Origin of the sequence: Aeromonas sobria (assembly GCF_050266975.1) — a bacterium.
Lineage (GTDB): Bacteria > Pseudomonadota > Gammaproteobacteria > Enterobacterales > Aeromonadaceae > Aeromonas > Aeromonas sobria_B.
The window spans coordinates 1-55,622 of the sequence record NZ_JBKISU010000024.1 but is presented as its reverse complement, the minus strand read 5'-3'; the positions used below and the strand labels follow the sequence as shown (position 1 = coordinate 55,622).

At 61.4% G+C, this 55,622-nt stretch carries 53 protein-coding genes, 9 tRNA genes and 1 pseudogene (1 of these 63 running past the window's edge); 36 read left to right on the top strand and 27 right to left on the bottom strand.

Annotated features, from left to right (window positions below; genetic code table 11):
• The 8 genes from ACLHZ1_RS14350 to ACLHZ1_RS14315 all read right to left on the bottom strand — a co-directional run.
• A protein-coding gene (locus ACLHZ1_RS14350) for an FAD:protein FMN transferase (protein WP_427262635.1) crosses the window boundary here: on the bottom strand, positions 1-284 show its 5' end (the start). 760 nt of this gene lie to the left of the window's left edge; only the first 284 of its 1,044 coding nucleotides appear in the window; the start codon lies at positions 282-284; the stop codon falls past the left edge of the window.
• Between the two features lie 3 nt (positions 285-287).
• Positions 288-1,511 carry an NADH:ubiquinone reductase (Na(+)-transporting) subunit F gene (gene nqrF / locus ACLHZ1_RS14345; protein ID WP_427262634.1) on the bottom strand — a complete coding sequence of 408 codons (1,224 nt, stop codon included), beginning with the start codon at positions 1,509-1,511 and terminating at the stop codon, positions 288-290.
• An 18-nt stretch (positions 1,512-1,529) separates the two neighbouring features.
• Complete coding sequence (nqrE, locus tag ACLHZ1_RS14340; protein ID WP_427262633.1) at positions 1,530-2,126, bottom strand: NADH:ubiquinone reductase (Na(+)-transporting) subunit E; 597 nt, start codon at positions 2,124-2,126, stop codon at positions 1,530-1,532.
• A 3-nt stretch (positions 2,127-2,129) separates the two neighbouring features.
• A complete protein-coding gene (locus ACLHZ1_RS14335; protein WP_408747480.1) occupies positions 2,130-2,762 on the bottom strand; it encodes an NADH:ubiquinone reductase (Na(+)-transporting) subunit D in 633 nt (210 codons plus the stop codon).
• Entirely contained in the window at positions 2,755-3,543 is a 789-nt protein-coding gene (locus ACLHZ1_RS14330; protein WP_427262632.1) for a Na(+)-translocating NADH-quinone reductase subunit C, read from the bottom strand. Before ACLHZ1_RS14330 ends, ACLHZ1_RS14335 begins: the two co-directional genes overlap by 8 nt.
• Complete coding sequence (locus ACLHZ1_RS14325; RefSeq protein WP_427262631.1) at positions 3,533-4,762, bottom strand: NADH:ubiquinone reductase (Na(+)-transporting) subunit B; 1,230 nt, start codon at positions 4,760-4,762, stop codon at positions 3,533-3,535. The genes ACLHZ1_RS14330 and ACLHZ1_RS14325 overlap by 11 nt, the downstream gene beginning before the upstream one ends.
• A gap of 3 nt (positions 4,763-4,765) precedes the next feature.
• Entirely contained in the window at positions 4,766-6,109 is a 1,344-nt protein-coding gene (locus ACLHZ1_RS14320; RefSeq protein ID WP_427262630.1) for a Na(+)-translocating NADH-quinone reductase subunit A, read from the bottom strand.
• A 422-nt stretch (positions 6,110-6,531) separates the two neighbouring features.
• The gene (locus ACLHZ1_RS14315) at positions 6,532-6,846 is read right to left on the bottom strand and encodes a BolA family protein (protein WP_408792573.1); all 315 of its coding nucleotides are present in this window, start codon (positions 6,844-6,846) and stop codon (positions 6,532-6,534) included.
• A 147-nt stretch (positions 6,847-6,993) separates the two neighbouring features.
• On the opposite strand from ACLHZ1_RS14315, the gene ACLHZ1_RS14310 reads away from it, so the two are divergent.
• The 5 genes from ACLHZ1_RS14310 (at position 6,994) to ACLHZ1_RS14290 (ending at position 12,010) form a co-directional block, all read left to right on the top strand.
• Positions 6,994-8,136 carry a methyltransferase gene (locus tag ACLHZ1_RS14310; protein ID WP_427262629.1) on the top strand — a complete coding sequence of 381 codons (1,143 nt, stop codon included), beginning with the start codon at positions 6,994-6,996 and terminating at the stop codon, positions 8,134-8,136.
• Positions 8,137-8,147: 11 nt separating this feature from the next.
• Positions 8,148-8,723 (top strand): YajG family lipoprotein, encoded by a 576-nt coding sequence (locus ACLHZ1_RS14305; protein WP_408792576.1) that lies wholly within the window; start codon positions 8,148-8,150, stop codon positions 8,721-8,723.
• Positions 8,724-8,749: 26 nt separating this feature from the next.
• Positions 8,750-9,298, top strand: coding sequence for a peptidylprolyl isomerase (locus tag ACLHZ1_RS14300; RefSeq protein WP_041993238.1), 549 nt, complete (start codon positions 8,750-8,752; stop codon positions 9,296-9,298).
• Positions 9,299-9,668: 370 nt separating this feature from the next.
• Complete coding sequence (locus tag ACLHZ1_RS14295; RefSeq protein ID WP_427262628.1) at positions 9,669-11,048, top strand: AmpG family muropeptide MFS transporter; 1,380 nt, start codon at positions 9,669-9,671, stop codon at positions 11,046-11,048.
• A 155-nt stretch (positions 11,049-11,203) separates the two neighbouring features.
• Complete coding sequence (locus ACLHZ1_RS14290) at positions 11,204-12,010, top strand: outer membrane protein OmpK (RefSeq protein ID WP_427262627.1); 807 nt, start codon at positions 11,204-11,206, stop codon at positions 12,008-12,010.
• Between the two features lie 58 nt (positions 12,011-12,068).
• Here ACLHZ1_RS14290 and ACLHZ1_RS14285 read toward each other — a convergent pair whose 3' ends face one another.
• A complete protein-coding gene (locus tag ACLHZ1_RS14285) occupies positions 12,069-13,397 on the bottom strand; it encodes an IS4 family transposase (RefSeq protein WP_427262626.1) in 1,329 nt (442 codons plus the stop codon).
• Positions 13,398-13,551: 154 nt separating this feature from the next.
• Positions 13,552-14,034: a YajQ family cyclic di-GMP-binding protein gene (locus ACLHZ1_RS14280; RefSeq protein ID WP_041993229.1), complete on the bottom strand. Its 483-nt coding sequence runs from the start codon at positions 14,032-14,034 to the stop codon at positions 13,552-13,554.
• A gap of 190 nt (positions 14,035-14,224) precedes the next feature.
• Here ACLHZ1_RS14280 and ACLHZ1_RS14275 point away from each other — a divergent pair, with 190 nt between their 5' ends.
• From ACLHZ1_RS14275 to ACLHZ1_RS14260, 4 genes are all read left to right on the top strand, one after another.
• Positions 14,225-15,160, top strand: a complete 936-nt coding sequence (locus tag ACLHZ1_RS14275; RefSeq protein ID WP_427262625.1) for a ketopantoate reductase family protein — start codon at positions 14,225-14,227, stop codon at positions 15,158-15,160.
• Between the two features lie 41 nt (positions 15,161-15,201).
• Positions 15,202-15,759, top strand: coding sequence for a DJ-1 family glyoxalase III (locus tag ACLHZ1_RS14270; protein WP_427262624.1), 558 nt, complete (start codon positions 15,202-15,204; stop codon positions 15,757-15,759).
• A 301-nt stretch (positions 15,760-16,060) separates the two neighbouring features.
• Positions 16,061-16,600 (top strand): YbhB/YbcL family Raf kinase inhibitor-like protein, encoded by a 540-nt coding sequence (locus tag ACLHZ1_RS14265; protein WP_427262623.1) that lies wholly within the window; start codon positions 16,061-16,063, stop codon positions 16,598-16,600.
• 11 nt (positions 16,601-16,611) lie between these two features.
• Entirely contained in the window at positions 16,612-17,415 is an 804-nt protein-coding gene (locus ACLHZ1_RS14260) for a helix-turn-helix transcriptional regulator (protein ID WP_427262622.1), read from the top strand.
• 149 nt (positions 17,416-17,564) lie between these two features.
• On the opposite strand, the gene tyrS is transcribed toward ACLHZ1_RS14260, so the two are convergent.
• Positions 17,565-18,764, bottom strand: a complete 1,200-nt coding sequence (tyrS, locus tag ACLHZ1_RS14255; protein WP_427262621.1) for a tyrosine--tRNA ligase — start codon at positions 18,762-18,764, stop codon at positions 17,565-17,567.
• A gap of 114 nt (positions 18,765-18,878) precedes the next feature.
• Between tyrS and ACLHZ1_RS14250 the strand changes: the two genes are divergently transcribed.
• Together ACLHZ1_RS14250 and ACLHZ1_RS14245 are read left to right on the top strand one after the other, a co-directional pair.
• Positions 18,879-20,180 (top strand): peptidoglycan DD-metalloendopeptidase family protein, encoded by a 1,302-nt coding sequence (locus ACLHZ1_RS14250; RefSeq protein ID WP_427262619.1) that lies wholly within the window; start codon positions 18,879-18,881, stop codon positions 20,178-20,180.
• A 65-nt stretch (positions 20,181-20,245) separates the two neighbouring features.
• The gene (locus ACLHZ1_RS14245; RefSeq protein ID WP_427262618.1) at positions 20,246-21,370 is read left to right on the top strand and encodes an anhydro-N-acetylmuramic acid kinase; all 1,125 of its coding nucleotides are present in this window, start codon (positions 20,246-20,248) and stop codon (positions 21,368-21,370) included.
• A gap of 171 nt (positions 21,371-21,541) precedes the next feature.
• Here the strand turns inward: ACLHZ1_RS14245 and hchA are convergent, their stop codons facing one another.
• Positions 21,542-22,405, bottom strand: coding sequence for a glyoxalase III HchA (gene hchA / locus ACLHZ1_RS14240; protein ID WP_427262617.1), 864 nt, complete (start codon positions 22,403-22,405; stop codon positions 21,542-21,544).
• A 244-nt stretch (positions 22,406-22,649) separates the two neighbouring features.
• A complete protein-coding gene (locus ACLHZ1_RS14235) occupies positions 22,650-22,913 on the bottom strand; it encodes a hypothetical protein (RefSeq protein WP_427262616.1) in 264 nt (87 codons plus the stop codon).
• A gap of 301 nt (positions 22,914-23,214) precedes the next feature.
• Between ACLHZ1_RS14235 and ACLHZ1_RS14230 the strand changes: the two genes are divergently transcribed.
• Positions 23,215-24,480 carry a Rid family detoxifying hydrolase gene (locus ACLHZ1_RS14230; protein WP_427262615.1) on the top strand — a complete coding sequence of 422 codons (1,266 nt, stop codon included), beginning with the start codon at positions 23,215-23,217 and terminating at the stop codon, positions 24,478-24,480.
• Positions 24,481-24,615: 135 nt separating this feature from the next.
• Here ACLHZ1_RS14230 and ACLHZ1_RS14225 read toward each other — a convergent pair whose 3' ends face one another.
• The 3 genes from ACLHZ1_RS14225 to tkt form a co-directional block, all read right to left on the bottom strand.
• Entirely contained in the window at positions 24,616-25,104 is a 489-nt protein-coding gene (locus ACLHZ1_RS14225; protein WP_427262614.1) for a DUF2971 domain-containing protein, read from the bottom strand.
• Between the two features lie 33 nt (positions 25,105-25,137).
• Positions 25,138-25,428, bottom strand: a complete 291-nt coding sequence (locus ACLHZ1_RS14220; RefSeq protein ID WP_427262613.1) for a hypothetical protein — start codon at positions 25,426-25,428, stop codon at positions 25,138-25,140.
• A 275-nt stretch (positions 25,429-25,703) separates the two neighbouring features.
• Positions 25,704-27,695 carry a transketolase gene (gene tkt / locus ACLHZ1_RS14215; protein WP_427262612.1) on the bottom strand — a complete coding sequence of 664 codons (1,992 nt, stop codon included), beginning with the start codon at positions 27,693-27,695 and terminating at the stop codon, positions 25,704-25,706.
• Positions 27,696-28,026: 331 nt separating this feature from the next.
• Here tkt and metK point away from each other — a divergent pair, with 331 nt between their 5' ends.
• The 7 genes from metK to ruvX all read left to right on the top strand — a co-directional run bounded on the left by metK (position 28,027) and on the right by ruvX (position 33,680).
• Positions 28,027-29,178: a methionine adenosyltransferase gene (gene metK, locus ACLHZ1_RS14210; RefSeq protein WP_041993205.1), complete on the top strand. Its 1,152-nt coding sequence runs from the start codon at positions 28,027-28,029 to the stop codon at positions 29,176-29,178.
• Positions 29,179-29,326: 148 nt separating this feature from the next.
• Positions 29,327-29,857 (top strand): SprT family zinc-dependent metalloprotease, encoded by a 531-nt coding sequence (locus ACLHZ1_RS14205; RefSeq protein WP_427262611.1) that lies wholly within the window; start codon positions 29,327-29,329, stop codon positions 29,855-29,857.
• Between the two features lie 65 nt (positions 29,858-29,922).
• Complete coding sequence (locus tag ACLHZ1_RS14200) at positions 29,923-30,612, top strand: endonuclease (RefSeq protein WP_427262610.1); 690 nt, start codon at positions 29,923-29,925, stop codon at positions 30,610-30,612.
• Between the two features lie 128 nt (positions 30,613-30,740).
• A complete protein-coding gene (gene rsmE, locus ACLHZ1_RS14195; protein ID WP_427262609.1) occupies positions 30,741-31,472 on the top strand; it encodes a 16S rRNA (uracil(1498)-N(3))-methyltransferase in 732 nt (243 codons plus the stop codon).
• 51 nt (positions 31,473-31,523) lie between these two features.
• The gene (gene gshB, locus ACLHZ1_RS14190; RefSeq protein WP_427262608.1) at positions 31,524-32,474 is read left to right on the top strand and encodes a glutathione synthase; all 951 of its coding nucleotides are present in this window, start codon (positions 31,524-31,526) and stop codon (positions 32,472-32,474) included.
• 201 nt (positions 32,475-32,675) lie between these two features.
• Positions 32,676-33,230 carry a YqgE/AlgH family protein gene (locus ACLHZ1_RS14185; RefSeq protein ID WP_427262607.1) on the top strand — a complete coding sequence of 185 codons (555 nt, stop codon included), beginning with the start codon at positions 32,676-32,678 and terminating at the stop codon, positions 33,228-33,230.
• A 27-nt stretch (positions 33,231-33,257) separates the two neighbouring features.
• Positions 33,258-33,680 carry a Holliday junction resolvase RuvX gene (ruvX, locus tag ACLHZ1_RS14180; protein ID WP_025326196.1) on the top strand — a complete coding sequence of 141 codons (423 nt, stop codon included), beginning with the start codon at positions 33,258-33,260 and terminating at the stop codon, positions 33,678-33,680.
• A gap of 245 nt (positions 33,681-33,925) precedes the next feature.
• On the opposite strand, the gene ampC is transcribed toward ruvX, so the two are convergent.
• Complete coding sequence (ampC, locus tag ACLHZ1_RS14175; RefSeq protein ID WP_427262606.1) at positions 33,926-35,092, bottom strand: FOX/MOX family class C beta-lactamase; 1,167 nt, start codon at positions 35,090-35,092, stop codon at positions 33,926-33,928.
• A gap of 179 nt (positions 35,093-35,271) precedes the next feature.
• Positions 35,272-36,702 (bottom strand): alanine/glycine:cation symporter family protein, encoded by a 1,431-nt coding sequence (locus ACLHZ1_RS14170; RefSeq protein WP_408792608.1) that lies wholly within the window; start codon positions 36,700-36,702, stop codon positions 35,272-35,274.
• A 700-nt stretch (positions 36,703-37,402) separates the two neighbouring features.
• Here ACLHZ1_RS14170 and tal point away from each other — a divergent pair.
• Positions 37,403-38,356, top strand: coding sequence for a transaldolase (gene tal / locus ACLHZ1_RS14165; protein WP_408792610.1), 954 nt, complete (start codon positions 37,403-37,405; stop codon positions 38,354-38,356).
• 175 nt (positions 38,357-38,531) lie between these two features.
• Positions 38,532-38,714: a DUF3545 family protein gene (locus tag ACLHZ1_RS14160; RefSeq protein WP_427262605.1), complete on the top strand. Its 183-nt coding sequence runs from the start codon at positions 38,532-38,534 to the stop codon at positions 38,712-38,714.
• Between the two features lie 140 nt (positions 38,715-38,854).
• On the opposite strand, the gene ACLHZ1_RS14155 is transcribed toward ACLHZ1_RS14160, so the two are convergent.
• Together ACLHZ1_RS14155 and ung are read right to left on the bottom strand one after the other, a co-directional pair.
• On the bottom strand, positions 38,855-39,400 hold the full coding sequence (locus ACLHZ1_RS14155; RefSeq protein WP_427262604.1) for a hemerythrin domain-containing protein: 546 nt from the start codon (positions 39,398-39,400) through the stop codon (positions 38,855-38,857).
• A gap of 81 nt (positions 39,401-39,481) precedes the next feature.
• Complete coding sequence (ung, locus tag ACLHZ1_RS14150) at positions 39,482-40,150, bottom strand: uracil-DNA glycosylase (protein ID WP_427262603.1); 669 nt, start codon at positions 40,148-40,150, stop codon at positions 39,482-39,484.
• 458 nt (positions 40,151-40,608) lie between these two features.
• On the opposite strand from ung, the gene grcA reads away from it, so the two are divergent.
• The gene (gene grcA, locus ACLHZ1_RS14145; protein WP_111873745.1) at positions 40,609-40,989 is read left to right on the top strand and encodes an autonomous glycyl radical cofactor GrcA; all 381 of its coding nucleotides are present in this window, start codon (positions 40,609-40,611) and stop codon (positions 40,987-40,989) included.
• 130 nt (positions 40,990-41,119) lie between these two features.
• On the opposite strand, the gene kdsA is transcribed toward grcA, so the two are convergent.
• The 6 genes from kdsA to hemA all read right to left on the bottom strand — a co-directional run bounded on the left by kdsA (position 41,120) and on the right by hemA (position 46,849).
• Positions 41,120-41,974 carry a 3-deoxy-8-phosphooctulonate synthase gene (gene kdsA, locus ACLHZ1_RS14140; RefSeq protein ID WP_427262602.1) on the bottom strand — a complete coding sequence of 285 codons (855 nt, stop codon included), beginning with the start codon at positions 41,972-41,974 and terminating at the stop codon, positions 41,120-41,122.
• 181 nt (positions 41,975-42,155) lie between these two features.
• On the bottom strand, positions 42,156-42,959 hold the full coding sequence (locus ACLHZ1_RS14135) for a SirB1 family protein (RefSeq protein WP_427262601.1): 804 nt from the start codon (positions 42,957-42,959) through the stop codon (positions 42,156-42,158).
• An 88-nt stretch (positions 42,960-43,047) separates the two neighbouring features.
• Positions 43,048-43,431 (bottom strand): SirB2 family protein, encoded by a 384-nt coding sequence (locus ACLHZ1_RS14130; protein ID WP_408792618.1) that lies wholly within the window; start codon positions 43,429-43,431, stop codon positions 43,048-43,050.
• A gap of 83 nt (positions 43,432-43,514) precedes the next feature.
• Positions 43,515-44,384 carry a peptide chain release factor N(5)-glutamine methyltransferase gene (gene prmC, locus ACLHZ1_RS14125; RefSeq protein WP_427262600.1) on the bottom strand — a complete coding sequence of 290 codons (870 nt, stop codon included), beginning with the start codon at positions 44,382-44,384 and terminating at the stop codon, positions 43,515-43,517.
• A gap of 70 nt (positions 44,385-44,454) precedes the next feature.
• On the bottom strand, positions 44,455-45,543 hold the full coding sequence (prfA, locus tag ACLHZ1_RS14120) for a peptide chain release factor 1 (protein WP_427262599.1): 1,089 nt from the start codon (positions 45,541-45,543) through the stop codon (positions 44,455-44,457).
• Positions 45,544-45,592: 49 nt separating this feature from the next.
• On the bottom strand, positions 45,593-46,849 hold the full coding sequence (gene hemA, locus ACLHZ1_RS14115; RefSeq protein ID WP_427262598.1) for a glutamyl-tRNA reductase: 1,257 nt from the start codon (positions 46,847-46,849) through the stop codon (positions 45,593-45,595).
• Positions 46,850-46,978: 129 nt separating this feature from the next.
• Here hemA and lolB point away from each other — a divergent pair, with 129 nt between their 5' ends.
• The 14 genes and pseudogenes from lolB (at position 46,979) to ACLHZ1_RS14045 (ending at position 53,053) form a co-directional block, all read left to right on the top strand.
• Positions 46,979-47,557, top strand: coding sequence for a lipoprotein insertase outer membrane protein LolB (gene lolB / locus ACLHZ1_RS14110; RefSeq protein ID WP_427262597.1), 579 nt, complete (start codon positions 46,979-46,981; stop codon positions 47,555-47,557).
• Positions 47,554-48,424: pseudogene (gene ispE / locus ACLHZ1_RS14105) on the top strand (4-(cytidine 5'-diphospho)-2-C-methyl-D-erythritol kinase). Before lolB ends, ispE begins: the two are co-directional and overlap by 4 nt.
• Positions 48,404-48,478 (top strand) — tRNA-Gln (locus ACLHZ1_RS14100). The pseudogene ispE and the gene ACLHZ1_RS14100 overlap by 21 nt, the downstream one beginning before the upstream one ends.
• Before the next feature lie 219 nt (positions 48,479-48,697).
• Positions 48,698-49,645 carry a ribose-phosphate pyrophosphokinase gene (locus ACLHZ1_RS14095; RefSeq protein WP_427262596.1) on the top strand — a complete coding sequence of 316 codons (948 nt, stop codon included), beginning with the start codon at positions 48,698-48,700 and terminating at the stop codon, positions 49,643-49,645.
• Positions 49,646-49,833: 188 nt separating this feature from the next.
• Positions 49,834-50,430, top strand: coding sequence for an aminoacyl-tRNA hydrolase (pth, locus tag ACLHZ1_RS14090; protein WP_427262595.1), 597 nt, complete (start codon positions 49,834-49,836; stop codon positions 50,428-50,430).
• Between the two features lie 135 nt (positions 50,431-50,565).
• Positions 50,566-51,657, top strand: a complete 1,092-nt coding sequence (gene ychF / locus ACLHZ1_RS14085) for a redox-regulated ATPase YchF (protein ID WP_041993139.1) — start codon at positions 50,566-50,568, stop codon at positions 51,655-51,657.
• A 236-nt stretch (positions 51,658-51,893) separates the two neighbouring features.
• A tRNA-Met gene (locus ACLHZ1_RS14080) sits at positions 51,894-51,970 on the top strand.
• Positions 51,971-51,982: 12 nt separating this feature from the next.
• Positions 51,983-52,057, top strand: a tRNA-Gln gene (locus tag ACLHZ1_RS14075).
• Positions 52,058-52,208: 151 nt separating this feature from the next.
• Positions 52,209-52,283: transfer RNA gene (locus ACLHZ1_RS14070), tRNA-Gln, on the top strand.
• Between the two features lie 46 nt (positions 52,284-52,329).
• Positions 52,330-52,404: transfer RNA gene (locus ACLHZ1_RS14065), tRNA-Gln, on the top strand.
• A 135-nt stretch (positions 52,405-52,539) separates the two neighbouring features.
• Positions 52,540-52,616 (top strand) — tRNA-Met (locus tag ACLHZ1_RS14060).
• 12 nt (positions 52,617-52,628) lie between these two features.
• A tRNA-Gln gene (locus ACLHZ1_RS14055) sits at positions 52,629-52,703 on the top strand.
• A 180-nt stretch (positions 52,704-52,883) separates the two neighbouring features.
• Positions 52,884-52,960, top strand: a tRNA-Met gene (locus tag ACLHZ1_RS14050).
• 9 nt (positions 52,961-52,969) lie between these two features.
• Positions 52,970-53,053, top strand: a tRNA-Leu gene (locus ACLHZ1_RS14045).
• 141 nt (positions 53,054-53,194) lie between these two features.
• On the opposite strand, the gene ACLHZ1_RS14040 is transcribed toward ACLHZ1_RS14045, so the two are convergent.
• Positions 53,195-55,027 carry an SLC13 family permease gene (locus ACLHZ1_RS14040; protein WP_427262594.1) on the bottom strand — a complete coding sequence of 611 codons (1,833 nt, stop codon included), beginning with the start codon at positions 55,025-55,027 and terminating at the stop codon, positions 53,195-53,197.
• Positions 55,028-55,622 lie beyond the last annotated feature (595 nt).

The window sequence follows — 55,622 nt, the reverse complement described above, 5'->3', positions numbered from 1 at the left end:
ACCACCACGGGCCGGTTGTCACGGCTCTGGTTGAAACGCGACAGCTCGGACTCGGGCCGGTAGGTAGACATCTGATCGTTCACCCGCTCCAGCAGCGCATCGACCTCGGCCTGGAAACCGGCCTCGTCCTGGATAGCATCGTCCGCCACCTTGATGGAGTAGTAGGTGCCCATGGTGCTGCCGGTGATGTGGATCTCCGGATGGGTCTTGACGTTCTCCTGGCCGCACCCCGCCAAGAAAAAGGCTAGCCCGAAGGCTAGCCAGGTCTTTACAACACTGTGCATGGATTAACCACCAAAGTCATCCAGGAGGATGTTTTCGTCTTCAACGCCGAGGTTTTTCAGCATGTTGATGACGGCCGCGTTCATGACGGGAGGTCCACACATGTAGAACTCGCAATCTTCCGGCGCCTCATGGTTCTTGAGGTAGTTCTCGAACAAGACGTTGTGGATGAAGCCGGTGTAGCCATCCCAGTTGTCTTCCGGTTGCGGATCCGACAGGGCGACGTGCCACTGGAAGTTGTCGTTCTCGGCGGCCAGCATGTCGAAGTCTTCGACGTAGAACATCTCGCGCTTGGAACGGGCACCGTACCAGAAGCTCATCTTGCGACTGGTCTTCAGGCGACGCAGCTGGTCGAAGATGTGGGAGCGCATCGGCGCCATGCCGGCACCACCACCGATGAACACCATCTCGGCGTCGGTGTCCTTGGCGAAGAACTCGCCGAACGGACCCGAGATGGTCACCTTGTCCCCAGCCTTGAGGCTGAAGATGTAGGAGGACATCTGGCCGGGAGGGGCGGTCCAGTTGCTGGGCGGCGGGGTCGCGATCCGCACGTTCAGCATGATGATGCCGAACTCTTCCGGATAGTTCGCCATGGAGTAAGCACGAATGATCGGCTCCTTCACGGTGGACTCCAGATCGAAGATCTTGAAGCGATCCCAGTCACCACGATACTCCTCGGGAATATCGAAGGTGCTGTACTTGACGTGGTGAGCCGGGGCTTCGATCTGGATATAACCACCGGCGCGGAACGGCACGCTCTCGCCATCGGGGATCTGCAGCTTGAGCTCCTTGATGAAGGTGGCCTTGTTGTCATTGGAGATGACGGTACATTCCCACTTCTTCACCCCGAAGATCTCTTCCGGCAGTTCGATGTCCATGTCGGAACGTACGGTGACCTGGCAGGCCAGACGCTCGCCGTGACGGGCCTCGCCCTTGCTGATGTGATCCAGCTCGGTCGGCAGAATGTCGCCGCCACCGGATTTCACCCGCACCTTGCACTGACCGCAGGAGCCGCCGCCGCCGCAGGCGGAGGAGACGAAGATACCGCTGCCGGCCAGTACGCCGAGCAGCTTGCCACCCGCCGGGCTGGTGACAGCCTTGGCCGGGTCGCCGTTGATGCTGATTGTCACGTCACCCGCGGTCACCAGCTTGGACTTGGCGAACAGAATGACTGCCACCAAGGCCAGCAGGATCACGGTGAACATGACCACACCCAGAATAATTTCCATTTATGATTCCTTTTCCGATTACAGGGAAATACCAGAGAAGGACATAAAGCCCAGCGCCATCAGACCCGCGGTGATGAAGGTGATGCCCAGACCGCGCAGGCCGTCCGGCACATCGGAGTACTTCATCTTCTCGCGGATCCCCGCCATCGCCACGATGGCCAGCATCCAACCGGCACCCGAGCCCACGCCATAGACCACAGACTCCACGAAGTTGTAGTCACGCTGCACCATGAAGGAGACGCCACCGAAGATGGCGCAGTTCACCGTGATGAGCGGCAAGAAGATGCCGAGCGCGTTGTAGAGGGCCGGGAAGTACTTGTCCAGGGCCATCTCCAGGATCTGTACCAGGGCCGCGATCACACCGATGAAGGTGATGAAGCTCAGGAAGCTCAAGTCCAGACCGGAGACCAGGGCACCGTCTTTCAACACGAAGTTGTAGATCAGGTTGTTGGCCGGTACGGCGATGGTTTGCACCACAACCACGGCAATGCCCAGACCCATGGCAGTCTTGACCTTCTTGGATACCGCCAGGAAGGTACACATGCCCAGGAAGAAAGAGAGGGCCAGGTTTTCGATGAAAATCGAACGAATCAACAGACTCAGATAATGTTCCATACCTTAATCCTTCGCCTCCACCTGCTTGGGATCCTTGGTGCGCACGCCCCAGATGATCAGACCAATGATGAAGAATGCACTCGGCGGCAGCAGCAGCAGGCCGTTGGGCACATACCAGCCACCATTGTTTACCAGCGGCAGCAGCTCGATGCCGAACCAGGTGCCCGAGCCCAGGATCTCGCGCACGGTGGCCACGGTCAGCAGCACGGCGCCATAGCCCAGGCCGTTGCCGATACCGTCCAGGAAGGAGGGCAGCGGGGCACTCTTCATGGCGAAGGCTTCGGCACGACCCATCACGATACAGTTGGTGATGATGAGGCCGACGAACACCGACAGCTGCTTGGAGATGTCATAGGCATACGCCTTGAGCACTTGGTCAACCACGATAACCAGGGATGCGATGATCGCCATCTGGGCGATGATGCGCACGCTGTTGGGGATCTGGTGACGGATCAGAGAGATGAACAGGTTGGAGAAGGCGGTGACCGACATGACCGCCAGGGTCATGACGAACGCCGTCTTCATCTGGCTGGTAACGGCCAGGGCGGAACAGACACCCAGCACCTGCAAGGCGATGGGGTTGTTACCGAGCACCGGCGTCAACAGCAGTTTTTTCATTGCGCTATTGTCAGCCATTGTTGAGTTCTCCTGCGCGGATCTTGGCAAGGAAAGGACCGAAGCCCTGGGGGCCCATCCAGAAATCGAACGAGTGCTGGACACCGTTGCTGGTCAGGGTGGCACCGGAGAGACCGTCGATCTCGTGCTCGGAACCTTCAGGGGCATGGCCCTTGATCACCCGCAGCGCAGGTTGACCGGCCTGATCGAACAGCTTCTTGCCGACGAACAGCTCGCGCCAGGCCGGGTTCTCGACCTCACCGCCCAGACCCGGGGTTTCACCCTGGTCATAGTAGGTGATGCCCTTGATGGTCTGGCCATCGGCCGCGACGGCGACGAAGGCATACATGGTGGACCACAGACCCTGGCCGTACACCGGCAGGATGATGTTGTCGACCTTGCCTTCGCTGTCTTTGGCGAAGAACACCGGCATCAGCTTGGAGATCTGACGGATACCGGCCTTGTCGTCGGCAGGCGCCAGACGAGTGCTTTCGGCCGGGTTCTTGGCTGCCAGCTTGAAATCGAAGCCGTCGGCGTCGCCGTCAACGAATTCGCCCGTGGTCAGGTCGACCAGGCGCGCTTCAATCTTGTCACCATACAGCTTGCCGAGTTCGCTCTTGGCGATGCTGGCGGTATCGATGCCGGCAACGGAGAGGATGTTGCTCTGCTTGTCCAGCGCCTTGTTCAGCTGCTGGGCCGGACGCAGACCCACGGCGGCCACGGAGACCACGATGGAGCAGACCAGGCACAGGCCCGCCACTATGCTGACGGTACCGACGGTTGAATCTTTATTAAACGCCACGACTGATCCTCCGCTTGATGTTCGCCTGCGCCACGAAATGGTCAAACAAGGGGGCAAACAGGTTCGCAAACAGAATGGCCAACATCATGCCTTCCGGGAAGGCGGGGTTCACAACACGGATCAGCACCACCATGAAACCGATCAGGGCGCCGTACCACCACTTGCCCTTGTTGGTAAAGGAAGCGGAGACGGGATCGGTCGCCATGAAGGCCATGCCGAAGGCAAAACCACCCAGCACCAGGTGCCAGTGCCAGGGCATGCTGAACATGGGGTTGGTGTCGGAACCGATGACGTTGAACAGCAGGGAGGTCACCACCATGCCGATCATGACGCCGGCGATGATGCGCCAGGAGGCGATCCGCATGTAGACGATCATGGCCGCGCCGATGAGGATCATCAGGGTGGAGACTTCACCGATGGAGCCAGGCAGGTTGCCGAGGAAGGCATCCATCCAGCTGATGGCCTGACCGGTGGCACCGTTGACCAGTGCCATCTGGCCACCTTGAGACCATTGGCTCAGGGCGGTTGCGCCGGAGAAGCCGTCAACGGCCACCCAGACGGCGTCGCCGGAGATCTGGCTCGGGTAGGCGAAGAACAGGAAGGCACGACCCGCCAGGGCCGGGTTCAGGAAGTTCTTGCCGGTACCACCGAACACTTCCTTGGCCATGACCACACCGAAGGTGATACCCAGGGCGGCTTGCCACAGGGGCAGCTCGGGCGGCACGATCAGGGCGAACAGGATGGAGGTCACGAAGAAGCCTTCGTTGATCTCGTGCTTGCGGATCATGGCGAACAGCACTTCCCAGAAACCACCGACGATGAAGACGGTGATATAGATGGGGAAGAAGTGTGCCGCACCGATCAGCATCTTGCTGCCGACGCCGGCGACCGCCGGATCCAGCGAGGCCCCCAGCAGGGTGGCCAGGCCATATTGCCAGGAGGCGGCACCGGCGGCGGAGCCGAGGTGCGCGATGGCGGCGATGGCCTGGTTGCCGACGTTGAACATGCCCCAGAACATGGCCGGGAACACAGCCAGCCACACCATGATCATCATGCGCTTCAGATCGAGCGCATCACGGACGTGGGCGGCGTTACGGGTTACCAAACCCGGGGTATAGAAGATGGTGAAGGCCGCCTCGTACAGGGCGTAGTACTTCTCGTACTTGCCACCCGGCTCGAAGTGGTGTTCCATCTTTTCAAGAAATTGCTTGAAACTCATCGCTTAACCTTCCAGTTCGATCTTGGTCAGGCACTCACGCAAGATGGGGCCGTACTCTGTCTTGCCGGGGCAGACAAAGGTACAGAGCGCCAGATCTTCCTCATCCAACTCCAGGCAACCGAGCGCTTGTGCGCTGTCGGTGTCACCGGAGACCAGATCCCGCAGCAGCAGGGTCGGCAGGATGTCCAGCGGCATCACGCGCTCATAGTTGCCGATAGGCACCATGGAACGATCACTGCCGTTGGTGGTGGTGGTGAAATTGATCAGCTTGCCCTTCACCAGGTGAGACAGGGTGGTGCGGGTGATGGAGAACTTGCTGGCGCTGGGGTTGATCCAGCCCAGGAACTCCTTCTCGCGCCCTTCACCCAGTACGCAGACCTGATTGTGGTAACGACCCAGATAGTCGTGCGCCTCATCGGTCTTGGCACCGCTGAGCAGGGAACCGGAGATGATACGGTTCTCGTCGGCACGCAGCTCGTTGTTGGTCAGCTGGCTGATGCAGGCACCCTGACGGGTACGCAGCAGACGCGGCTTGACCACGTTCGGACCGGCCAGGGCGATCACCTTGTCGGTGAAGATCTGGCCAGTGGTGAACAGCTTGCCGAATGCGATCACATCCTGATAGTTGATGTGCCACTGGATCTTGTGGCTGCCAACCGGATCGATGAAGTGAATATGGGTACCCGGCAGACCCGCGGGGTGAGGACCAACGAAGACCTCTTCCTGGACTTGCGCGACGGAAGCCTGCGGCAGACTGCCTTCGCCCTTGCACACATACACCTTGCCATCCGTCAGGCGGCTGAGCAGGGTCAGACCGTCGATGAAGGCCTGGGATTGCTCCTTGATGATGAGCTCGGCACTGGCGGCCAGCGGGTTGGAGTCCATGGCGGTCACGAAGATCGCGCGGGGCTCGGAACCGACGGCGGGCACCTTGCTGAAGGGGCGGGTACGCAGCGCAGTCCATTGACCTGATTCGACCAGGATCTCTTGCACCTTGCTGCGCGCGAGCTTGACCAGCTCGGCGGAGGCAAAGTGCTCAAAGGTCACCTGCTCGTCAGACCCATCGATGTCGATGACCACGGATTGCAGAATGCGTTTGGCACCACGGTTGATCTCTGAAACTACGCCGGTGGCGGGAGCCGTGAATTTAACGCCAGGGTTCTTCTTGTCCTCGAAGAGCGCCTGACCTTTAATGACGCGATCCCCTACTTTGACAAACATAGTAGGTCGCATCCCCACGAACTCTTCGCCCAGTGTAGCAACACGGGTGATGGCCGGGCCATCGTAGATTACTTGCTCTGGCGCACCCAGCACGGGGATGTCCAGTCCTCTTTTAATTGTAATCATACTCACTTGCACTACCGTTACGGGGAGAGAGAATGGTTAGCGCCGAGAAATACATCACGACGAGTTGTTGAACACACGCGGCACATGGCTAGCTGAATACAAACAAACAACAAATCAGCAACATACAGGGTGTTTCAAAAGCGCTTGAGTTTACCACTTCCGGCTTGATGACTGCCACGCCAAATGGGGAAAATTAACCCCCTATCACAAAATTAGCTTGGGCTGGTGCCCGGCCCGTCGGCATGAAAATCCCGTATGCCGCCGCCGTCGGGATGAAGTACCACCTAAGAGGTATTCACCGAAATCGCGCCGGCAAGATTAGAAAAATTGATGGCGTAGCGTCCAAAAAACGCTCGATAAAATGGCAAGGGGTGACCGCGATGTTACAGGAACATCACAGCGACCCGGGCCGCGCCCTGGGTTTATTGAGGACCCAGCTTGCTGACGCAGCCTGGAGTGCGCGGCGCCATCCCCTTTTGCTGCCACTCCTCGGCCGTATAAGTATGCAGTGCCAGTGCATGAACCGGGCCAGCCAACAGCTCCGCCAGCAACTGGTTGATCTGGCGATGACGGGCGATGAGGCGCTGGCCGACGAAGGCCTCGCTCACGACGATCACCTTGAAGTGGCTCTCGGCCCCCGGCTCGGTGCGGTGCATGTGGCTCTCGTTGAGCACCTCCAGGTGGCTGGGTGACAGGGCCTCGCTGAGGCGGGCCTGGATGGTCTCTTGCATCTTCATGGGGAACTCCGACAGAGGGAAAGGATATGGGCCCTCATTCTATCGGCTTTGATGGGCAGGGAGAACTTGCACGGCGGGGCGATTGGTGAATCGGGGCGCCGCCGCTAGAATAGCGCCATCCGATCCAGCCGTGAGACAAAGAGTTCGATGCAGACCCACCTCGAGACAGACCATTGCCGCCTGACCCTGCTGCGCTACCCGCGCCAGGCGCAGGATCCCCTGCAGGCCTGGGATGCCGCCGATGAGTACCTGATCCAGCACCTGGCCGAGCAGCCTCCGACCGGCAGCGGCCCCGTCATCATCATGAATGACAGCTTCGGCGCCCTGGCCGCCTTCCTGCACGGCCATCAGCCCCTGTGCGTCACCGACTCCTTCGTCAGCGAGCAGGGCACCCTGGCCAACCTGGCGGGCAACGGCCTGGATCCGGCCAACATTCGCATCCAGGACGCCCTGGCGCCGCTGCCCGAGGCACCGTCCCTGGTGATCATCAAGGTCTCCAAGTATCAGGCCCTGCTCGAACAGCAGCTGCTGGCCCTGCGCGCCGTGGTCACCCCGGCGACCCGCATCATTGCCGCCGGCAAGGCCAAGGAGATCCACAGCTCCACCCTCAGGCTGTTCGAACACTATCTGGGGGAGACCCGCACGTCGCTCGCCTGGAAGAAGGCGCGCCTCATTCACTGCACCGTCGCCAGCGCCCCCGCCGAGCGCCCTCCCCTGGTCGATCCCTTTCCGACCGTCTGGCCCCTGGAGGGGAGCGGGATGCAGATCCACAACCACGCCAACGTCTTCTCGCGCACCAGCCTGGACATAGGCGCCCGCTTCATGCTGGCCAACCTGCCCATTCACAGCGCCCGCAAGGTGATCGATCTGGGCTGTGGCAATGGGGTGCTCGGCCTCTCTCTGCTGGCGCGAGACAGCGAGGTGGAGGTGACCTTCATCGACGAATCCTACATGGCGGTGGCCTCGGCCCGGCTCAACGTCCAGCACAATCTGCCAGATGCCTTGACGCGGGCCCACTTCCTGGTCAACAACTGCCTGGACGGCCTGCCGAGCGGCTATGCGGACCGCATCCTCTGCAATCCGCCGTTTCACCAGTTGCAGGCGATCACGGACCATATTGCCTGGCAGATGTTCCAGGATGCCCACAGGGTCTTGCCCAAAGGGGGCGAGCTCTGGATAGTGGGCAACCGCCATCTGGACTATCACCACAAGCTCAAGCGACTGTTTGCCAATGCGCAAGTCGTTGCATCCAATAATAAATTCGTTATTTTGAAAGCCATCAAACGCTAGAGGACTCCATCATGAAATCATCCTTTCTGCTGCTCGCCGCCCTGCTGCTTGGCGGTTGCGCTACCCACTGGCCCGAGACGGCACTGCTCAATCCCCAGGTGATCCCGGCAAACCAGCAATACTACTCCGGCAACCGCATCACCATGGAGGGCATCGACAAGCGTGCCGCCGCCCATGTGTTCGCCATCCAGCAAAAAGAGAAGGCCCCCGTCTACATCCGCAGCGAACAGCCCCTCAACACCCTGCTGGTCGAACGCCTGGGCGAAGGGCTGCGCGGCCAGGGGCTGGAAGTGGGCAGCAGCGGCACCACCCACCTCACCCTGCAGGTCAACGACGCCCTGGTCAGGGTCGACGAGAAGACCTTCACCTATGTCACCAAGTCCAAGGTGAGCCTGCAGGTGATGGCCGATTTTCAGGGCAGCCGCCTGACCAAGGTGTTCAATGCCAGCGCCAGCAAGGAGGGTCCGGGTGAGCCCAGCATCGCCGATCTGGAGCGAGTGCTGAACCAGCAGCTCGGCAACCTGATCCAGCAGATCATGGCCGACGAGCAACTGCGCGGTTACCTCAAGGGTCAACCGAGCGCCTGATCCCTCAACGTCCAAGGAAATATGCGATGAAAAAGCTGATGTTACTGGCCCTGCTGGTCTGCCCGCTGGCCTTCGCCGCCCCCAAGGTGAAGCTGGAGACCAACCACGGCAACATAGTGGTGGAGCTGGCCCCCAAGGCGGCGCCCCAGACGGTGAAGAACTTTCTGCGCTACCTGGCCGATGGCAGCTATGACGGCAGCCTGTTCCACCGGGTCATCCCGGGGTTTGTGGTGCAGGGTGGGGGCTACAACCAGCAGTTCCAGCAGCTGCCCACCTATGATCCCGTGGTGAACGAGTCCAAGGGGGGGCTGCCCAATGTCCGCGGCAGCATCGCCATGGCCCGCACCCAGGCGGTAGACAGCGCCACCCGCCAGTTCTACTTCAACCTGGCCGACAACAACAACCTCAACGCCAATGCCGGCGCCGGTTACACCGTATTCGGTCAGGTGGTACAGGGCATGGAGGTGCTGGACAAGCTGGCCCAGGTGCAGACAGGCTACAGCCCCATACTGCGCGCCAACGACGTGCCCACCAGCACCATCATCCTCAAGAAGGCGAGCCTGCTCGCCAACTGAACCAAAGGCGGGCCCGGTCGGGCCCGCCTTGCATCGCTCGCCCCTCCCCTGGGCCCCAGAGCAGCATCGACCCAGCCCTATCCCTCACGGCCGCCCGACCAGATCCGCCAATCTAAGGCCATTCGCCAATTTCTGGCACACGGGAGAGACGCCCCCGGCCGTCCCCCTCTGACCGCGACCCTGCCGATGACGAGGCTGCCCCCAGCCCCCCCACCACAGCCCCAGCCCCATTTGCCGGCGCAGCGGCGGCAAGACCCGGGCAGATCGGCGTCCTCTTTCTCCCCACAATATCCCCGCAATCTGAGCACCCGCCTTGGCGCGGCACCATGAACCTGCCAAAATGGCTCACTTTTTTCGAGGAGTCAGGCACTTGAACGCTGTCAGCAAACCAAGCTGGAGAGAATCCTTGCGGGTCTATCTCGAGCCCCGCGTCCTTATTCTGTTTGCCATGGGGTTCTCCTCCGGTCTGCCGCTGCTGCTGGTGTTCGGCACCCTCTCCTTCTGGCTGCGGGAAGCCGAGGTGAGCCTGACCGACATCGGCTACATGAGCTGGGTCGCACTCGCCTATGGGGTCAAGTGGCTGTGGTCTCCCCTGGTGGACAGGCTGGCCCTGCCCCTGCTGTCGCGCCTGCTCGGCCGGCGCCGCAGCTGGATGCTCTTCTCCCAGCTGCTGATCGCCGCGGCCCTGGTCGGCATGTCCTTCTGCGATCCCAAGACCCAGCTGGCCCAGCTCGCCCTGTTCGCCCTGCTGGTGGCGTTCGCCTCCGCCACCCAGGACATCGTCATCGATGCCTACCGCATCGAGTCGGCCCCCGAACGCTTGCAGGCGGCCATGGCCGCCTCCTACATGACGGGTTATCGGCTCGCCATGATCATGGCGGGAGCGGGCGCCCTGGCGCTGGCGGCCTGGCTCGGCAGCAACAGCGTCTATGACTATCGCGGCTGGCAGCTCACCTATCTGCTGATGGCGGGGATGATGAGCATCGGTCTGGTCACCACCCTCTGCTGTCACGAGCCCGACATCGATGTGGCGAGCCAGGACAGGCAGCAGGCGCAGCGCAAGGCCCTCCTGCTGCAACATGGCTGGCCCACCCCCCTGGCGGGACTCGGCGCCTGGGCCTATGAGGCCATCTGGTGCCCCTTCGCCGACTTCTTTGCCCGCCATGGCCGCTCGGCCCTGCTGATCCTGGGGCTCATCGCCTGCTATCGCATCTCGGATGTGGTGATGGGGGTCATGTCCAACAGCTTCTATGTGGACATGCAGTTCAGCAAGACGGAGGTGGCCACCATCACCAAGGTGTACGGGGTCATCATGACCCTGGTGGGGGCCAGCCTGGGGGGAATACTGGTGATGCGTTTTGGCACCCTGCGCATCCTGATGCTGGGGGCCCTGCTCACCGCCAGCACCAATCTCCTGTTCGCCCTGCTCAATCAGCTCGGCCACAACCTGGAGCTGCTGACCCTGATCATCTCCCTGGACAACCTCAGCGCCGGCATCGCCACGGCCGCCTTCATCACCTATCTGTCGAGCCTGACCAATGTCGCCTTCTCGGCGACCCAGTACGCCCTGTTCAGCTCTGTGATGCTGCTGCTGCCCAAGCTGCTTGCCGGGTTTTCCGGCCGTTTTGTCGAGCAGTTCGGCTACAGCACCTTCTTCGTCACCACCAGCCTGCTCGGCATCCCGGTGCTGCTGCTGATCGCAATGGTTGCCAGACGAAACATGGCCTTGTCACCGAAACCGGACAAATAGCAAGCGTTTGCGCAAAATTAGGGGTGATTAGATTCACACTTCCAGAGAAAGTTCCCTCTTGAGCGTTTATCCGCTGAATTTATTTGGCTAGAATCCCTCCGCTCCTTGTGGGCAGGCTACGGAAAACCTCAACTAACGCACAAGAGACCAATAAAATGGCCAAATTTACCAAGACTCTGATCGCTGCTGGTCTGCTGGCGGCTTCCGCCACTCCGGCTATGGCTGCTGACTATAGCGGCGACATCCACAAGAACGACTACAAGTGGTTCCAGTTCAACGTGATGCACACCATCGACCAGCTGCCCTACAGCGAAGCCGAAGGTGGCTACAACGACACCTATTTCGAAATGGAATTCGGTGGTCGCTCCGGTATTTTTGACCTGTACGGTTATGTCGACGTGTTCGATATCTTCCAGAGCAAGCACGACGACAAGCATGACAGCGACAACCTGTTCATCAAGTTCGCCCCGCGCCTGTCCATCGATGCCATGACCGGCAAAGACCTCTCCTTCGGCCCGGTACAAGAGCTGTATGTCGCCAACCTGGTCAACGTAGGTGGTCCGGACGGCCTGTTCGAAGCCATGACCGGTCTGGGTGCCGACGTACAAGTGCCCTGGTTCGGCAAGATGGGCATGAACCTGTATGCGCGCCACGTCAACGAAGGCTCTGGCGAGCAAGGCTGGAACGGCTATCAGTTCTCCATGAACTGGTTCAAGCCCTTCTACACCTTCTCCAACGGCAGCTTTGTCGCCTATCAGGGCTACCTGGATCACCTGTTCGATGCCAAGGACAGCTCCACCGACGGTACCGCCATGTTCAACGGCCTGTACTGGCACTCCGACCGTTACGCCGTCGGTTACGGCCTGAAGTACTTCAACGACATCTACGCCATCCAGAACGGTACCTTCGGCCTGAAGACCACCGGTTTTGGCCACTACTTCTCCGTGACCTACAAGTTCTAATCGAACCAGTCACTCACAGAGACAAAAAAACCGGAGCCCAGGCTCTAATGCCAGTCAGTTAAGCCTGACTGGCATTGTTTTTATTGGCTTTTTTCACACTGTACTTCTGTGGCCTTGGCTTCACGCAGCGGGGGTAACTTCGCTCTCTTCGTGCCGGCAGCACAAACTGCCCCGCCTGCTTCTCCAGCCCCGCCACCCGCCCCGGGATATTCCCCGGTGACACATACGGCATGCAGCTCAGTTCATGGATGAGGTACACCGACGCCATGTGAAAACTCAGCTGACTCGCCGTGTATCCCTTCAGGCTCGCCGCCATCTTCACCATCTGGCTACGCAGCAGGTTATAGGCCAGCAGCACACCCCACAGCTCTTGCCGTATCCCCGTCGCCTTCTTGCTGCGCAGGGTCAGTCGGTGCTGCTGCAGGCTGTGTTTCATCTCCCGATACCCCAGCTCGATTTCCCAGCGATGGCCATACAGCTCCACGATGTCAGCCCCCGGGAAGCGCATCGGGTCGACCATCGAGGTCAGCACTTGGCGTTCCTTGCCGTTGATGCTGCGCGTCAGCAAGCGGGCTTCTATTGCCTCTGGCAACTGCGGCCACTTCTTCCTCGCCTGCGGACTGGTCTTGAGCTGCACCAGCGCATCCTGGCGCCCCAGCTTGCGCACCACCTCGTATTGGGTGCCCTTCTTGAGCGGCAGCAGCCAGTGCCGCTCACTGCCGCTGGTGTGCCAGGCGTGGAGCAGGCCAAGGGAGTAGAAGCCTTTGTCGAACAGGGTCAGCGAGTGGTCCGGTGTGCGCTCGATGAGCTGCTCGGCCAGCACCATCTCGTTGACGGCGCAACTCTCCATCACGGCCTGAACCAGCAGATGGCTGGTCAGTTCCATCTGACAGAGCATGCGCACCTGGGGATAGGCGGTCTCGCCATGCTGGGTGCCGGGCTTGGCAAAGGCGGCGGCATTGTCCGGGGTATCGGGGGTGCGCCACATCACGCCATCGACGGCGAGCAGTTGCAGTCCGGCCCAGCCGGGGTGGTTGGCCTGCTGGTGCCAACCTGTGGCAGTCTCGTGAAACAGCCGCGCAATGCTCTTGTGGCCAAGCTTTTGGCGAGCGTGCAGGAAGGCGCTGGGGGCGACGAAGGGGCGGTCACCGGGCAGCAGGATATCGAGTTGATTGACCAGCTGGGTCATGGGGACGTTGCGGAAGATGGCCATGCCGATGATGGCCCAGACCAGGCGCTCCATGGGCATGCGGCGACGGCGCAGAGTGGCGACGCCCTCTTCGCCGAGCAGGGAGGTGATGAGCGCGGGGGGAATGAGGTCAGAGAGTGACTCAAACTGGGCCATATTGCTGGCGTGGAGGAAGTCGAGAGCCTGTTCGATACGCATAAAAAATCCGAAACCAAATCAACAGGTTTCGGATTTTTACACATCAGGAGGATCGGTCAATGGATCCTTAACTGATCGGCATTAGAGCCCAGGCTCCGGTTTTTTTTGCGTTGGTTCGACCAAATAAAGAGGGGCATCCCCTCTTTATCCGACGTCAGTCGCGGAAATTCTGGAACTGCATCGGCTGACCCAGCTCGGCGCCGCGCACCAGGGCCATGGTCTCCTGCAGATCGTCGCGCTTCTTGCCGGTGACCCGCACCTCGTCACCCTGGATGGCGACCTGCACCTTGATCTTGGAATCCTTGATGAGCTTCACCAGCTTCTTGGCGGTCTCTTTCTCGATCCCCTGCTTGAACTTCACGGTCAGGTGGAAACGCTTGCCGGAGTGAACGCTGTCGCCCACCTCCATGGAACTGTTCTCGATGTTGCGCTTGAGCAGGGCGCCCCGCAGCATCTCGACCATCTGCTTGAGCTGGAAATCGGCATCCGCCTCCAGTTTCACCTCTTCCTTGTTCAACTCGAAGCTGGCTTCCACACCACGAAAATCGAATCGGGTGGCCAGTTCACGATTGGCGTTGTCGACCGCGTTCAACACCTCGTTCATTTTGACTTCAGAGACAATATCGAATGACGGCATGGCCGGGGCTCCTCATGTTGCATTATTGGCGGCCAAATCTACCAGAAAACCGGCAAATTTGCTGATTTCGATAAAGACGCTCTGTTAGAATCCTTGCCATTGCCGACAGGTGAGACCCATGAGTGTCCACCTCCACCCCCTGGGGCGCCCTCCCAGGCTGGACGGCCCACCCTGATGATCGAGTCATATCATGCCAAGCGGATCCCAACTTCCCCCTCCCCCCTCCTGGTCCCTGCTCGGTTGTGGCGCACTCGGCGGCGTGTTCGCCACCCTGCTGACCCAATCCGGCCAACCCACCCAGCTGCTGCTGCGCGAGCGCCACAGAGCCACCCTGCACCCGGCCGTCGATTTCACCGGCCTGGATGGCCAGCATGCCCTCATCGCCCTCCCACGCGCCTTCGTGGCCGATCGCCCGGCCATCCGCCGCCTGCTGGTGATGACCAAGGCGGATCAGGTGATCCCGGCCCTGCTCCCGCTCAAAGGCAAGCTGGACAAACGGGTGCCCATCGTCCTGCTGCACAACGGCATGGGGGTGGCCGAGCGCGTGGTCGAGCTGTTCCCCGACAACCCCGTCATCGCCGGCGTCACCAGCCATGGCGCCCTGCAGCAGGGCCACTTCGTGTTTCGTCACACCGGCCGGGGCGAGACCTGGCTGGGCCCGGTCAACGAGGCGGGACGCCAGTTCGCTCCCCTGGCCGATCGACTGGCCCAGGCCCTGGGTCAGGCGAGCTGGGATGAGCAGATCCTCAGCCGTCAGTGGCACAAGCTCGCCATCAACTGCGCCATCAACCCCCTCACCGCCCTCTATCGCATCAAGAATGGCGAGCTGACAGGTCCGCGCTTTGCCGACACCCTGCAGCAGATCTGTATCGAGGTGGCCGATGTCATGAACGCCGAGGGGATCACCACCACGGCGGAGGAGCTGGCGCGGCGGGTGCAATCGGTCGCCGGGCTCACCGCCGACAACTACTCCTCCATGCACCAGGATCTGGAGCAGGGCAAGGAGACGGAGATAGAAGCCATCACCGGCTTCCTGCTGGCCAGCGCCGCCCGACACGGCATCATGGTGCCGGTCAATCAGGGACTCTATCAGGCCATCAAGGATCGCAGCCAGGGCCAGGACTAAGCTTTGACTGCTCGCCCCATGTCCCTCACAGGAGTCACCCCATGAGCGTCTTGCTGCTGGTCGCCCCCGGCTCGGAAGAGATAGAAACCGTCGCCACCCAGGACGTGCTGGTGCGCGCCGGCATCGAGGTGGTACTCGCCTCCTGCTGCCCGGCCGGTCAGCGCCTCATCCGCGCCTCCCGCGGCGTGCAGCTGATGGCAGACTGCCACCTCGACGAGCTGCCCCCAGGGGCGTTCGAGTTGATCGTCGTGCCCGGCGGCCTGCCCGGCAGCGAGTGCATTCGGGATAACCCCACAGCCATCGCCCTGCTGCGGGCCCAGGCCGAGGCGGGCCGCTGGCGCGCGGCCCTGTGCGCCGCCCCCGCCGTGGTGCTGCTGCCCCATGGTCTGCTGGGGGAGGCCAGGGTCACCTGTCATCCCGGTTTCTGGGCCCGCATCCCCGCCCCCCAGCTCAGCCAGGAGCGCGTCGTCATCGACAGTGGGTCTCGACTGGTGACCAGTCAGGGTCCCGGCACCGCCATCGAGTTTGCCCTCGCTCTGGTGCGGGTGCTGCGGGGCGCCGAGGCGGCCGATGCCGTGACCGGCCCCATGGTGCTGTGATCGCCCATGCGGCGATGACGGATGGCGGATGGCGGATGGCGGATGGCGCAGCCAGTGCGAGTCGACCATCCGCCAGCCAAGGCAGGGACTCCTTGCCGAAAGACCGGCGCCTCCCCCTGCCATGGTAAAACAGGGCCCCCGAGGCGGGCGGCGCCCTTTCATACTCCCTTCTTCACCGACCCAGAGAGATGACAGACAGGCTCATCAAAGCCCTGTTTTTGACCAAGGTTGAGCCAAGGTGTGACTTTTTTGTGGCCTCGTCTCGCTAAAGTGAACCCATCATCACACGAGGAACCACACCATGAGATTGCCCAAGTCGACCGCCCTGCTGCCCCTGCTCTGCCTGGCAGCCCTGCCTGCCACCGCCATGACCCTGAGCAGCACTGACATCCACGAAGGCCAGTTGATGGACAAACAGTTCAGCTTCAACGGCTTTGGTTGCAGCGGGGAGAACCACTCCCCCCAGCTGAGCTGGCAGAACCTGCCCACCGGCACCAAAAGCCTCGCCATCACCGCCTATGACCCCGATGCCCCCACCGGCAGCGGCTGGTGGCACTGGCTGGTGGTGAACCTGCCGGCCAGCCAGGGTTCACTTGCCACCGGCGCCTCCGGCGCCCTCAAGCAGGGGTTGGAACTGAGGAGCGACTTTGGCAGCCAGGGCTACGGCGGCCCCTGCCCGCCTGCGGGCCACGGCATGCATAGCTACCAGTTCACCGCCTGGGCCCTGCCAGAGGCGACGCTGGCGGTGAAGGCAGACACTCCGCCCGCCATGGTAGGCTACATGCTCAATGCCATGGCGCTGGGCAAGGCCACCCTGACCGCCACCTTCGTCACCCCCTAGGAGCCCGCCGGATGAGCACCCCCTTGCTGCAGCTGCATCACTATCTCGGCATCCGCCAGCAGCCGCTGCACCGGGTGCTCATCTATGCACCTACAGTCATCTGGGTCCAGCAGGGCCACAAGCAATTGTGGTGGCAGGAGCGGCGCCTCTCCGTTGACAAGGGGAGCTGGCTGCTGATCCCGGCCGGCCACCAGCTCACCTTCGTCAACCAGCCAGAGCAGGGCAAATTCAGCTCCCATGTGCTGACCCTGCTGACCCCGCCCCCTGCCCAGTGGCTGACCCCCACCCCGGCCGACTCGCTCAGGGATCCGCGCCTCGACGTGACCCAGGCGCTCGCCTTCTGCTTCGATCTCGTCACCACCATGGCGGACAAGCAGCTCAGCGAGGCGGCCCGGATCCAGCTTGTTCACGGCTTCTATGCCGAGCTGCGCGCCGCCGATGCCCTCGACCTGCTCTTCCCCGCCAGCACCATGACGCTAGGGGAGCGGCTGGCCCGCTATCTTGGCGTGGAGCCCGGCGCCGACCATACCCTTGAGACCCTGGCCCCCCACTTCGCCATGAGCCGCGCCTCCATGGTGCGCAAGCTGGCCGCCGAGGGGCGCAGTTTTCGCCAGCTGCTGACCCAGGTGCGCATGGGCCATGCCCTCACCCTGTTGCAGCAGGGGCTCAATCCGCTTGAAACCGCCCTCGCCTGCGGCTACGACTCCCCGAGCCGCTTCGCCGCCCGGTTCAGGCAAGAGTTTGGCCTCACCCCCCATCAATATCTGCGTACCTGTCCTCCCGCCAGCCCAGGGCGTCGAGCCAACCGAGGCTGACACCTCAACGGGCGGGAGTCGCTCCCTGCCAGAGGGACAAACAGCACGGGAGTGAGCCGACAGCCGAACCTCACCAACGAAAAGGCCTCCGCGAGGGAGGCCTTTCTGATCTCAGGGTCAGCCTGATCCGGCTGATAGAGGGGAAGCGCTTACTTCACCGTCACCCGGGCAAACTTGCGCTTGCCGACCTGATAGACGGCGGTACCGGCAGCGATCAGTGCCTTGCCATCCTCCAGCTTCTCGCCATCCACCTTGACCGCGCCCTGCTTGATCATGCGCAGCGCCTCGGAGGTGGTGGCCACCAGATCGGCGTCCTTGAGCAGGTTGGCGATGGCCAGGCCGTCCCCTTCCAGGGCCAGTTCGACCTCCGGCATCTCGTCCGGGATGGCGTTCTTGGAGAAGCGCTGAGTGAAGTCTTCATGGGCCGCTTCGGCCGCCGCCTCGTCGTGGTAGCGGGCGATGATCTCTTTCGCCAGCCAGATCTTCACGTCGCGCGGGTTCAGGGTCCCGGCTGCGATGCCGGCCTTGAACTCGTCGATTTCCGAGAGCGGACGGAAGGAGAGCAGCTCGTAGTAGTTCCACATCAGGGTGTCGGTGATGGACATGATCTTGCCGAACATCTCCCCCGGGGCATCGTGCACGCCTATGTAGTTGGCGGCGGACTTGGACATCTTCTTGACGCCGTCCAGACCCACCAGCAGTGGCATCATCAGCACGCACTGGGCGGCCATGCCGGCATCTTTTTGCAGCTCGCGGCCCATCAGCAGGTTGAACTTCTGATCGGTACCGCCGAGCTCGACGTCCGCCTTGAGCGCGACCGAGTCATAGCCTTGCAGCAGCGGATAGAGGAATTCGTGGATGGCGATGGACTGGCCGCCGCTGTAGCGCTTCTTGAAGTCGTCACGCTCCATCATGCGAGCCACGGTCTGCTTGGCCGCCAGCTTGATCATGCCGGTCGCGCCCAGCTCGCCGAGCCAGCTGGAGTTGTACTCGATGCGGGTCTTGGCCGGGTCCAGGATCTTGAACGCCTGCTCGGCATAGGTGAGGGCGTTGTGCTTGATGGCCTCTTCGGAGAGCGGCGGGCGGGTGGCGTTCTTGCCGGAGGGGTCGCCCACCATGGCGGTGAAGTCGCCGATCAGCAGGATGATCTCGTGGCCCAGATCCTGGAAGGTCTTCAGCTTGTTGAGGATCACGGTATGACCCAGGTGGATGTCCGGCGCGGTCGGGTCCATCCCCAGCTTGATGCGCAGGGGGCGCCCTTCCTTCAACTTGGCGACAAGTTCTTCTTCCACCAGAATTTCTTCCGCTCCGCGCTTGATCTCGGCTAGCGCCACCTCGAGCTGGGACATTTTTTGACACTCCAATCACGATTCCACAGGGCCAGCCATATTACTGGAATGGCAGGCCAATTGGAAAGGCGGTAAACTCCGACCTTCTTCTCGGCTCAACTTCGTCAGCTTCCCATGGTCATTTGGCACGCCTTCAACTCTCTCCCCACCTGGCACCGCAAGATGGTGCTTATTCTGAGCATACTGGTGATGATGCTGGCAGCCTGGCCAAGCGAGCGCGCCGTGGCCACCCGGGTCGATGAGCGCACCGCCGACATCGCCGAGGATGGGCTGGCGGACGAACAGGCTCGCCTCGCCCTTGACCAAACCGTCACCCCGCCCAAGCCGAGCTATGTCACCAGACAGGTGAAGGTGCGCAGCGGCGACAACATGGGGGTCATCTTCCAGCGCCTGGGCCTGAGTACCACGGACCTGCACCTCATCGATCAGCTTGAGGGCACGGATACCCTGCGCCTGCTCAGGCCCGGCCAGGAGATCACCTTCAAGCTCACCCGGGGCGGCGAGCTGCACAGCCTCTATTACCCCCACAGCCTGGAGCAGGCACTCAAGGTGAGCCGCAAGGACGACAGCTTCGTGGCCAAAGCCGTGCGCCTGGAGCTCGACACCCGGGAGGCGAGCGCCCAGGGCAGCATCCGCTCCAGCTTCTGGGGCGCCGCCGTGGAGGCGGGCATGACGGAGGATCAGATCATGGATCTCGCCGCCATCTTCGGCTGGGACATCGACTTTGCCCAGGATCTGCAACCGGGAGACAGCTTCCGGGTGCTGTTCGAGGAGAAGTATCAGGATGAGGAGCGGGTCGCCTCCGGCGACATCCTGGCCGCCGAGTTCATCAACCAGGGCGAGATCTACCGCGCCGTGCTGAGCGAGGATGGCAACTACTACACCCCGGCGGGCAAGGCGATGCGCAAGAGCTTCCTGCGCGCCCCGGTCAACTTCAAGTACATCAGCTCCAACTTCAACCCGCGCCGCCTGCACCCGGTCACCGGCAAGATCCGCCCCCACAACGGCATCGACTACGTGGCCCCCGTGGGCACCCCCATCATGGCGTCGGGGTCGGGGAGCGTGGTGGCCGCCGGTTACAACCAGTTCAACGGCAACTATGTCTTCATCAAGCACGCCGGCAACTATGTGACCAAGTACCTGCACCTCTCCAAGCGCACCGTCAACAAGGGTCAGCGGGTCAAGCAGGGGCAGACCATTGGCCTCCTGGGCAGCACGGGCCGGGTCACGGGGGCGCATCTGCACTACGAGTTTCTGGTTGCCGGCGTACACAAGAACCCGCGCACCCTGACCCTGCCCCAGGCCGAGACCCTGAGCGGCAACGCCCTGAGCCGATTCCAGGCTCAGGCCCGCCAGCAGCTCGCCAAGCTGGAGCAGCCGCAGTTGCAGCTCGCCCAGCGCCGGGACGCCTCTTGACGGCCACCTCGGCGACCGGCGACACGGGCGACTCGCTCGCCCCCTCAACCACAAGGAGCCTTGTCATGGCAGAGCGTTATCTGGGACTCATGTCCGGTACCAGCCTGGACGGCATAGACGCCGTGCTCATCGAGATCGACGGCGAGGAGCTGAGGGTCGAGGCTGCCCTCTGCCACCCCTGGCCGGAGGCAACGGCGCGCGAGCTGCACGCCCTCTGCACCCCGGGGGAGAACGAGATAGACCGCCTGGGGGTGGCCGACAACCGGGTGGCGCAGGAATTTGCCGCCGCCGCCCTGGCCCTGCTCGCCAAGGCGGGACTGACTCCCAAGGATATTCGCGCCATCGGCTCTCACGGCCAGACAGTGCGCCACCGCCCCCAGCTCGGCTTCACCCTGCAGATTGGCAATAGCGCCCTGCTGGCGGCCCTGACCGGCATCGACGTGGTGGCCGATTTTCGCACCCTGGACATGGCCCTCGGCGGTCAGGGGGCGCCCCTGGTGCCCGCCTTCCATCAGGGGATTTTTGCCAAACCCGGCGCCCTGCGGGTGGTGCTGAATCTGGGCGGCATCGCCAATATCTCTGTGCTGCCCGGCCAGGCCGACGGGGGCTCTGGTTCAGGGGTATATGGCTTCGATACCGGCCCGGCCAACACCCTGCTCGACGGCTGGTATCGCCGCCATCACCCCCACTGCGCCAGCTACGACGTCGGTGGCCAGTGGGCCGCCAGCGGTCGGCTTGTGCCCGCGCTGCTCGACAAACTGCTGGCTCACCCCTACTTCGCCGCCCCCTATCCCAAGAGCACGGGGCGGGAGATGTTCACCCTCGACTGGCTCGATGGCGAGCTGACCGGCAGCGCATACGCCCCCGCAGATGTGCAACGCACCCTGCAGGCGCTGACCTGCCACAGCATCGCCCGCCAGCTGCCCGCGGTGGATGAGGCGAAGGAGCCTGCCGAGCTGTTTGTCTGCGGCGGCGGCGCCCACAACGCCCCGCTGCTAGGGGAGCTCGCCGCCCTGCTGCCCCGCTGGCGTATCGCCAGCACGGCCCTGCTGGGGCTCGCCCCCGACTGGGTGGAAGGGGCGGCCTTCGCCTGGCTGGCGCAGCGCTTTATGACGCGCCAGCCCGGCAACCTGCCTGCGGTGACCGGCGCCAGCCGACCGGCCGTACTCGGCGCCCTCTATCCCGCCTGAAGGGCCGGGCTCCTGCCCCCCCATTCTGACACCGGCGCCAGCCGACCGGCCGTACTCGGTGCCCTCGACCCCGCCTGCCTCCAATAAAACAGGGCCGTTATGCGACGGCCCTGTGGCTTTACTTCCTGCCTGTTCTGCTCAGCCAACCGCCCCCTTGCGAGGGGCGCGACCTTATCGACGGCCCACCGCCTCCAGCAGGGTGGTCGCGGCCAGCTTGCCGAGGTTATTGCCAGCCAACGGGCTGTCACCGGTCAGCAGATTGCGATCCCGGCACACCTCCCCCGAGATGCCGCTGTTGACGATCTCAAAACCGATCTCTTTGAGCTTCTCGCCAAACTGCCAGGTGAGGTGGCCAGGCATATAGCCGATTGCCGGAGTCTGGGCATCCAGCGCATCGGGGAAGACGCAGATCTTGTAGCCGGCAAACGTGTGCGGATTGGCCACCGCCAGAAAGGCCGCCGGCCCGTGACAGAGGGAGATGATGAAACGATCGTGGGCCATCGCCCACTCCAGCAGCGCCTTGACCTCGGCGCTCTCGGGCAGCCCCATCAGGGCGCCGTGCCCGCCGGGAATGAACACGCCGAGGTAATCCGAATCAGGGGCCAGCGCCCGCGCCAGCAGATCGGCCAGTTTGGCAGGCTGGCGGAACTGGCCCTGGTATTTGCCATAGAAGCCCACCAGCGCCTCATCCTCCGTCGGCATGGCCCACCACTCGAACTTGACCGGGCTGCCCGACAGGGTCGCCACCTCAAAGGCAAAGCCCGCCTGGTCGAGGTGATACATAGGCAGCAGGGTCTCGACCGGATGATTGCCAGTGGAAAACAGGGTGCCATTGTCGGTGGGCAGATAGCGCTCATCGGCCCCGATCAGCAGGATCTTCCAGCGGCCACCCCGATAGGGGGCGGGATAATCAGCCCCCGCCAGATCCGACTTGCGCGAAGTGAACTGGCTCAATGAGTAGGGGGAAGGGAAAAAGGCATTCTGCTCTGCCGGATCCGGGGTCGGTTGCTTGTCGTCAATCAGCTTCTCGGTCATGGGACTCTCTCCATCATGGGTTGACTCGCTCTCATCGTCTTGGCTGCCAGGGGCCAGGCAACCGGGAAGCGTCCCTCACGCTTGCCCTCTGCTGTTGCCTCCTGCCAGCCCGCATTCGCACCGCTGAAAATATATGGCATAACCGGCGTGGCGGCTCGTCCATTTTTCCGCAGTATCAGGGGCTAAAGGTTGCCCTCGCCTCTCTATCATTACTTATTGCCATGCAGAGGGGCTGAATGTTATTTCAATGGCTGTTTTTCGGCTCACCGCAGGCATATTTTGGTCGCACTGAACAGCCCTGCGGGATCACGATAAATAGATAGCTATGCAAAACCGGGGGAATAACCTGCAATCCTGTCAAAGTCATTAACGGATGATTCACACCCAGTAACCCTGATGGATGACAATAAGGGGCTATCTGGTTATGCCCTGACATGAAAGCGGGATCGCCATCACCTTTATTTGGTATTTTCGTCATGAATTGAATCGCAAAGTGAATATATTTCACTCTGTTGAGCTACCTCATAGAAACCGGATCCCGGTTTGCATCCCCGGATAGCCGCCCCCTAGAATCCCCCTGTCTGACATCATCAAGCCAATCTTGCTCCATCGTCCGTTCGACCGCGCTGGCGACACCGAATTCAGGCTCGACACAGTGATGGCAATGTTTCCTTTTCCCCGTCGTGCTACGCCGGGTACGGGCAACTGTTGCCTCAATAAAACGAGCCGGATCCGCCGCCGATCAGATACCCGGCAATGCACAGAAGAGTGGCGTGACCCTACATCCAAAACGAAAAAGGAGTATCGCCATGAGTGGTACCATCATCAAATCCGCCAGAAATACCCCCAATGCCCCCCGGGATCTGGGCCCCTGTACCCAGAGCGTGGCCTTCTCCCACTACAACAATATTGCCGCCCAGCTACCGGTCGATCCCAAGACGGGCAAGCTGGTGAGTGGCGATATAAAGGCGCAGGCCAGACAGTGCCTCACCAATATCCAGGCCATCGTCCAGAGCATCGGCCACGGCATGGAGGACATGGTGAAGGTGGCCCTGTTCCTGACTGACATCGCCGACCTCGATGCCGTCAATGCCGTCTATGGCGAGTTCTTCACCCACAATCTGCCGACCCGCACCGTGCTCGCCGTGACGGCCCTGCCGCTCGGCGCCGCCATTCAGATGGACGCCCTGCTCTCCAACGGGGAAGGCACCTTCCCGCAAGCCCCCTGCCCGCTGCTGAAGCTCGCCCGAAGCAGCGATCTCGCCCCGCAAGACCCGCTCTCCAGCCAGAGCGTCGCGTTTTCCCACTACAACAATATCGGTGCCCAGCTGCCCCTCGATCCCGCCACCGGCGCCCTGGTTGACGGCGGCATCCACGAGCAGGCAGCCCAGTGCTTGCGCAATATCAAGGCTGTGCTGGAGGGGATCGACGTGCCGTTTGACGATATCGTCAAGGTGACCCTCTATCTGACCAATCTGGCCGATCTGGAGGCCGTCAACGAGGTCTACCGCACCTTCTTCCCGGATTCGGCCATCGCCCGCGCCGTCGCCTACCTGCCGGCCCGCAGCGTGATTGCGGCCTCCGCCCTGCAGCTGGGTGCCCGGGTGCAGATGGATGCCGTCATCTCCCACGGGGATGGCACCCCGCCGCAGCTGGTGGAAGACAGACACAAGCTGGTGATCCGCGCCCGCAATACCGACAAGGCGCCGAGAAGCCCGCTCCATAGCCAGAGCGTCGCCTTCTCTCACTACAACCACATCGCCGGCCAACTGCCGGTTGATCTGGCCACCGGCAAGATCCTGACCGGTTGTGTCCGTGAGCAGACCGCCCAGTGCCTCGGCCATATCAAGACCATCGTCGAGAGCATCGGCCACGGGATGGACGATATCGTCAAGGTCAATATCCAGCTGAAGAACATCGCGGATCTGGATGCGGTCAACGCCATCTACACCCAATACTTCCCGGACTATCTGCCGGCCCGCACCGTGATTGGCGTGAGCGAGCTGCCCGCCGGCGCCCTGGTGCAGATGGATGCGGTGATGTCCAATGCGGAAAGCACCCCGCCGCAGGCGTAAAGGTTTGCGTTAAATAATAAAAGGACACCGGCTTAAGCCGGTGTCTAGTGATAAATAGAACTGTACATATGGTATCAACTTAATGAACGCGAACATCCGATTACACTTCTACAAGTTCATCAAAATAATATCTTTTTAAAATCGGAAGTCACGTGCAAAATCTAGCCAAGGAGCACAATTACGCCAAGATAGCTTTTGATATTGTAAACCGAGCATCTTTGTAGACTGAACTATTTCTCGAATCATATCATTAGAGCAACTTTCACCGAAGACTATCCCTTTAAGAGATGTTTTATAATTAAAATAAAGTTGTTCAAAGCAATCAAAAATAACAAACCGGTATTCATCTTCACTGGACCAGTCACTTGCTTTTTCAAAAAACAACCTGTTTTGAAATTTCATTAAATGGTCAAAAACATAATCATCGCCTCTACGCTCTAAATGATCGACATTCACAATGAACGCTTGCTCCATTGCGACATCAGAGATTTTTCTATCACAATATATGACATCACGGCATGAATAGGTTTTATCATTAAATTTCTCATGGAAAAACTTTGAAAAAAGAGACTTGTCAAATATAAGACAAACACCGCTATGATTGCCAGCATACTGAGCCCACATTCGAGGTTTACAAAATCCACGTAACGGCATATCTTATAAATGATTACCTGACAATAGTTTATCTTTAGTAAAACATATCAAGCTTGTCTTTTCTTTCAAATCTGGATTCATCTTTTTAGATAAATATTCTGGAGTATATTTATCTAAACATCTACCTTCATTTGTCCCAGGAATGAAAAACCAATCCTTACTTTCCTTTGGATCATTTGTTGCATTGAATTTAGATAATCTAAGGTTACTATTTTTTAAAATAAAGTCTAATGCAACATCCGCTTTAGTATAGTGATAGATATACTTTGTAGATTCCTTTTGAAAGGTAAACAAGCCTCACTCCTTACTTTTAATAAAGCTAATGAGAAACAATAATTAAAAATACGTAAAGACTATATTATTCATCAGTTTACATACACCTAACCTGTCAAAATATACATATAATACAGCATCGAGTTTATATTTAAACTTCCAAAATATCATAAATGTGATTTTTTCAAATTTTACTTTGCAAAGCACCATTAACTAAATAAAAAACGCCCCCCATCTTGCGATGGGGGGCGTTTTATTTTCCGGCTATTGAGCCAAAGAGGCCCAATGGTCAGCTATTACAGGGATTCAGCGGTCGCAACCACGTTTTCCACGGTAAAGCCAAATTCCTTGAACAGCAGCTCGGCCGGAGCGGACTCACCGAAGGTGCGCATGCCGATGATCTTGCCGCCAAAGCCCACGTACTTGTACCAGTAGTCGGCGATACCGGCTTCGATGGCCACACGCTTGGTGACGGAGGACGGCAGGACGGACTCCTTGTACTCGGCGGACTGGGCGTCGAACACGTCGGTAGACGGGATGGAGACCACGCGCACGGCGCGGCCCTTGGCGGTCAGCTGCTCATAGGCGGCCACGGCCAGCTCCACTTCGGAACCGGTGGCGATCAGGATCAGTTCCGGGGTACCGGCGCAATCCTTCAGCACGTAACCACCCTTGGCGGTGTCGGCCAGCTGCTGGGCGGTGCGGTCCATCTGGGCCAGGTTCTGACGGGAGAAGATCAGGGAGGTCGGACCGTCGGTACGCTCGATGGCGTGTTTCCAGGCGATGGCGGACTCTACCTGGTCACAGGGACGCCAGGTGCTCATGTTCGGGGTCAGACGCAGGGAGGCGATCTGCTCGACCGGCTGGTGAGTCGGGCCATCTTCACCCAGACCGATAGAGTCGTGGGTGTAGACGAAGATGGCGCGCTGCTTCATCAGGGCGGCCATGCGCAGGGCGTTGCGGGCGTACTCCATGAACATCAGGAAGGTGGCGCCGTAGGGGATGAAACCCCCGTGCAGGGCGATGCCGTTCATGATGGCGGACATGCCGAACTCGCGCACGCCGTAGTGGATGTAGTTGCCGGAGGCATCGTCGTTGGTCAGGGACTTGGAGCCGGACCACATGGTCAGGTTGGACGGAGCGAGATCCGCGGAGCCGCCCATGAACTCCGGCAGCAGCTTGCCGAAGGCTTCCAGGGAGTTCTGGGACGCCTTGCGGGTCGCGATCTTGGCCGGGTTGGCCTGCAGGGTTTCGATGATCTTGGCGGATTCTGCGGCCCAGTTGGCCGGCAGCTCGCCAGTGGTGCGGCGCTTGAATTCGGCAGCCAGGGCCGGGTGAGCGGCTTCATAGGCGGCGAACTTGGCAGCCCAGTCGGATTCGAGCTTGGCGCCCTTCTCCTGACCGTTCCACTCGGCGGCGATGTCGGACGGGATGACGAAGGGCGCGTGGTCCCACTTCAGGAAGGCACGGGCGGCGGCAATCTCGTCGTTGCCCAGCGGTGCGCCGTGGCAGTCGTGAGAGCCGGACTTGTTCGGGGAGCCGTAACCGATGATGGTGCGGCAGCAAATCAGGGTCGGCTTGCCGGTCTCGGCCTTGGCGGCTTCGATGGCGGCGTTGATAGCTTCCGGGCTGTGGCCGTCGACGGCGGCGATGACGTGCCAGCCGTAAGCTTCGAAGCGCTTGACGGTGTCGTCGGTGAACCAGCCTTCCACGTGACCGTCGATGGAGATGCCGTTGTCATCCCAGAACGCGATCAGCTTGCCCAGCTGCAGGGTACCGGCCAGGGAGCAGGCTTCGTGGGAGATGCCTTCCATCAGGCAGCCGTCGCCCATAAAGGCGTAGGTGTAGTGGTCGACGACATCAAAGCCCGGCTGGTTGAACTGCTCGGCCATGGCCTTCTCGGCGATCGCCATGCCCACGGCGTTGGTGATGCCCTGACCCAGGGGACCCGTGGTGGTTTCGACGCCCGGGGCGTAACCGTACTCCGGGTGACCCGGGGTGCGAGAGTGCAGTTGGCGGAAGTTTTTCAGATCCTCGATGGAGAGGTCATAACCGGAGAGATGCAGCAGGGAGTACAGCAGCATGGAGCCGTGGCCGTTGGAGAGGATGAAACGGTCGCGGTCGGCCCATTTGGGGTTGTTCGGGTTGTGCTTGAGGTGGCTGCGCCACAGCACTTCAGCGATATCCGCCATTCCCATGGGGGCGCCCGGGTGACCGGAGTTGGCTTTTTGCACGGCATCCATACTCAATGCACGGATAGCATTGGCAAGCTCTTTACGAGAAGGCATCTGTATCTCCTGATATTGCTTCATTTGATGGCCAAGTTTTTAGGCGCGTTATTGTCCCAGCAGGGGGCGCGGCGTGCAAATATTATCTGGGCGAATAAAGTGGCTTTGGGAGCGCAGTCGCTTTTCTCGGGCCGGCAAACGATTCGGTCCGCGCCGCGTTCCAGCCCTTTGGGGGTAGGGTCGGCCGCGGTCGGCACCAAACCAAAATAGTGCTGGCAATCCCACAGCCCCCTCTCTAAAATAGACGTCCAGATGTAGATACCTCTACAAATCCTGTCCTTTTATCCGGTTATGGCCGAGGCGATAACCCCCAAGCGTTGAGAATTCATCCATGGCAAAGCTGTTTACTTCCGAGTCGGTCTCCGAAGGCCATCCCGATAAAATCGCCGACCAGATCTCCGATGCGGTGCTGGACGCCATCCTGGAACAGGATCCCATGGCCCGCGTGGCCTGCGAAACCCTGGTCAAGACTGGCATGGTGCTGGTCGGCGGCGAAGTAACCACTTCCGCCTGGGTCGACATTGAGCAGATAGTACGCGACACCGTGCGCGAGATTGGCTACACCCACTCCGACATGGGCTTCGATGCCGACTCCTGCGCCGTGCTCAATGCCATCGGCAAGCAGTCCCCGGACATCAACCAGGGCGTCGATCGCGCCGATCCGTACGAGCAGGGCGCCGGTGACCAGGGCCTGATGTTCGGCTACGCCACCAACGAAACCGACGTGCTGATGCCCGCCCCCATCACCTACTCCCACCTGCTGGTGAAGCGTCAGGCACAAGTGCGTAAAGACGGCACCCTGCCGTGGCTGCGCCCGGATGCCAAGAGCCAGCTCACCTTCGCCTATGACAGCGAAGGCAAGATCCTCGGCGTGGATGCCGTGGTGCTCTCCACCCAGCACTGCGACTCCATCAGCCACAGCGATCTGGTCGAGGCGGTGCGCGAGGAGATCATCAAGCCGGTGCTGCCCGCCGAGTGGATCAGCAAGGAGACCAAGTTCTTCATCAACCCGACCGGCCGTTTCGTCATCGGCGGCCCCATGGGTGACTGCGGTCTGACCGGTCGCAAGATCATCGTCGACACCTACGGCGGCATGGCCCGTCACGGTGGTGGTGCCTTCTCCGGCAAGGATCCCTCCAAGGTGGACCGCTCCGCCGCCTACGCCGCCCGCTACGTGGCCAAGAACATCGTCGCCGCGGGTCTGGCGGATCGCTGCGAGCTGCAGGTCTCCTACGCCATCGGTGTGGCCGAGCCCACCTCCATCAGCGTCGAGACCTTCGGCACCGCCAAGGTGGCCGAGGAGCTGCTGGTCGCCCTGGTGCGCGAACACTTCGAACTGCGCCCCTACGGCCTCATCGAGATGCTGGACCTGAAACGCCCCATCTACCAGGCCACCGCCGCCTACGGCCACTTCGGTCGCGACGAGTTCCCCTGGGAGCGTACCGACAAGGCCGAGCTGCTGCGCGCCGCCGCCGGTCTGTAAGCCGCCATGTAACAAGAGATGTGGCAAGAAGGGGAGCCTGGGCTCCCCTTTTTCATGGTCGCCCCTCCTGATGGGAGCGGCCCCCTCCCCTTGCACCGACGCCAGCAGCGGGTAGACTGCCCCCTCTCGTTCACGCCCTGACATCGCCATGACCCTATCAGCCCCCACACTCCCCCAGATGCAGCAGACCCTGACCGAGCGGGTGGATGCCTGCTTCCACCAGGCCGAGCAGCGGCTCGGGCGCACTTTTGCGCGCCCGCAGATCCACTGCAACATGCGGGGCCGGGCGGCGGGGTCGGCGCGGCTGCAGACCTGGGAGCTGCGCTTCAACCCTGTGCTGTTTGCCGCCAATTATCAGGCCTTCCTGGACGAGGTGGTGCCCCACGAGGTGGCCCATCTGCTGGTCCATGCCCTGTGGGGCGAGGGGCGCGGCAGATCCCGCGTGCTGCCCCACGGCCGCCAGTGGCAGTCGGTGATGCGGGAGCTGTTCGGCCTCGAGCCCAGCACCACCCACAGCTTCGATCTCGCCGTGCTGGCCCAGCCGACCGTGCCCTACGCCTGCGGCTGCCAGCAGCACGGGCTCTCCATCCGCCGCCACAACAAGGTGGTACGCGGCGAGGCTCGCTACCATTGCCGCCGCTGCAAGCAGCCACTGGTGCCGGTGGCGCAGCCGGGCTAGGCCCTCGCCCCCTGGGCAACAGGCTCTCTCTTCTTCGTTCAACCCGTTCATTTCCAAGGATATTCATGTTTCGTCCCTTGTTCTCCCTCGCTCTCGCCCTGCTCATCATTGCCCCGGCCCATGCCCAGACCTTTCGCGAAGCCAAGCGGGATCTGGTCAAGCTCTATCGCACCCAGCCCGTCGTCACCAGCTTCTACTGCGGCTGTGACATCGACTATCGGGGCAAGCAGATGAGCCCGGATCTCGCCAGCTGCGGTTATGAACCGCGCAAGCAGGCCAAGCGCGCCGCCCGCATCGAGTGGGAGCACGTGGTGCCCGCCTGGGAGTTCGGCCACCAGCTCCAGTGCTGGCAGGAGGGAGGTCGCAAGAACTGCGGCAAGAGCGACGAGTTCAACAAGATGGAGGGGGACATGCACAACCTCTTCCCCGCCATCGGCGAGGTGAACGGCGACCGGGCCAACTACCGCTTCAGCGACTGGAACGGCAAGCCGAACCAGTATGGCCAGTGTCAGATGCTGGTGGATTTCAAGGCGCGTCAGGTGCAACCACCCAAGGGGCCGGTGCGGGGCCAGATCGCCCGTGCCTACCTCTACATGAGCCAGCAGCATGGGCTGCGTCTGGCGGCGCAACAGCGTAGACTGTTCGAGGCCTGGGACAGGCAGTACCCGGCACAGGGCTGGGAGTGCGAGCGCAACCGCCGCATCGGCAAGTTGCAGGGCAATACCAACCCCTTCATTGAAAAGCAGTGCCAATAACCCCATTTGACCGAGAGGGGAATCACCCCCTCTCATCATGAAGCCCTTCTCCTGCGTCGCGCGAGCCTTGCTCACCGCCTCGCAGTAGGATATTGAAGGGGTTCCAAGCAAGAGACTGACAAGCCGCCATGCGCATTCCACGAATTTATGAACCGGCCCCTCTGCGGGTGGGCCAGACCCTCGCCCTGTCGGAAGACGGCGCCAACCATATCGGCCGGGTGCTGCGCATGCAGCCGGGCCAGCAGCTCGAGCTGTTCAATGGCGACGGCCACCAGTATCCCGCCACCATCGCCAGCGTGGGCAAGAAATCGGTGGAGGTAACCATAGAGCGCTGCGACGCCCAGTCGGTGGAGTCACCGCTGGCCATTCACCTGGGTCAGGTCATCAGCCGCGGCGACAAGATGGACTTCACCATCCAGAAATCCGTGGAGCTGGGCGTCACCTGCATCACACCGCTCTTCTCCGAACGCTGCGGCGTCAAGCTGCCGGCCGATCGGCTGGAGAAGAAACGGGAACAGTGGCAGAAGGTGGTGATCAGTGCCTGCGAGCAGTGTGGCCGCAATACCGTGCCACAAGTGCGCATGCCCATGGAGCTGGATGCCTGGCTAGGGGAAGAGACCCAGGAGCTCAAGCTCAACCTGCATCCGCGCGCCCCTTACAGCATCAACACCCTGCCAGTGCCAGAACACGGCGTGCGCCTGCTGATCGGCCCGGAAGGGGGCTTGTCCGGCGACGAGATCGCCCGTACCGTGCAGGAAGATTTCAAGGAGATGCTGCTGGGGCCGCGGGTACTGCGCACCGAGACCGCCGCCCTGACCGCCATTACCGCGCTGCAGTGCCGCTTCGGCGATCTGGCCTGAAACAGGTTTTAAGAATCTCACTCGCAATCGAGCCACCAGAAGGAATCTCGGATGACCATCAAACTCGGCATAGTGATGGACCCCATCTCGGCCATCAACATCAAGAAGGACTCCAGCTTCGCCATGCTCGAAGAGGCGCAAAAGCGCGGCTACGAGCTGTTCTATCTGGAGATGAAGGATCTCTACATGGAGGGCGGACGGGCGTTTGGCACCATGCGCCCGCTCACCGTCAAGCATGACTACGCCCACTGGTTCAGCCTCGGCGAGGTGGTGGATCAGCCGCTGTCGACCCTGGACGCGATCCTGATGCGCAAGGATCCCCCCTTCGACACCGAGTTCATCTACGCCACCTACATGCTGGAGCGGGCCGAGGACGAGGGCTGCCTCATCGTCAACAAGCCCCAGAGCCTGCGCGACGCCAACGAGAAGCTCTACACCGCCTGGTTTGCCGAGCACACCCCGACCACGCTGGTGACTCGCAGAGCCGACAAGCTGCGCGCCTTCCACGCCAAGCACAAGGACGTCATCTTGAAGCCCCTGGACGGCATGGGCGGCGCCTCCATCTTTCGCATGAAGGAAGATGACGCCAACGTCGGCGTCATCATCGAGACCCTCACCGAACACGGCAGCCAGTACTGCATGGCCCAGACCTTCCTGCCCGCCATCAAGGAGGGCGACAAGCGGGTGCTGGTGGTGGACGGCGAGCCGGTGCCCTACTGCCTGGCCCGCATCCCGGCCCAGGGCGAGACCCGCGGTAACCTGGCCGCCGGTGGCCGTGGCGAGGCGCGCCCCCTGAGCGAATCCGACTGGGCCATCGCCCGCGCGGTCGGCCCCACCCTCAAGGAGAAGGGACTGATCTTCGTCGGCCTCGACATCATCGGCGATCGGCTGACCGAGATTAACGTCACCAGTCCCACCTGCATCCGCGAGATCGAGGCCGCCTTCCCGGTCCATATCACCGGCATGCTGATGGACGCCATCGAGCGCCGCCTCGGCCGCTAAGCCCGAGGTCCGGACGAGAAAGGGAGTGGCCAGGCCACTCCCTCTTTTTTATCTGCCTGCCGCCATCTGGCCTTGTCCGTATCCCCATCGGCCCGCACGGGGAGCCCTCCCCAGGGCGGCGCCGGGAGAAAAAGCGGTTTTGCCCGCCCGCCCTAGCTGCCATAATTGGCCCAAATCCTCGGCCCATGCACTCTTTGACCCATGCACACACTGCAAAATCATTTTCTGCTCGCCATGCCGAGCCTCAAGGATCCCTATTTCGAGCGCGCCCTCGTCTATCTGTGTGAACACAATGCCGAGGGAGCCATGGGGCTGGTGGTCAACATCCCGGTGGACATGTCCCTGGACGCCATGCTGACCCAGCTCAAGCTGACGCCGCCCCCCAGCCCCGAGCTCAAGCAGCCGGTGCTGCAAGGGGGACCGGTCGCCGCCGAGCGCGGATTCGTGCTCCACAGCTTTCGCCCCGGCTTCAACTCCACCCTGCAGGTCAGTGACGAGCTCATGGTCACCACCTCCAAGGACATCCTGGAGACTCTGGGCACGGAGCAGGCGCCGGATCACTACCTGGTGGCCCTGGGCTATGCCGGCTGGAGCCCGGGCCAGCTCGAGCAGGAGCTGGTGGACAGCGCCTGGCTGGTGATCCCCCCGGATCCCGCCCTGCTGTTCGAGACCCCCCCCCATCTGCGCTGGCAGCAAGCCGCCGCCAGCATAGGGGTCAATCCCCTGCACCTCTCCAGCGACATAGGCCACGGCTGAGCCGGGCCGCCACTTTAGGAACAGACGATGTCATCACGCAGCATCATGGGCTTTGACTACGGCACCAAGAGCATAGGGGTCGCCATCGGCCAGGAGCTCACGGGCACGGCCCAACCCCTTCGTTCCCTCAAGGCCAACGACGGCATTCCCAACTGGGACGAGATTGAAAAGTTGCTCAAGGAGTGGCAGCCGGATCTGCTCATTGTCGGCCTGCCGCTGAACATGGATGGCACGGATCAGGAGATCACGGTGCGGGCCCGCAAGTTCGGCAACCGCCTCCATGGTCGCTTCGGCAAGCCGGTGGAATTCAAAGACGAGCGGCTCACCACCACGGATGCCCGCGCCCGCCTGTTCGAGCGCGGCGGCTACAAGGCGCTCGACAAGGGCAGCGTGGACGGGGTCTCCGCCCAGCTTATCGTCGAAGCCTGGATGGAAGAGCAGTACGGTTGAGCCCGGGGGCCGACCATGGGCCCCCTGCATCGGCCATTTTCCGGCGCCAGCGCCCCTCCCCCAGCGCCCCCATTGCGATCCGCAATCATGTTCCCCGCAGCAGCGTGGCCGTCATGGCGAACGGCTAGATGGCAAAGGCGATCAAACCATGCCGGCCATCAGGTATGGCATGACAGTGCCGGACAGCGCCAAAAAGTACGCCGGGCTATCCCGGCGTACTCATCTAAATCAACGGGGCCGAACTGTCACTTCGCCAACTGGCTCAGGATGGCATGGGCCGCCTCGATGCGGGCCTCGTTCGGATAGTTGCGATTGGCCAGCATGACGATGCCCATCCTCTTGGCCGGCACGAAGGCCACATAGGCGCCAAAGCCGCCGGTCGAGCCGGTCTTGTTGAAGAGCACAGGGTGCCCTGCCGCCGCGGGCGCAGGTGCCGTCGGATTGGCCTCGAGGATCATCCTGGTCGAATTGCCCCCGAGCAGAGCCGCTTCGCTGATGGGGTAGGCGTAGCGCTCCCAGCCGAGACCCTGGGTCATATCCCCCACCGCGAACTGGCCCTGGTGGGTCAGGTCGATAGCCTGTTGCATGGCCCCGTCCTCCACCCCGCCGATGTTGGCTTTCACAAAGCGCAGCAGATCCGCCGAGCTGGTCTTGATGCCATAGGCCTCGTCCGCCAATACGCCCGGAGTAACCCGGATGGGCTTGTCCTCTTTCGAGTAGCCGTAGGCATAGTGCCCCATGGCCTGCTCGGGCACATTGAGATAGGTGTGATGCAGGCCGAGCCCGGGCAGGATCGTCTGCTCCATCAAGCGGGCGAACGGCTGCTGCATGCTGCTCGCCGCCAGATGGCCAAACAGGCCGATACTGGGATTGGAGTACTGGCGATGGCTGCCCGCCGAATAGGCAGGGGTCCACTGGCGATAGTAGGCCTGCATCTTCTCAGGCGAATCCACCTCCTCGGGGAACTGCAGCGGCAGGCCCCCGGCGCTGTAGGTGGCCAGCTCCCCCATGGTGATGCCGTCGAAGGCCGAGCCCTTGAGCCAGGAAGCGTGCTGGCTCGCCTTGTCATCGAGCTGGAAGCCCCCCTTGACCAGGGCGTAGGCCCCAAGCGTTGCCGTAAGAGTCTTGCTGACCGAGCCTATCTCGAACAGGGTCTGCTCGCTGACCCGCTGGCCGCTCTCCCGATTGGCCAGCCCGTAATTGAAGTAGTGGGCCTTGCCATCTTTCAGCACCGCCACCGCCATGCCCGGAATGTGATGCTCCTTAAGCAGGGGCTTGATGGTGGCGTCGACGGTCTGGCGCAGGGCATCGGGCCCTGTGCCGGCCGTGCTCCTTGCCGTGTCGGCCAGCGTCTGGCCGGCCCACAGCAGCGCACTTGCCGCCACCAATGTCATCCGCAGGTGTTGTTTCATCACTCTCTTGTCCTCTCATTTATCGGGATCGCCGCCCGTACGGCGAACAGTGAGACCAGCATAGGGCGCCAGCATGTGCTGGGTATGAGCTTGTGTGAAGTCTGGGTGAAGTGACGCGGGCCCGGCCATGAAAAAGGGGAGCCAGTGGCTCCCCTCGTCATCGCGGCAAAGCGACAGCGTCATTTCTTGGCCGGAGCGTCCCAGATCCCCGCTTCCAGCTGGCTGCGGATCTCGGGGTACTTGTTGGCATCGAAGGTCGGCACCTTGCCGAGCTTGAGCTGGTCGTTGTAATCCTTGGCCAGCTTGATGGCCACCCCGGAGAGCAGCAGGATGGCGACCAGGTTGACGATGGCCATGAAGCCCATGGAGACATCCGCCATGGCCCACACGGTCGGCAACTCGCCGACCGAGCCGAACATCACCATGCCGAGCACGAACAGGCGGAACAGCAGCAGACCGCCCTTGTGGCTGTGCTCGAGGAACACCAGGTTGGTCTCGGCGTAGGAGTAGTTCGCGACGATGGAGGTAAAGGCGAAGAAGAAGATAGCGGTGGCGATGAAGATGTTGCCTGCGCTGCCGATCTGGGAAGAGAGCGCCCGCTGGGTCAGCTCCACCCCCGTGATGCCGGATCCCGGCTCAAACTGCCCGGACATCAAGATGATGGCGGCGGTACAGGTACAGATGACGATGGTGTCCATGAAGACACCCAGCATCTGCACATAACCCTGGGAGGCCGGGTGCGGCGGATAGGGGGTGGCGGTGGCGGCGGCGTTCGGCGCCGAGCCCATGCCCGCCTCGTTGGAGAAGAGGCCGCGCTTGATGCCGTTGATCATCGCCTGGGAGATGGCGTAACCCAGGGCGCCGGAACCGGCCTGCTCGATGCCGAAAGCCGATTTGAAGATGAGGACGAAGACGCCCGGCAGCTCAGAGAGGTTCATCACGACGATGGCCAGGGCCAGCAGTATATAGGCCAGCGCCATGAAGGGCACCACCAGCTCGGCGAAACGGGCGATGCCGCGGATGCCGCCGAAGATGATGAGACCCGCCAGCAGCACCAGCACTATGCCGCTCATCCAGTCGGGAATGCCGAATGCCACGTTCATGGCCAGGCTGATGGAGTTGGCCTGCACCGCATTGAACACCAGGCCGAACGCCATGATCAGGCACAGGGAGAACAAGACCCCCATCCAGCGCATGCCAAGGCCGCGCTCCATGTAATAGGCAGGACCACCACGATAGTTGCCATCCTCATCCTTGACCTTGTAGAGCTGGGCCAGGGAGCTCTCGACGAAGGCAGTCGCCATGCCGATGAAGGCGATCAGCCACATCCAGAAGATGGCCCCCGGGCCCCCCAGGTAAATGGCGACGGCGACGCCGGCCAGGTTGCCGGTACCCACCCGGGCCGCCAGACTGGTGCACAGGGCCTGGAAGGAGGAGATGCCCGCCTTGTCGGATTTGCGGCTGTGGCGCAGGACCGAGAACATGTGGCCGAAGTGGCGGACCTGAATAAAGCCCAGACGGAAGGTGAAGAAGATGCCGACCCCGATCAGCAGGTAGATGAGCACGGCTCCCCACATCAGGTCGTTTAGTAAAGCTATCAAGGTATCCATAATTCTCTCGTTGTCATTCACATCCATGGCCAGTCTGCGCTGACCGTTTTGCTGTATGTTGCCGAATTAGCTTTCTGCTAAAGGGGCGGAATCTAGCATAGCGAGCCCGTTCAGAATAGTGATCCCGCTCACCCGGATCACAAAAAATGAGCGATGACAGGCAAAAAAGCACCAAAAATTCAGCAAATCTTCAACAAAACCGTTAATCCACGGCCCGACTGACGCGCCGATCCCGCCCAGGGGCGCACCCGCCCCTCCCCTCCCCACGCCATCGTTTGCTCAAACGTTTGCCAGGCGAGGATAGAAAATCGACCTCGTCACGCCAAACGTTTTACACGTAATAAAATTTCAAGTAGCGGTCATGATATTTTTTGTGATCAATCACACAAAACCGGAAAAACCCTGAAAAAAGTATCGTTGACAAGTGACTCGAAAAGGATGGGGAAGCATGAAAAAACTGATATAAATCATTAACTTTAACCATGGCTCACCCCATGGCTCCCCCCGCTGTTCGATCCCTGCGCAATCCCCCCTCTTGCGGGCGGCCCCCCAACTGTATTAAGTAGGCAAACAGTGTGGATGGGGAGCTCCCGTCCCGCAGTTCTGAGCGTCCGCCGCCCTGGTTTTGTAATTAAGTTTCAAAACTGGCCGCCCACGCCATCACCCCGGGATGACTCCCCATCAAGAGATGATATTTGCCATGGCCGATAAATTAACCCAGCTCAAAGCCCTGACCACAGTCGTCGCCGACACCGGTGATATCGAAGCCATCAAGCGCTACCAGCCGACCGACGCCACCACCAACCCCTCCCTGGTGTTGAAGGCCGCCGAGATCCCCGAGTATGCGCCCCTGATCGACGACGCCATCGCCTGGGCCAAGGCCCAGAGCCAGGACAAGGCGCAGCAGATCATCGATGCCGGCGACAAGCTGGCGGTCAATATCGGTCTGGAAGTGCTGAAGATAGTGCCGGGCCGCATCTCCACCGAAGTGGACGCCCGCCTCTCCTTCGACACCGACGCCAGCATCGCCAAGGCCCGCAAGCTGATCCGCCTCTACAACGAAGCGGGTATCAGCAACGATCGCATCCTGATCAAGCTGGCCTCCACCTGGGAAGGCATTCGTGCCGCCGAAGTGCTGGAGAAAGAGGGCATCCAGTGCAACCTGACCCTGCTGTTCTCCTTCGCCCAGGCCCGTGCCTGCGCCGAAGCCGGCGCCTTCCTGATCTCCCCCTTCGTCGGCCGCATCCTCGACTGGTACAAGGCCAAGCACAACCGTGACTACACCGCCAGCGAAGATCCGGGCGTGGTCTCCGTCACCGCCATCTACGACTACTACAAGCAGCACGACTACCCGACCGTGGTGATGGGGGCGAGCTTCCGCAACACCGGCGAGATCCTGGAACTGGCCGGCTGTGACCGCCTGACCATAGGCCCGGCCCTGCTGGAAGAGCTGAGCAAGGCCGAGGGTGTGGTCGAGCGCAAGCTGCACTATACCGGCGAGCGTCAGGCAAAGCCGGCACCGATGAGCGAAGCCCAGTTCCGCTGGGAGCTGAACCAGGACGCCATGGCCGTCGAGAAGCTGGCCGAAGGCATCCGCCTGTTTGCCGTCGACCAGGGCAAGCTGGAAACCATGCTGGCCAGCCGCCTGGCCTGAGGCTGCCCCCAGTGACGCCATGAGCAAACCGGATGCCCGCGAGGGTGTCCGGTTTTTTTATCGCCAGAAAAATCGCCCGATTGACACCCGTCATATGGCTGTAATGAAAACGTTTTAATTTTCATAGCGCTGTGTTATACGGTTGGTGAAAAAAATAACAACCAAGGAGGGATCCATGGATATGTTCAGCTTTGACGTTGAAGATGTTGTTGATCTGGGTTCACGCGGTCGCGGGACAACGGGAAAGAAACGCAAATGGAGGGAGATTGAGGCATTGAAGGATAAACATCGTCTGCAAAAGGAGCTGCAGTCGATCGATATCACCTACGATAGTCTCTCCGAGGAGATAGTGCTGTAACGGCATCCTCTCTCGACCAGGCCCCGCCTCTGCGGGGCCTTTTTATGGGTGCGGTGGCCAGGGTTCGGTGCCTCATCAGTCAGCAGACCCCATAAACAGCAGGCCCGGCACTATGCCGGGCCTGCGCCATTGTGGTGATGTCAGACGATGGGCAACGAGAGCCGGTGGGCCAGCTCCCTGAAGTGCTGGCTCACCTCGGGTCCGAACAGGGGATCGCCGATGGCCCGGTTCTGCCACTGCTGCTCCAGCTGACGCCAGTCATCCTCGGTCAGCGCCTCCCGCAGCAGGGGGAACACCACCCCCTCCTCGTAGTTCATGTGGGCCTCCTGCTGGGCGATGAAGCGAGCCAGCTTGGCGGTGAACTGGTCGAGGGGGATGACGGCATCCAGCAGTATCATCTCCACCATCTCCTTGAGCTCGGTGCCCGCCTCTATCAGGCTGGCGTGCTCCAGTTGCAGGCGGTGACTGATCTCCCCTTCGACCAGGCGGTACTTGAGGTAGTACTCATAGATCAGGTCTTCCTTGGGATGGTGGTAGCTATCAGACACCTCTCGCAGGTAGTCGATCACATCACGCACCAGCGCATAGTTGACCGCTCGCTCCTCATTGATGGCATCGAGCTTGCTTTTCAGCAACTTAAGTAGTTTTGCGATGTTGAGATGGTCCTGGTGCAGCTTGGCTAACATAAGCTCTCCTTGGCTTAAAAATGAGCATGTCCGCCTTTGAGTATACGGCCATTTGCCCCCTCAACTTTGCCCTTCGTCAAGTCAACCGCAGACAGAGTCCCACGCGATGGGTCCCTGACCCTGTTGCTCCAGCAGACGATTGGCCTCGCTGAAGTGGCCACAACCGATGAAACCCCGATGGGCAGAGAGCGGGCTGGGATGGGGCGCCGTCAGCACATGGTGGCGATGTCGATCGATGAAACGCCCCTTCTTCTGGGCATGGGCCCCCCACAGCAGAAACACCACCCCTTCGCGGCTGACATTGATCTGTTCAATCACCCGATCGGTGAAGGTCTCCCATCCCAGGCTGGCATGAGAGTGCGCCTGGCCCGCTTCCACCGTCAGCACCGTATTGAGCAGCAGCACCCCCTGCCTGGCCCAGGACTCGAGAAAGCCGTGATGGGGGATGGTGAAACCGGGCAAGTCCCGCGCCATCTCCTTGTAGATGTTGACCAGGGAGGGCGGGGTGCGCACCCCGGGCAGCACGGAGAAACAGAGGCCATGGGCCTGATTCGGGCCGTGATAGGGATCCTGCCCCAGGATCACCACCTTGACATCGGCGAGCTCGGTCAGCTTGAAGGCGTTGAATACCTCGCTGGCGGGGGGATAGACCAGCTTGCCCGCCTCCCGCTCGGCCCTGACAGCGGCCAGGGTCTGCTTGAAATAATCCTGCTCCTTCTGGGAGCCAATCACATCCGTCCAGGTCAACACCGGGATACCTCGTTCTCAGTTTTGGCAAGGGGCCCAGAATAGGGGGATGCCCCCTCGGGTGCAACCGGGGCAAGGATGACCTCACTCGGCTGCGGGACCCAGGGCAGTCGGCAAGAGCCCGCCCCGGGCCGGACCAACCGCTCAGATGCGGACAAGAATTGCGATAAGATGTAGTTAAATTACTAGATTAATAAATCAAAAGAAGCATAATTGGCATATCTTATGTTTTGGTAAAAATCACTTTAATTTGATTAAACTCAATGAATTAAATACCTGAAAGCGCCGCTTTCCGGGTATTTTTTGATTTGGATCAAATTTGGTTTTATTACCACCGTGCTATATATGACCCCATCAAAGTAAAGGTGTAAGGCAAGGGCCCTTTAAATCACCCAGGTGGTTTAAATACATCAGGGTAATGTCCTTACAGTTGAATCCGCTTTCCCATGAGGAGTCATACCATGATCAAGGGCATTCAAATCACCCAGGCCGCCAACGCAGCGTTGCTGAACTCTTTCTGGCTGCTGGACGAGGCGCAGCAACAGGCGCGCTGCATCTGCGCCAAGGGTGATGTCTTCGCCGCCGATCAGGAAGTCAAGCTGTCTGATCTAGGCCAGTTCGAATACCGTGAGCTGCCGCTGCAGAGCGAGCCCGTGGTCGAGGGGGGCCAGCACCTGAACGTCAACGTGCTGAGCCGCGAGACCCTGGAAGATGCGGTCGCCAATCCGGAAAAATATCCCCAGCTGACCATCCGCGTCTCCGGCTATGCGGTGCGTTTCAACGCCCTGACCCCGGAGCAGCAGCGCGACGTCATCACCCGTACCTTCACCCAGAGCCTCTAACTCGCCCTGCGCTCACAGGTACCCTCAAAAACGGCCCGCACGGGCCGTTTTTTGTGGGTCATGCCCGGCGCCGATACGACAAGGCCCCGCATCGCGAGGCCTTGTTCATTTGCCGTGACGACCGTCGCTATCAGGCGGAGGTATCCAGGGGCTCGAAGCCCTTGATGAGATCGTCGATGGCCTTCATCTGCTTGAGGAAGCCTTCCAGCTTGTCCAGGGGCAGGGCGCTCGGGCCGTCGCAACGGGCCACCTTGGGATCTGGGTGGGACTCAATAAACAGACCCGCCAGGCCCACCGCCATGCCGGCACGGGCCAGCTCGGTCACCTGGTCACGGCGACCACCGGAGGCGGCCCCCAGGGGATCGCGGCACTGCAATGAGTGGGTCACGTCGAAGATGACGGGGTAGCCGCCTGTACTCTTCTTCATCACCCCCAGCCCCAGCATGTCCACCACCAGGTTGTCGTAGCCGAAGTTGGCGCCGCGCTCGCACAGGATCAATTGATCGTTGCCGCACTCCTCGAACTTGTCGGTGATGTTCTTCATCTGGCTTGGGCTGAGGAACTGCGGCTTCTTGATGTTGATGACGTTGCCGGTGCGGGCCATGGCCTCCACCAGATCGGTCTGGCGCGCCAGGAAGGCGGGCAACTGGATGACGTCCACTACCTCGGCGACCGGCTTGGCCTGATGCACTTCGTGCAGATCGGAGATGACCGGCATGCCGAAGGTGCGTTTAAGCTCCTCGAAGATCTTCATCCCCTCTTCCAGGCCCGGGCCGCGGTAGGAGTGGATGGAGGAGCGATTCGCCTTGTCCCAGCTCGCCTTGAACACGAAGGGGATGCCGAGCTTGCTGGTCACTTCCACGTACTTCTCGCACACCGCCATCGCCATGTCGCGGGATTCCAGCACGTTCATGCCGCCAAACAGCACGAAGGGCTTGTCATTGGCGACATCGATCTGGTTGATCTTGATATTCTTCTGTTCCATCTCAGGCATCCTTAGGTGAAAAGGCGTGAATCCAAGTTAGTCTGCAGTGCCTTGGGCACACAGACCTGGATATGCTTCTGTGTCGTTGCCCAGGCCGCCTTAGGTGAAGAGGCTTGGGGCTTGATGTTCTTCTGTTGCACTTCCCATGTTGCACTTCCCATGTTGCACTTCCCAGGCCGCCTCAATGAAGAGGCTTGGGGCTGAGATCCAGGGCGGCCAGCTGCATCTTGAGCACATCGGCCACCGGATCGTCCGGGCACTGTTCAATGAAGTATTCGAAATCGTCGGCGGCAAAGCGCGGGCAATCCAGCTGCTCGTAGATGAAGCCCCGATCCCGCGTCTCCTGGGGATCCCCCGGCTTCATCCGCAGCAGCAGTTCGCTGGCGCGCAGCGCCTCCGTCATGCGGTTCTCCCGCAGCAGGGCCGCCTTGTTGACGTTGAGCAGCCGCTCGATGATCTCCCACTGGCCCGAGGGCTGCAGGTAATCCTGGCTCAGGGTCGCCAGGTTGCCGAGGGCGCCCCGCAGCAGCGACTCGATGCGGGCCAGACTTAGCACCTCGCCGTTGAAGGGATCGACATAGACCTCCCCCTCGTCGCCGGCGAAGCTCACCAGGAAGTAGCCAGGGAAGCAGATCCCCTCCACGTCGAGGCCGATGCGCCGCCCGAGCTGGATCAGCAGTATGCCGAGGCTGACCGGGATCCCCTGGCGCCCGGTCAGGACGGCGGCCAGATCGCTGTTGGTGGAGGAGAAGAAATCCTGCCAGTCGCCGTGAAAGCCCAGGCCCTGGTAGAACCCCTGGAGCAGCTGGCTGCGCACCTCGTCCGCCGTGCCCTCATGGATGGAGTCGTTAAGCCACTCATCCAGCAGCTCCAGTTCCCGCAGGGCCTCTTCGGTGTCGCGCTGATAGATATCCTCGCTGACACTCAGGGCCAGCAGCGCCAGATCCTGAGCCTCGAAATCGGTCCACTCATCGATGCGAAACATCAGACTCCCCCGGGCGAAGCAGGCCGCCACAGACATTCAAGGTAAAACCGGCCGCGCGGCGCCGATGGCTTGTTGACATCCTCACTCCTCACGCAAACAGGCTGGCATGTTTGAACAGGGCCAGCTTGACCACGAAATAGAGCCAGCCCAGGGAGCCCAGGAAGGCGAACCAGCGGATCAGATTGCCCCGGGCCAGGCGCAGGGCCATCAGCCCCAGGAAGGCCACCACCAGGATGGCCACCAGCTTCTCGCTGAGCCAGGGCACGGCGTTGTTGAGGGGGTTGAGATCCAGCACCATGCACAATAGCACTCCGCTGATCACCACCAGGCCGTTGCACCAGCCGCTCACTTGCAGGGTGCGTGGGCTGCGCGCCAGAGGAGATCCGGTCTGCTGCCAGTAAAAACGCAGGATAAACATCAGCACGGCGGCGGCGATCAGCAGCAGGTGCAGATGCTTGATGGCAAAATACATCACAAAACCTCAATTGACTCGTTGCGGCGCGCCGGCCGGTTGGCCCGCTCACCGCGAATGGGGTAAAGGGTAAAAGAGAACCCCTATCCTTTAAATGGCGCGGGATCGGGCTCAGCCGCCACGCCGGGCCGGCATCCCAGGGTCACCCGTTCGTTGTCCCCGTAGTCACGCACTGTCGCAACCTGCTGATAACCCTGGTCTAGCAGCAGGCGACGTACCGCCTCCCCCTGCTCCCAGCCGTGTTCCAGCAAGAGCCAGCCCCCCGGCAGCAGATGGTCGGGGGCCTGCGCCACTATCTGGCGCAGGTCAGCCAGCCCCTGCTCGTCGGCCACCAGGGCCGAGCGTGGCTCGAAACGCACATCCCCCTGGGCCAGATGCTGATCCTCCCCGTCGATGTAGGGGGGATTGGAGACGATCATCGCAAAGGGCGGCGCATCAGACAGGGGCGCAAACCAGCTCCCCTCGCGCACCTCGATGGGTAGCCCCAGGGCGGCGCTGTTGGCGCGGGCCAGAGCGGCGGCGTCCGGCATCCGATCCACCGCCCAGATATCGGCATCGGGGCGCTCGGACTTGAGCGCCAGCGCGATGGCGCCGGTGCCTGTGCCCAGATCCAGCAGGGCGCAGGGGCCGGCCGGCAAGCGCGCCAGCGCCTGTTCCACCAGCAGCTCGGTGTCCGGGCGCGGGATCAGGGTGGCCGGGCTCACTTTCAACGGTAGGGACCAGAACTCCCGCTCGCCGATGAGATGGGCGATGGGCTCGCCAGCGAGACGGCGATCAAGCCAGGCTTGCAGAGTGGCCTGCTGGGCGGCATCGAGCTCGCGCTCGGGCCAGGTCATCAGGTAGCTGCGCCGACACCCCAGCAGATGACAGAGCAGGGCATCGGCATCGGCGCGGGGGGATTCCCCGGAGGCCAGGGTCGCCATGATGTGGGCGCGGGCCTGCTGGATCTGCATCAGTGGCGCTCCCGTCCGCTCGCCATGGCGAACGCCGCCAGCGAGCCTCCTTGCATCGGCACTGTGCTCATCAGCCGTTATCCGCCAGGGAGGCGAGCTGATCCGCCTGATACTCCTGCACCAGGGGGGTGATGACGCAATCCAGATCCCCTTCGAGGATTTCACCGAGGCGATAGAGGGTGAGGTTGATGCGGTGCTCGGAGAGGCGGCCCTGGGGATAGTTGTAGGTACGGATGCGCTCGGAGCGATCCCCCGAGCCCACCAGGTTGCGACGGGTGCTCTGCTCGGCGGCGCGGTGGCGCTCGTCCTCGGCCGCCTGCAGGCGGGCGGAGAGCACGGACATCGCCTTGGCGCGGTTCTTGTGCTGGGAGCGCTCATCCTGGCACTCCACCACCAGGCCGGTGGGCAGGTGGGTGATACGAATGGCGGAGTCGGTCTTGTTGACGTGCTGACCACCGGCCCCGGAGGCGCGGAAGGTATCTATCTTCAAGTCCGAGGCATTGATCTCGATCTGCTCGGCTTCCGGCACTTCCGGCAGCACGGCGACGGTGCAGGCGGAGGTGTGGACCCGGCCCTGGGATTCGGTCTCCGGCACCCGCTGCACCCGGTGGCCGCCGGACTCGAACTTGAGGCGACCGTAGACGTGCTCACCGTCCACCTTGGCGATCACCTCCTTGTAGCCGCCATGCTCGCCGTCGTTGCAGCTGACGATGGAGACGCGCCAGCCCTGTCGCTCGGCATAGCGGGAATACATGCGAAACAAGTCGCCTGCGAAGATGGCCGCCTCGTCGCCACCGGCGCCGGCGCGGATCTCCAGGTAGCAGTTGTTGTCATCCCGAGGATCCCGGGGCAGCAGCATCACCTGCAGCGCCTGCTCCTGCTCCTCCAGTCTGGCCTTGACCAGGGGCAGCTCCTCCTGCGCCATCTCGCGCAGCTCGGCATCGTCCTCCTCCAGCATCAGCCTGGTGGTCTCGAGATCCTCTTCGGCCTGGCGAAAGCGCTGGAAGGCGTGAACGATATCTTCCAGCTGGGCATATTCCCGGGTCAGGGCACGGTATCTGTCCTGATCCGAGGCGACCCCGGGTTCGCCGAGCAGGGCCTGTACTTCTTCATGGCGCTCGATGAGGCCTTCCAGCTTTCTGATCAGTGACGGGTTCATGGTTTCCGGTATCTCAATGGTGACGGGGCCACGGCGGGCCCGGACAAGGTTATTCGGCGGACAGGCCAAGGATCTGGCGCAGCTGACCCAGCTGCTCCCGATCGCCACTGGCGCCGGCCTGGCGCAGGGCCTGGGTCGGGGCATGGATCAGCTTGTTGGTGAGCCTGTGGCTCAGGGCGCGGGCGGCCGCCTCCGGGGACTCCCCCTGTGCCAGGGCTTGCAGGGTGCGGGCCAGCTCCTCTTCGGCATACTGCTGGGCCTGGGCGCGGTAATCGCGAATGAGGTCGACCGCATGAAGCGAGCGGTACCAGCCCATGAAGTCGTCCCGCTCTTCCTGCACGATGAGCTCGGCCTCGGCGGCCGCCCGTTTGCGGGTCTCCAGGTTCTGCTCGATGATCCCCTGCAGATCGTCCACCGTGTAGAGGTAGGCATCGGAGAGATCGTCCACCTCGGCCTCGATGTCCCGCGGCACCGCTATGTCCACCAGGAACATGGGTCTGAAACGGCGCGCCTTGAGGGCCCGCTCCACCATGCCCTTGCCGATGATGGGCAAGGGGCTGGCGGTGGAGCTGATGACGATGTCCGCCTCGTGCAGGTAATCGGGGATCTCTTCGAGCGTCATCACCTGGGCGCCAAACTCCTCGGCCAGGGCATGGGCCCGTTGCAGGGTGCGGTTGGCCACCATCATCTGGCGCACGTTCTGCTCGCGCAGATGGCGGGCCACCAGTTCTATGGTCTCGCCGGCGCCCACCAGCAGCACCTTGGTCTGGGAGAGATCCGAGAAGATGCGCCGGGCCAGGCTGACCGCGGCGAAGGCCACCGACACGGCGCTGGCGCCGATCTCGGTGTCGGTGCGCACTCTTTTCGCCACCGAGAACGACTTCTGGAACAGGCGCTCCAGCGAGCCCTTGAGCACCTCGGCCTGCTGGGCATGGGCGTAGGACTGCTTGATCTGCCCCAGGATCTGCGGCTCCCCCAGCACCAGGGAGTCGAGGCCGCAGGCGACCCGCATCAGGTGGCGCACCGCCTCCTCGTCGTGATGGCGATAGAGGGCGCCCTGCACCTCGCTGGCATCCAGGCCGTGGTAGCGCTGCAACCACTGGGTGACCTGCTCGTCATGGCCCTGCTCCAGGGCGCAATAGAGCTCAGTGCGGTTGCAGGTGGAGACGATCACCGCCTCGTGCACCCCGGGCTGCGCAGCCAACTCCCGCAAGGCGTGGTCGATGCAATCGGGGCCAAAGGCGACCCGTTCCCGCAAGGCGACACTGGCGGTGTTGTGGTTGATTCCGAGGGCAAGCAGACTCATGAGTGGGCGCTGATCGTTTCTTGGGCACAGGGTGTATAAGGCCGCCAATTGTACGAGAAAGGGTAAGGCTTTAAAAGCAATACGGCCGCCCCGTATACTGTGCCAAATCACCATGTTGGGAGCCCAACCTTGTTCTTGCGACTTTTGCCCCTGCTCGGCCTGCTGCTGCTCGCCGGTTGCACCACCACCTCCCCCCAGCGCCAGCAAGTGGATTGGCAGCAGGAGCGCGCCCGCCTCGAGCGACTCGACCACTGGCAGCTGTCGGGCAAGATGGCCATCATCAGCGCCCAGCAGAGGGGCAGCGCCCGCCTCAACTGGCAGCAAGATGGCGAGGATTATCGCCTCAACCTCACCAGCCTCATCGGCACCAGCATACTGGAGCTCTCCCGCAGCCAGGGCCGGATCAGCCTGACTGACAACGAGGGGCGCCAGCACCAGAGCCAGGATGCCGAGGCGCTCATCTTCCAGCTCACCGGCTGGCACCTGCCCATCGCCGGCCTGCCGGACTGGATAAAAGGGCTGCCCGGCAAGGCGGACTACCGCCTCAACCCCGACAACAGCCTGGCGAGCGTGCGCGATGGCCAGTGGCAGATAAGCTACCAGGAGTACCGGGATCAGGACGGCTACCGCCTGCCCCACCTGCTCACCATGACGGGGCCCCAGAGCCGCCTCAAACTGCAGATCAACGAGTGGGCTCTGCAACCATGACCCAGATGCGCTGGCCCGCCCCGGCCAAACTCAATCTCTTCCTGCACATCAACGGCCGCCGCCCCGACGGTTATCACGAGTTGCAGACCCTGTTCATCTTCCTCGACCAGGGCGACTGGCTCGAATTCGAGCCCCTGCCGGACACGGACCAGCTCACCCTGAGCCCGGCCATCCCTGGGGTACCCGATGAGCAGAATCTCATCATCCGCGCCGCCCGCCTGCTGCAAGCCAGATTGCCGCGCCCCCAGGGAGCCCATATCCGGCTGGAGAAAATTCTGCCCATGGGGGGCGGCATCGGCGGGGGTTCGTCTGACGCCGCCACCACCCTGGTGGCCTTGAATCACCTCTGGCAGGCGGGGCTCACCCAGGATGAGCTGGCCGAGCTCGGTGTCAGCCTGGGGGCCGACGTGCCGGTGTTCGTGCGCGGTCGCGCCGCCTTTGCCGAAGGGGTAGGAGAGCAGTTGCAGCCGGTCACTCTGCCGCAGCACTGGTATCTGGTGATCAAGCCGGAGTGCCATGTCAGCACGGCGGCCGTGTTTCAGGATCCCGAACTGCCCAGAAATACCCCTAAATTGACATTGCAGGGGTTGCTGGCTGGAGAATGGAAAAACGATTGCGAGCCCCTGGTGAAAAAGCGCCACCCCGAGGTTGCCAATGCGCTCGGCTGGTTGCTAGAATACGCGCCGTCAAGAATGACGGGCACAGGAGCCTGCGTCTTTGCTCAGTTTGAAGACGAAGTGAGTGCTCGAAAGGTGTTGGCCAAGGTACCGAAAGCGTGGGGAGGGTTTGTCGCCAAGGGCGAGAACATATCACCACTCTTCGTGACATTGCAACAGGCTCAATGATTGGGGTATCGCCAAGCGGTAAGGCAGCGGGTTTTGATCTCGCCATTCCTAGGTTCGAATCCTAGTACCCCAGCCATCATTGCAGTACGGGAAGTGTAACCGAAGGCAGACTCCCGTCATGGCTTCGACCCCCTCTCCTCTGCTATAAGGTCTGTGCATCGTTCACTCGGTTGGCCTGCCGGTCCGGGTCCCTGGCCCCTGCCCCGTCAGCTTGCTAAATCGTTTGCTAGCGAACGATTATGGGTCCGATAACGGACTCACCCACATACTGGATGCAACCCCGAGGTTTCAAACCGTGCCTGACATGAAGCTGTTTGCTGGTAACGCAACGCCGGAACTAGCCCAGAAGATCGCAGATCGCCTGTTTATCAAACTCGGCAATGCTGCCGTAGGTCGCTTTAGCGACGGCGAAATCAGCGTACAGATCAATGAGAATGTACGTGGTGGCGATATCTTCATCATTCAATCCACCTGTGCCCCGACCAACGACAATTTGATGGAATTGATCGTGATGGTGGATGCCCTGCGTCGTGCTTCAGCTGGCCGTATCACTGCTGTCATTCCCTACTTTGGCTATGCCCGCCAGGACCGCCGCGTCCGCTCCGCCCGTGTGCCCATCACCGCCAAGGTCGTCGCAGACTTCCTCTCCAGCGTGGGTGTGGATCGCGTGCTGACCGTTGACCTGCATGCCGAACAGATCCAGGGCTTCTTCGATGTCCCGGTCGACAACGTGTTCGGCAGCCCGGTGCTGCTGGAAGACATGAAGTCCAAAAACCTCGAGTCCCCCGTGGTCGTCTCTCCGGACATCGGCGGCGTGGTCCGTGCCCGCGCCATCGCCAAGCTGCTGGATGACACCGACATCGCCATCATCGACAAGCGTCGTCCCCGTCCGAACGTCTCCCAGGTCATGCACCTGATCGGTGACGTCGCCGACCGCGACTGCATCATAGTCGACGACATGATCGATACCGGCGGCACCCTGTGCAAGGCCGCCGAAGCGCTGAAAGAGCGCGGCGCCAAGCGGGTGTTTGCCTACGCGACCCACCCGGTTTTCTCCGGCACCGCCGTCGAGAACATCAAGAACTCCGTCATCGACGAGCTGATCATCACCGACTCCATCCCGCTCACCCCGGAGATGAAGGCCATTGGCAAGGTCAAGCAGCTGACCCTCTCTACCGTGCTGGCCGAGGCTATCCGCCGCATCAGCAACGAAGAGTCCATCTCTGCCATGTTCGAGCATTGATGCCGGCTCGCCAGCTTGCTGGCAGGCCAGATCAGAAAAACCGCCCCCGTGGCGGTTTTTCTCTTTTCCGGGGCTGTGGGCACGGCGGGACGGCATTGGTTGAGTGATCGCCACTCGGCGGCTAGAATATTGCGTCCCATTGCCCCGGGCCATCCGCTCATGGCAAGTAGCGAGTGAAGACATCAAGCGTGACAACTCAAATCAAACTGATCGTCGGGCTGGGCAACCCCGGCGCCGAGTATGCCAAGACCCGCCACAATGCGGGTGCCTGGTATGTCGAGCAGCTGGCCCGCTGGCACAATGTCAGCCTGCGTGAAGAGCCCAAGTTTTATGGCCACACCGCCCGCATCCTGGTGGAGGGGCAGGACGTTCGCCTGCTCATTCCGAACACCTACATGAATCTCTCCGGCAAGGCGGTGGCCGCACTGGCCCGCTTCTACCAGATAGAGCCACAAGAGATGCTGGTGGCCCACGATGAGCTGGATCTGCCCCCCGGCATCGCCAAGTTCAAGCAGGGTGGCGGCCATGGCGGCCACAACGGCCTCAAGGACATCATCGCCAAGATGGGCAACAACAAGGAGTTCTTCCGGTTGCGGCTCGGCATTGGCCACCCCGGTGCCAAGGAGCTGGTCGCCGGCTTCGTGCTGACCAAGGCGCCCAGCAGCGAACAGAGCCTGATCGATGCCGCGCTGGACGAAGCCCTGCGCGCCACCGACATCCTGTTCAAGCAAGACATGACCAAGGCCATGAACCGCCTGCACAGCTTCAAGGCCGAGAAAGCCTGATCCGGCACGCCGGATGGGCCATCACGAGCAAGATATGACCAAGGTCGGGCACCACGAAGTGGCGCCAGGCCGAGAAAGCATGACACGGGTCGCCCGGGCGGCCTCACAGCATCCACCAAGTTAAGGTAACTATCCATGGGTTTTAAATGCGGTATCGTGGGCCTGCCCAATGTAGGCAAATCCACCCTGTTCAATGCGCTGACCAAGGCCGGCATCGAAGCCGCCAACTTCCCGTTCTGCACCATTGAGCCGAACACGGGTGTGGTCCCCATGCCGGATCCCCGTCTCGACCAGTTGGCGGCCATCATCAACCCCCAGCGCGTGGTGCCGACCACCATGGAGTTCGTGGACATCGCCGGCCTGGTGGCAGGCGCCTCCAAGGGTGAGGGTCTGGGCAACCAGTTCCTGGCCAACATCCGCGAGACCGAGGCCATCGGCCACGTGGTGCGCTGCTTCGAAGACGAGAACATCGTCCACGTCGCCGGCAAGGTCTCCCCGGCCGATGACATCGAGGTGATCAACACCGAGCTGGCCCTGTCGGATCTGGATGCCTGCGAGCGCGCCATCCATCGCCAGTCCAAGCGCGCCAAGGGCGGTGACAAGGATGCCAAGCTGGAAGTGGAGACGCTCGAAAAGATCAAGGCCGCTCTGGAAGATGGCAAGATGATCCGTGGCCTGGACCTCTCCAAGGAGGAGCTGGCCGCCGTTGCCCACCTCAACTTCCTGACCCTCAAACCCACCATGTATATCGCCAACGTGGCGGAAGACGGCTTTGACAACAACCCCTTCCTCGACAAGGTGCGCGAGATCGCCGCCGCCGAGAATGCCGTGGTGGTCGTGGTCTGCTGCGCCATCGAGGCGGACATCGCCGAGCTGGATGACGCCGATCGCGCCGAGTTCATGGCGGATCTGGGCATAGAGGAGCCGGGCCTGAACCGGGTGATCCGCTCCGGCTACGAGCTGCTGAATCTGCAGACCTATTTCACCGCCGGGGTGAAGGAAGTACGGGCCTGGACCATCCCGGTTGGTGCCACGGCGCCGCAGGCGGCTGGCAAGATCCACACCGACTTCGAAAAAGGCTTTATTCGCGCGCAAACCATAGCGTTTGACGACTTTATCACCTACAAGGGTGAGCAAGGCGCGAAGGAAGCGGGCAAGATGCGCGCCGAAGGCAAGGACTATATCGTCAAGGATGGCGATATCATGAACTTCCTGTTCAACGTCTAACCCCATGACAGGCCAGCATTTACTGGCCTGTTTTTTAAGGGGGAACAGCGGTTCGCCCAAGGCTCCCTGAGCTTAAAAAAGTCAGATTGTTGGGCTTTTGCGCGACAGAGCGCAATATCTGGCCAAACGCACCCAAATTCGGTTTTTCTCACAAAAAAAGGGTTGACGCCCCAAAGCCAGATACGCATAATTCGGGCCGCACAGTGACGAGGCAACGAGGCACTGGACGCAAGGTTGGCTATGTAGCTCAGTTGGTTAGAGCATCGCACTCATAATGCGAGGGTCACAGGTTCGAATCCCGTCATAGCCACCATTATTGTTCTGTTGGGGTATCGCCAAGCGGTAAGGCAGCGGGTTTTGATCTCGCCATTCCTAGGTTCGAATCCTAGTACCCCAGCCATTATTCTTAGTTATCGACGCTCATTTGTCGGTAACGAGTTGTGGAAACATTGAGCGGTTTTTATCTTGTCAATGTGCCTAGGTTTCAATCCTAGTACCACAGCCATTTTTGAAAGCTACTTGCCAGTCCAACGACTGTTGAGGAGCGCTGTTGGGGCATCGCCAAGCGGTAAGGCAGCGGGTTTTGATCTCGCCATACCTAGGTTCGAATCCTAGTGCCCCAGCCATTTTCTAAAGTTCCTTGCCGGTATGATGATCGTTGAGGAGCACTGTTGGGGTATCGCCAAGCGGTAAGGCAGCGGGTTTTGATCTCGCCATCCCTAGGTTCGAATCCTAGTACCCCAGCCATTATTTCCCGTCATCGACGCTGTTGGTGACTCGCTGTGGCAAGCGTGAGAGCTTCTGCTCTCGTCAACGCACCTAGGTTCGAATCCTGATGCCGCAGCTGTTTTTCCTTGTACACGACCATGTCGCATACAAGACGGCTATGTAGCTCAGTTGGTTAGAGCATCGCACTCATAATGCGAGGGTCACAGGTTCGAATCCCGTCATAGCCACCATTATTGTTCTGTTGGGGTATCGCCAAGCGGTAAGGCAGCGGGTTTTGATCTCGCCATCCCTAGGTTCGAATCCTAGTACCCCAGCCATTATTTTTATCATCGGCTTGACCGGTGACGTAAGGCAGTGTGGTAAGCGTGAGAGGTTTTGCTCTCGTCAACGTACCTAGGTCCGCATTCTAGTACCACAGCCATTTTTACCCGTCGTTGACATGAAGATGTCGATGACACACGAACAGGGCCGCTGGCCCTGTTTGTTTAGACATCCAAGGCTATGTAGCTCAGTTGGTTAGAGCATCGCACTCATAATGCGAGGGTCACAGGTTCGAATCCCGTCATAGCCACCATATTGTTTTGCGGAAGTGGCGAAATTGGTAGACGCACCAGATTTAGGTTCTGGCGCCCTAGGCGTGAGAGTTCGAGTCTCTCCTTCCGCACCATCAATCGCAGTACCAAACAGACCAGCTCAGGCTGGTTTTTTTGTGTCCGTTTTTCCCCGCCTCCCCCGGCAAACCCATCTCCATCACCAATGGCCCCCATGAAAAAGCGGCCCAGGGGCCGCTCGTCTCTCATCTCAGGGGTCAGAACGGGAACAGCCAGGGAATGGTCAACACGCTCACCGCCATCACCAGCAGGGTGAAGGGCACCCCGATCCGCACGAAGTCGATGAAGCCGTACTCGCCGGGCCCCAGCACCAGGGTATTGACCGGCGAGGAGACGGGGGTCATGAAGGCTGCCGAGGCCGCGATGGCAATGGTCATGGCGAAGGGATAGGGCGAGACACCCATCTGCTGGGCGGCGCCGATGGCGATGGGCGCCATCAAGACGGCGGTTGCCGTGTTGGAGATGAACAGACCGGTCAGGGCCGTCAGGGCGAACAGGCTGGCCAGCATCACCCGCGGCCCCATCTCCCCGACCAGGGCCATCAGGCCCCCGACAATCAGGTCCACCCCGCCGGTCTTTTGCAGGGCCAGGGCGAAGGGCAGCATGCCGACGATGAGGATCAGGGTCGGCCAGTGAATGGACTTGTAGGCGCTCTCGAGATCGATACAGCGAAACTGGCCCATCAGCAGGCAGGCGATCAGTGCCGCCACCACATTGGGCACGGGATCCGTCACCATCAGCAGCACCATGATCCCCAACGAGAGCAGCGCATAGGCCGCCTGGCTGCGCGCCGGGGCCATCTCGTCCACCTCGGCCGGCAGCCCCAGCAGCAGGAAATCGCGGTGATGGCTGTGCAGCTGACGGATGAGGCTCCAGTTGCCCGCCAGCAGCAACCTGTCTCCCAGCTGCAGCGGCTCGTCCACCAGGCGCCCGGCCAGGGCTTCGCCATTGCGCCTGATTCCCACCACGCTCAAGCCATACTGATTGCGAAACGCCGTCTCCCGCAGGCTCTTGCCGAGCAGGCTGGATTCGGGGATGAGCGACACCTCGGCCAGCCCCACCTCCCGCGCCTGATCCGAGAAGTAATCGCCCCGCAGTATCATGGGCTCGAGCATGGCCTCGCTGCAGAACGTTCGGATATCCACCTCGGGATCCGCCATGTCGATGAGCAGCACGTCCCGCGCCTGAAACTCCGAGATCCCGGAAACGCTCACCATGACCCGCCGAAACTTGCGCCAGCGCTCCACCCCTATGATGTTGGCACCGTAGCGGGCCCGCAGTTGCAAGGCATCCAGGGTATGGCCTATCAGGGGCGACCCCGGCCGGATCGCCAGTCGCCGCGCCCGCCCGGTCAGGCGATAATCGCGGATGAGATCCCGCAGCGTGCTGCGCCTGCTCCCCTTGCTGCGTCCCGGTTGGACGTCCCTGGCCAGGGAGCCGCGCACCAGCAGCATGTAAGCGATGCCGAGCAACAGAATGAGCAGGCCCATGGGGCTGAAGCTGAAGAAGCCAAAGCCCGGGATGCCATGGCGCACCAGCTCGCTGTTGACCACCATGTTGGGAGGCGTTGCCACCAGGGTCATCATGCCGCTGATGAGGCCGGCGAAGCCGAGCGGCATCATGAGCCGTCCCGCCGGGATCCCCATGCGGTTCGCGACGCTGAGTACCACAGGGATGAAGATCGCCACCACTCCGGTCGAGCTCATCACGGCGCCGAGCCCGGCCACCGCCACCATCAGCAGCACCAGCAAGCGGATCTCGCTGTTGCCCGCCACCTTCACCAGGGCATCGCCCACCTGATAGGCGATGCCGGTGCGCACCAGCCCCTCCCCCACCACGAACAGGGCGGCGATCAGGATGACGCTGGGATCACTGAAACCGGCCAGCGCCTCGGTCAGGGTCAGGGTGCCGCTCAGCACGAACAGGATAAGCACCAGCAGCGCCGTCACATCCATGCGCACCCGGTTGCTGACAAACAGGTAGATGGCCCCCAGCAGCAGGCAGAGAACCCAGATCAACTCACCATTCAACGCCCTCTCCTCCCCTTCTCACAATCCCGGATAACAGTGGACTCTATCAGAACACAATCACGGCATCAGCGTCTTGTGACATATCAATAAAGCGTCCTCGACGCCGCAGGCAGCGTCACGGCTCAGGGGAGGCAATAACGTACCGACGGTCACTGTGCCAGGATGGCGGCGCCTGCACAGGGTCGAGGGGAAAGGCGATGAGATGGGGCCGGCATACCACAGCCAGTCTCTGGGTCGGGGATGGGCAACAGGACAACAGGACAACAGGACAACAGGACAACAGGACAACAGGACAACAGGACAACAATAGCAGCGCCCCGATCAGGGGATGGTGCACATCGCCATGGCAGCCTGGCCAGGTGTCTAGGCTGCTCCATGGCTGGTCCGGCATGAAGATGAGGGGGGACATGGTGGGGCGCAGAGGTGCCGGAGTGCCACGCTACTCTGGCCGCAATACGATGTCCAACCGAGCCTGTAAATCCAATTGTGTAACCGCCCACGAATAAGTAACTTTTTCAAAAGGATACCTTCGTGGGTAAGCAAATGGACCAAGACAAACTCAAAGCACTGGCCGCTGAGCTGGCAAAAGACATCA

Excerpts from the sequence above, each read along its gene's own strand:
- ACLHZ1_RS14260 (WP_427262622.1), top strand. The coding sequence starts at position 16,612 with ATGAGCACCCCCTTGCTGCAGCTGCATCACTATCTCGGCATCCGCCAG.
- ACLHZ1_RS14245 (WP_427262618.1), top strand. The coding sequence starts at position 20,246 with ATGGCAGAGCGTTATCTGGGACTCATGTCCGGTACCAGCCTGGACGGC.
- ACLHZ1_RS14335 (WP_408747480.1), bottom strand. The coding sequence starts at position 2,762 with ATGGCTGACAATAGCGCAATGAAAAAACTGCTGTTGACGCCGGTGCTC.
- nqrE (WP_427262633.1), bottom strand. The coding sequence starts at position 2,126 with ATGGAACATTATCTGAGTCTGTTGATTCGTTCGATTTTCATCGAAAAC.
- hchA (WP_427262617.1), bottom strand. The coding sequence starts at position 22,405 with ATGACCGAGAAGCTGATTGACGACAAGCAACCGACCCCGGATCCGGCA.
- ACLHZ1_RS14310 (WP_427262629.1), top strand. The coding sequence starts at position 6,994 with ATGCAGACCCACCTCGAGACAGACCATTGCCGCCTGACCCTGCTGCGC.
- ACLHZ1_RS14290 (WP_427262627.1), top strand. The coding sequence starts at position 11,204 with ATGGCCAAATTTACCAAGACTCTGATCGCTGCTGGTCTGCTGGCGGCT.
- tal (WP_408792610.1), top strand. The coding sequence starts at position 37,403 with ATGGCCGATAAATTAACCCAGCTCAAAGCCCTGACCACAGTCGTCGCC.
- ychF (WP_041993139.1), top strand. The coding sequence starts at position 50,566 with ATGGGTTTTAAATGCGGTATCGTGGGCCTGCCCAATGTAGGCAAATCC.
- ACLHZ1_RS14225 (WP_427262614.1), bottom strand. The coding sequence starts at position 25,104 with ATGTGGGCTCAGTATGCTGGCAATCATAGCGGTGTTTGTCTTATATTT.
- nqrF (WP_427262634.1), bottom strand. The coding sequence starts at position 1,511 with ATGGAAATTATTCTGGGTGTGGTCATGTTCACCGTGATCCTGCTGGCC.
- ACLHZ1_RS14270 (WP_427262624.1), top strand. The coding sequence starts at position 15,202 with ATGAGCGTCTTGCTGCTGGTCGCCCCCGGCTCGGAAGAGATAGAAACC.
- ACLHZ1_RS14285 (WP_427262626.1), bottom strand. The coding sequence starts at position 13,397 with ATGCGTATCGAACAGGCTCTCGACTTCCTCCACGCCAGCAATATGGCC.
- ACLHZ1_RS14275 (WP_427262625.1), top strand. The coding sequence starts at position 14,225 with ATGCCAAGCGGATCCCAACTTCCCCCTCCCCCCTCCTGGTCCCTGCTC.
- ACLHZ1_RS14265 (WP_427262623.1), top strand. The coding sequence starts at position 16,061 with ATGAGATTGCCCAAGTCGACCGCCCTGCTGCCCCTGCTCTGCCTGGCA.
- ACLHZ1_RS14135 (WP_427262601.1), bottom strand. The coding sequence starts at position 42,959 with ATGTTTCGCATCGATGAGTGGACCGATTTCGAGGCTCAGGATCTGGCG.
- ACLHZ1_RS14130 (WP_408792618.1), bottom strand. The coding sequence starts at position 43,431 with ATGTATTTTGCCATCAAGCATCTGCACCTGCTGCTGATCGCCGCCGCC.
- ACLHZ1_RS14170 (WP_408792608.1), bottom strand. The coding sequence starts at position 36,702 with ATGGATACCTTGATAGCTTTACTAAACGACCTGATGTGGGGAGCCGTG.
- ampC (WP_427262606.1), bottom strand. The coding sequence starts at position 35,092 with ATGAAACAACACCTGCGGATGACATTGGTGGCGGCAAGTGCGCTGCTG.
- prfA (WP_427262599.1), bottom strand. The coding sequence starts at position 45,543 with ATGAACCCGTCACTGATCAGAAAGCTGGAAGGCCTCATCGAGCGCCAT.
- ACLHZ1_RS14230 (WP_427262615.1), top strand. The coding sequence starts at position 23,215 with ATGAGTGGTACCATCATCAAATCCGCCAGAAATACCCCCAATGCCCCC.
- kdsA (WP_427262602.1), bottom strand. The coding sequence starts at position 41,974 with ATGGAACAGAAGAATATCAAGATCAACCAGATCGATGTCGCCAATGAC.
- metK (WP_041993205.1), top strand. The coding sequence starts at position 28,027 with ATGGCAAAGCTGTTTACTTCCGAGTCGGTCTCCGAAGGCCATCCCGAT.
- ACLHZ1_RS14200 (WP_427262610.1), top strand. The coding sequence starts at position 29,923 with ATGTTTCGTCCCTTGTTCTCCCTCGCTCTCGCCCTGCTCATCATTGCC.
- ACLHZ1_RS14280 (WP_041993229.1), bottom strand. The coding sequence starts at position 14,034 with ATGCCGTCATTCGATATTGTCTCTGAAGTCAAAATGAACGAGGTGTTG.
- ACLHZ1_RS14155 (WP_427262604.1), bottom strand. The coding sequence starts at position 39,400 with ATGTTAGCCAAGCTGCACCAGGACCATCTCAACATCGCAAAACTACTT.
- rsmE (WP_427262609.1), top strand. The coding sequence starts at position 30,741 with ATGCGCATTCCACGAATTTATGAACCGGCCCCTCTGCGGGTGGGCCAG.
- ACLHZ1_RS14160 (WP_427262605.1), top strand. The coding sequence starts at position 38,532 with ATGGATATGTTCAGCTTTGACGTTGAAGATGTTGTTGATCTGGGTTCA.
- gshB (WP_427262608.1), top strand. The coding sequence starts at position 31,524 with ATGACCATCAAACTCGGCATAGTGATGGACCCCATCTCGGCCATCAAC.
- ruvX (WP_025326196.1), top strand. The coding sequence starts at position 33,258 with ATGTCATCACGCAGCATCATGGGCTTTGACTACGGCACCAAGAGCATA.
- ACLHZ1_RS14315 (WP_408792573.1), bottom strand. The coding sequence starts at position 6,846 with ATGAAGATGCAAGAGACCATCCAGGCCCGCCTCAGCGAGGCCCTGTCA.
- prmC (WP_427262600.1), bottom strand. The coding sequence starts at position 44,384 with ATGCAGATCCAGCAGGCCCGCGCCCACATCATGGCGACCCTGGCCTCC.
- ACLHZ1_RS14325 (WP_427262631.1), bottom strand. The coding sequence starts at position 4,762 with ATGAGTTTCAAGCAATTTCTTGAAAAGATGGAACACCACTTCGAGCCG.
- ACLHZ1_RS14250 (WP_427262619.1), top strand. The coding sequence starts at position 18,879 with ATGGTCATTTGGCACGCCTTCAACTCTCTCCCCACCTGGCACCGCAAG.
- grcA (WP_111873745.1), top strand. The coding sequence starts at position 40,609 with ATGATCAAGGGCATTCAAATCACCCAGGCCGCCAACGCAGCGTTGCTG.
- tkt (WP_427262612.1), bottom strand. The coding sequence starts at position 27,695 with ATGCCTTCTCGTAAAGAGCTTGCCAATGCTATCCGTGCATTGAGTATG.
- ACLHZ1_RS14320 (WP_427262630.1), bottom strand. The coding sequence starts at position 6,109 with ATGATTACAATTAAAAGAGGACTGGACATCCCCGTGCTGGGTGCGCCA.
- ACLHZ1_RS14205 (WP_427262611.1), top strand. The coding sequence starts at position 29,327 with ATGACCCTATCAGCCCCCACACTCCCCCAGATGCAGCAGACCCTGACC.
- ACLHZ1_RS14300 (WP_041993238.1), top strand. The coding sequence starts at position 8,750 with ATGAAAAAGCTGATGTTACTGGCCCTGCTGGTCTGCCCGCTGGCCTTC.
- ACLHZ1_RS14305 (WP_408792576.1), top strand. The coding sequence starts at position 8,148 with ATGAAATCATCCTTTCTGCTGCTCGCCGCCCTGCTGCTTGGCGGTTGC.
- hemA (WP_427262598.1), bottom strand. The coding sequence starts at position 46,849 with ATGAGTCTGCTTGCCCTCGGAATCAACCACAACACCGCCAGTGTCGCC.
- tyrS (WP_427262621.1), bottom strand. The coding sequence starts at position 18,764 with ATGTCCCAGCTCGAGGTGGCGCTAGCCGAGATCAAGCGCGGAGCGGAA.
- ACLHZ1_RS14185 (WP_427262607.1), top strand. The coding sequence starts at position 32,676 with ATGCACACACTGCAAAATCATTTTCTGCTCGCCATGCCGAGCCTCAAG.